This window comes from Cognatishimia sp. WU-CL00825, from assembly GCF_040364665.1.
In the GTDB taxonomy this organism is placed as follows: domain Bacteria; phylum Pseudomonadota; class Alphaproteobacteria; order Rhodobacterales; family Rhodobacteraceae; genus Cognatishimia.
Genome location: NZ_BAABWX010000004.1, coordinates 1 through 54,282, shown reverse-complemented (window position 1 = coordinate 54,282; position 54,282 = coordinate 1). Strand labels below are relative to the sequence as shown.

63 protein-coding genes, 1 tRNA gene and 1 other RNA gene (1 of these 65 only partly in view) are annotated in these 54,282 nt (G+C 54.6%); 31 read left to right on the top strand and 34 right to left on the bottom strand.

Translation table 11 applies throughout. From position 1 onward, the window contains the following. From ABXG94_RS13705 to ABXG94_RS13685, 5 genes are all read right to left on the bottom strand, one after another. A protein-coding gene (locus ABXG94_RS13705; protein WP_353535071.1) for an ABC transporter ATP-binding protein crosses the window boundary here: on the bottom strand, positions 1-20 show its 5' portion. It extends 1,561 nt beyond the left edge of the window; only the first 20 of its 1,581 coding nucleotides appear in the window; it begins with the start codon at positions 18-20; its stop codon lies beyond the left edge, outside the window. Further along, positions 17-1,123 (bottom strand): ABC transporter permease, encoded by a 1,107-nt coding sequence (locus ABXG94_RS13700; RefSeq protein ID WP_353535069.1) that lies wholly within the window; start codon positions 1,121-1,123, stop codon positions 17-19. The genes ABXG94_RS13705 and ABXG94_RS13700 overlap by 4 nt, the downstream gene beginning before the upstream one ends. After that, positions 1,123-2,211 (bottom strand): microcin C ABC transporter permease YejB, encoded by a 1,089-nt coding sequence (locus ABXG94_RS13695; RefSeq protein WP_353535067.1) that lies wholly within the window; start codon positions 2,209-2,211, stop codon positions 1,123-1,125. The genes ABXG94_RS13700 and ABXG94_RS13695 overlap by 1 nt, the downstream gene beginning before the upstream one ends. A 7-nt stretch (positions 2,212-2,218) precedes the next feature. After that, on the bottom strand, positions 2,219-4,153 hold the full coding sequence (locus ABXG94_RS13690; RefSeq protein WP_353535064.1) for an extracellular solute-binding protein: 1,935 nt from the start codon (positions 4,151-4,153) through the stop codon (positions 2,219-2,221). A 224-nt stretch (positions 4,154-4,377) separates the two neighbouring features. Then, positions 4,378-4,896: a c-type cytochrome gene (locus ABXG94_RS13685; RefSeq protein ID WP_353535063.1), complete on the bottom strand. Its 519-nt coding sequence runs from the start codon at positions 4,894-4,896 to the stop codon at positions 4,378-4,380. 115 nt (positions 4,897-5,011) lie between these two features. Here ABXG94_RS13685 and ABXG94_RS13680 point away from each other — a divergent pair, with 115 nt between their 5' ends. Further along, a complete protein-coding gene (locus ABXG94_RS13680) occupies positions 5,012-5,854 on the top strand; it encodes a prephenate dehydratase (protein ID WP_353535062.1) in 843 nt (280 codons plus the stop codon). 6 nt (positions 5,855-5,860) lie between these two features. On the opposite strand, the gene ABXG94_RS13675 is transcribed toward ABXG94_RS13680, so the two are convergent. Together ABXG94_RS13675 and nudC are read right to left on the bottom strand one after the other, a co-directional pair. Beyond that, positions 5,861-6,328, bottom strand: a complete 468-nt coding sequence (locus tag ABXG94_RS13675) for an SRPBCC family protein (RefSeq protein ID WP_353535061.1) — start codon at positions 6,326-6,328, stop codon at positions 5,861-5,863. Between the two features lie 48 nt (positions 6,329-6,376). Beyond that, entirely contained in the window at positions 6,377-7,342 is a 966-nt protein-coding gene (gene nudC / locus ABXG94_RS13670; protein WP_353535060.1) for an NAD(+) diphosphatase, read from the bottom strand. Between the two features lie 235 nt (positions 7,343-7,577). On the opposite strand from nudC, the gene ABXG94_RS13665 reads away from it, so the two are divergent. From ABXG94_RS13665 to rsgA, 3 genes are all read left to right on the top strand, one after another. After that, on the top strand, positions 7,578-9,470 hold the full coding sequence (locus tag ABXG94_RS13665) for a 5'-nucleotidase C-terminal domain-containing protein (protein WP_353535057.1): 1,893 nt from the start codon (positions 7,578-7,580) through the stop codon (positions 9,468-9,470). Beyond that, positions 9,468-9,566, top strand: an RNA gene (gene ffs / locus ABXG94_RS13660) — signal recognition particle sRNA small type. Before ABXG94_RS13665 ends, ffs begins: the two co-directional genes overlap by 3 nt. A gap of 155 nt (positions 9,567-9,721) precedes the next feature. Continuing rightward, positions 9,722-10,753: a ribosome small subunit-dependent GTPase A gene (gene rsgA / locus ABXG94_RS13655; protein WP_353535056.1), complete on the top strand. Its 1,032-nt coding sequence runs from the start codon at positions 9,722-9,724 to the stop codon at positions 10,751-10,753. On the opposite strand, the gene ABXG94_RS13650 is transcribed toward rsgA, so the two are convergent. Both ABXG94_RS13650 and ABXG94_RS13645 read right to left on the bottom strand, forming a co-directional pair. Next, positions 10,754-11,275 carry a protein-tyrosine phosphatase family protein gene (locus ABXG94_RS13650; protein ID WP_353535054.1) on the bottom strand — a complete coding sequence of 174 codons (522 nt, stop codon included), beginning with the start codon at positions 11,273-11,275 and terminating at the stop codon, positions 10,754-10,756. A gap of 83 nt (positions 11,276-11,358) precedes the next feature. Further along, complete coding sequence (locus ABXG94_RS13645) at positions 11,359-12,936, bottom strand: ankyrin repeat domain-containing protein (protein ID WP_353535051.1); 1,578 nt, start codon at positions 12,934-12,936, stop codon at positions 11,359-11,361. Between the two features lie 340 nt (positions 12,937-13,276). Here ABXG94_RS13645 and ABXG94_RS13640 point away from each other — a divergent pair, with 340 nt between their 5' ends. From ABXG94_RS13640 to ABXG94_RS13620, 5 genes are all read left to right on the top strand, one after another. After that, positions 13,277-15,052: a DNA polymerase III subunit gamma/tau gene (locus tag ABXG94_RS13640; RefSeq protein WP_353535049.1), complete on the top strand. Its 1,776-nt coding sequence runs from the start codon at positions 13,277-13,279 to the stop codon at positions 15,050-15,052. A 204-nt stretch (positions 15,053-15,256) separates the two neighbouring features. Beyond that, entirely contained in the window at positions 15,257-15,601 is a 345-nt protein-coding gene (locus ABXG94_RS13635; RefSeq protein WP_353535046.1) for a YbaB/EbfC family nucleoid-associated protein, read from the top strand. Between the two features lie 93 nt (positions 15,602-15,694). Further along, positions 15,695-16,285 carry a recombination mediator RecR gene (gene recR, locus ABXG94_RS13630; protein ID WP_353535044.1) on the top strand — a complete coding sequence of 197 codons (591 nt, stop codon included), beginning with the start codon at positions 15,695-15,697 and terminating at the stop codon, positions 16,283-16,285. Between the two features lie 106 nt (positions 16,286-16,391). Further along, positions 16,392-17,057, top strand: coding sequence for a DUF2306 domain-containing protein (locus ABXG94_RS13625; RefSeq protein WP_353535041.1), 666 nt, complete (start codon positions 16,392-16,394; stop codon positions 17,055-17,057). A 90-nt stretch (positions 17,058-17,147) separates the two neighbouring features. Further along, positions 17,148-17,537: a VOC family protein gene (locus ABXG94_RS13620; protein ID WP_353535040.1), complete on the top strand. Its 390-nt coding sequence runs from the start codon at positions 17,148-17,150 to the stop codon at positions 17,535-17,537. Here the strand turns inward: ABXG94_RS13620 and ABXG94_RS13615 are convergent. Both ABXG94_RS13615 and ABXG94_RS13610 read right to left on the bottom strand, forming a co-directional pair. Beyond that, positions 17,495-18,193 (bottom strand): helix-turn-helix domain-containing protein, encoded by a 699-nt coding sequence (locus tag ABXG94_RS13615; RefSeq protein ID WP_353535038.1) that lies wholly within the window; start codon positions 18,191-18,193, stop codon positions 17,495-17,497. The genes ABXG94_RS13620 and ABXG94_RS13615 overlap by 43 nt on opposite strands. Before the next feature lie 20 nt (positions 18,194-18,213). After that, positions 18,214-18,975, bottom strand: a complete 762-nt coding sequence (locus ABXG94_RS13610; protein ID WP_353535035.1) for a DUF1013 domain-containing protein — start codon at positions 18,973-18,975, stop codon at positions 18,214-18,216. A 132-nt stretch (positions 18,976-19,107) separates the two neighbouring features. Between ABXG94_RS13610 and ABXG94_RS13605 the strand changes: the two genes are divergently transcribed. The 3 genes from ABXG94_RS13605 (at position 19,108) to ABXG94_RS13595 (ending at position 21,680) form a co-directional block, all read left to right on the top strand. After that, positions 19,108-19,746, top strand: coding sequence for a ribonuclease T2 family protein (locus ABXG94_RS13605; RefSeq protein ID WP_353535032.1), 639 nt, complete (start codon positions 19,108-19,110; stop codon positions 19,744-19,746). A gap of 205 nt (positions 19,747-19,951) precedes the next feature. Then, a complete protein-coding gene (locus tag ABXG94_RS13600) occupies positions 19,952-20,332 on the top strand; it encodes a hypothetical protein (RefSeq protein ID WP_353535030.1) in 381 nt (126 codons plus the stop codon). 37 nt (positions 20,333-20,369) lie between these two features. Then, a complete protein-coding gene (locus tag ABXG94_RS13595; RefSeq protein ID WP_353535027.1) occupies positions 20,370-21,680 on the top strand; it encodes a PepSY-associated TM helix domain-containing protein in 1,311 nt (436 codons plus the stop codon). 118 nt (positions 21,681-21,798) lie between these two features. Here the strand turns inward: ABXG94_RS13595 and ABXG94_RS13590 are convergent, their stop codons facing one another. Further along, the gene (locus tag ABXG94_RS13590) at positions 21,799-22,785 is read right to left on the bottom strand and encodes an NAD(P)H-quinone oxidoreductase (protein WP_353535025.1); all 987 of its coding nucleotides are present in this window, start codon (positions 22,783-22,785) and stop codon (positions 21,799-21,801) included. Positions 22,786-22,836: 51 nt separating this feature from the next. Beyond that, a complete protein-coding gene (locus tag ABXG94_RS13585) occupies positions 22,837-23,508 on the bottom strand; it encodes a COQ9 family protein (protein WP_353535023.1) in 672 nt (223 codons plus the stop codon). 109 nt (positions 23,509-23,617) lie between these two features. On the opposite strand from ABXG94_RS13585, the gene rpsU reads away from it, so the two are divergent. The 3 genes from rpsU to ABXG94_RS13570 all read left to right on the top strand — a co-directional run bounded on the left by rpsU (position 23,618) and on the right by ABXG94_RS13570 (position 25,753). Then, entirely contained in the window at positions 23,618-23,824 is a 207-nt protein-coding gene (rpsU, locus tag ABXG94_RS13580; RefSeq protein WP_085306716.1) for a 30S ribosomal protein S21, read from the top strand. Positions 23,825-24,012: 188 nt separating this feature from the next. Continuing rightward, positions 24,013-24,888 carry a glutathione-dependent disulfide-bond oxidoreductase gene (gene yghU / locus ABXG94_RS13575; protein ID WP_353535020.1) on the top strand — a complete coding sequence of 292 codons (876 nt, stop codon included), beginning with the start codon at positions 24,013-24,015 and terminating at the stop codon, positions 24,886-24,888. A 157-nt stretch (positions 24,889-25,045) separates the two neighbouring features. Beyond that, positions 25,046-25,753, top strand: a complete 708-nt coding sequence (locus tag ABXG94_RS13570) for a hypothetical protein (protein ID WP_353535018.1) — start codon at positions 25,046-25,048, stop codon at positions 25,751-25,753. Between the two features lie 20 nt (positions 25,754-25,773). Here ABXG94_RS13570 and ABXG94_RS13565 read toward each other — a convergent pair whose 3' ends face one another. Then, positions 25,774-26,232: an Lrp/AsnC family transcriptional regulator gene (locus ABXG94_RS13565; RefSeq protein ID WP_353535016.1), complete on the bottom strand. Its 459-nt coding sequence runs from the start codon at positions 26,230-26,232 to the stop codon at positions 25,774-25,776. Positions 26,233-26,368: 136 nt separating this feature from the next. Between ABXG94_RS13565 and ald the strand changes: the two genes are divergently transcribed. After that, entirely contained in the window at positions 26,369-27,487 is a 1,119-nt protein-coding gene (ald, locus tag ABXG94_RS13560) for an alanine dehydrogenase (protein ID WP_353535014.1), read from the top strand. Here ald and ABXG94_RS13555 read toward each other — a convergent pair. Further along, positions 27,484-28,407 (bottom strand): LysR family transcriptional regulator, encoded by a 924-nt coding sequence (locus ABXG94_RS13555; protein ID WP_353535011.1) that lies wholly within the window; start codon positions 28,405-28,407, stop codon positions 27,484-27,486. The two genes, ald and ABXG94_RS13555, sit on opposite strands and share 4 nt — an antisense overlap. Positions 28,408-28,462: 55 nt before the next feature. On the opposite strand from ABXG94_RS13555, the gene ABXG94_RS13550 reads away from it, so the two are divergent. Beyond that, positions 28,463-28,744: a DUF1330 domain-containing protein gene (locus tag ABXG94_RS13550; RefSeq protein WP_353535008.1), complete on the top strand. Its 282-nt coding sequence runs from the start codon at positions 28,463-28,465 to the stop codon at positions 28,742-28,744. A gap of 75 nt (positions 28,745-28,819) precedes the next feature. After that, complete coding sequence (locus ABXG94_RS13545; RefSeq protein ID WP_353535004.1) at positions 28,820-29,419, top strand: protein-methionine-sulfoxide reductase heme-binding subunit MsrQ; 600 nt, start codon at positions 28,820-28,822, stop codon at positions 29,417-29,419. Positions 29,420-29,462: 43 nt separating this feature from the next. Here ABXG94_RS13545 and ABXG94_RS13540 read toward each other — a convergent pair whose 3' ends face one another. Both ABXG94_RS13540 and mscL read right to left on the bottom strand, forming a co-directional pair. Further along, complete coding sequence (locus ABXG94_RS13540) at positions 29,463-30,269, bottom strand: mechanosensitive ion channel family protein (RefSeq protein WP_353535001.1); 807 nt, start codon at positions 30,267-30,269, stop codon at positions 29,463-29,465. 76 nt (positions 30,270-30,345) lie between these two features. Beyond that, complete coding sequence (gene mscL, locus ABXG94_RS13535; RefSeq protein WP_353534999.1) at positions 30,346-30,780, bottom strand: large conductance mechanosensitive channel protein MscL; 435 nt, start codon at positions 30,778-30,780, stop codon at positions 30,346-30,348. Between the two features lie 137 nt (positions 30,781-30,917). On the opposite strand from mscL, the gene ABXG94_RS13530 reads away from it, so the two are divergent. Next, entirely contained in the window at positions 30,918-31,631 is a 714-nt protein-coding gene (locus ABXG94_RS13530) for a glutathione S-transferase family protein (protein WP_353534997.1), read from the top strand. A gap of 64 nt (positions 31,632-31,695) precedes the next feature. On the opposite strand, the gene ABXG94_RS13525 is transcribed toward ABXG94_RS13530, so the two are convergent. Further along, positions 31,696-32,145: a YtoQ family protein gene (locus ABXG94_RS13525; RefSeq protein WP_353534996.1), complete on the bottom strand. Its 450-nt coding sequence runs from the start codon at positions 32,143-32,145 to the stop codon at positions 31,696-31,698. Positions 32,146-32,227: 82 nt separating this feature from the next. Next, a complete protein-coding gene (locus ABXG94_RS13520; RefSeq protein ID WP_353534993.1) occupies positions 32,228-32,860 on the bottom strand; it encodes a class I SAM-dependent methyltransferase in 633 nt (210 codons plus the stop codon). 84 nt (positions 32,861-32,944) lie between these two features. Between ABXG94_RS13520 and ABXG94_RS13515 the strand changes: the two genes are divergently transcribed. Then, the gene (locus ABXG94_RS13515) at positions 32,945-33,838 is read left to right on the top strand and encodes a LysR family transcriptional regulator (protein WP_353534991.1); all 894 of its coding nucleotides are present in this window, start codon (positions 32,945-32,947) and stop codon (positions 33,836-33,838) included. A gap of 85 nt (positions 33,839-33,923) precedes the next feature. Here the strand turns inward: ABXG94_RS13515 and pheT are convergent, their stop codons facing one another. Continuing rightward, a complete protein-coding gene (gene pheT / locus ABXG94_RS13510; protein WP_353534989.1) occupies positions 33,924-36,335 on the bottom strand; it encodes a phenylalanine--tRNA ligase subunit beta in 2,412 nt (803 codons plus the stop codon). Positions 36,336-36,471: 136 nt separating this feature from the next. Between pheT and ABXG94_RS13505 the strand changes: the two genes are divergently transcribed. Both ABXG94_RS13505 and ABXG94_RS13500 read left to right on the top strand, forming a co-directional pair. Beyond that, entirely contained in the window at positions 36,472-36,825 is a 354-nt protein-coding gene (locus tag ABXG94_RS13505) for an ArsR/SmtB family transcription factor (protein ID WP_353534987.1), read from the top strand. Next, positions 36,825-37,319, top strand: a complete 495-nt coding sequence (locus tag ABXG94_RS13500; protein WP_353534985.1) for an SRPBCC family protein — start codon at positions 36,825-36,827, stop codon at positions 37,317-37,319. Before ABXG94_RS13505 ends, ABXG94_RS13500 begins: the two co-directional genes overlap by 1 nt. 61 nt (positions 37,320-37,380) lie before the next feature. Here the strand turns inward: ABXG94_RS13500 and pheS are convergent, their stop codons facing one another. The 6 genes from pheS to pyk form a co-directional block, all read right to left on the bottom strand. Then, complete coding sequence (pheS, locus tag ABXG94_RS13495) at positions 37,381-38,451, bottom strand: phenylalanine--tRNA ligase subunit alpha (protein WP_353534983.1); 1,071 nt, start codon at positions 38,449-38,451, stop codon at positions 37,381-37,383. Positions 38,452-38,514: 63 nt separating this feature from the next. Continuing rightward, positions 38,515-39,402, bottom strand: a complete 888-nt coding sequence (locus ABXG94_RS13490) for a fatty acid desaturase (protein WP_353534981.1) — start codon at positions 39,400-39,402, stop codon at positions 38,515-38,517. Between the two features lie 123 nt (positions 39,403-39,525). Next, positions 39,526-39,891, bottom strand: coding sequence for a 50S ribosomal protein L20 (rplT, locus tag ABXG94_RS13485; protein WP_353534980.1), 366 nt, complete (start codon positions 39,889-39,891; stop codon positions 39,526-39,528). A gap of 13 nt (positions 39,892-39,904) precedes the next feature. Beyond that, positions 39,905-40,105, bottom strand: coding sequence for a 50S ribosomal protein L35 (gene rpmI, locus ABXG94_RS13480; protein WP_353534978.1), 201 nt, complete (start codon positions 40,103-40,105; stop codon positions 39,905-39,907). 117 nt (positions 40,106-40,222) lie between these two features. Continuing rightward, a complete protein-coding gene (locus ABXG94_RS13475) occupies positions 40,223-40,447 on the bottom strand; it encodes a hypothetical protein (protein ID WP_353534975.1) in 225 nt (74 codons plus the stop codon). A 35-nt stretch (positions 40,448-40,482) separates the two neighbouring features. Continuing rightward, positions 40,483-41,928 carry a pyruvate kinase gene (gene pyk / locus ABXG94_RS13470; protein WP_353534973.1) on the bottom strand — a complete coding sequence of 482 codons (1,446 nt, stop codon included), beginning with the start codon at positions 41,926-41,928 and terminating at the stop codon, positions 40,483-40,485. Between the two features lie 119 nt (positions 41,929-42,047). On the opposite strand from pyk, the gene ABXG94_RS13465 reads away from it, so the two are divergent. Genes ABXG94_RS13465 through ABXG94_RS13450 form a run of 4 tightly spaced genes read left to right on the top strand, consistent with a single transcriptional unit; the run spans position 42,048 to position 44,469 of the window. Beyond that, entirely contained in the window at positions 42,048-42,794 is a 747-nt protein-coding gene (locus ABXG94_RS13465; RefSeq protein WP_353534971.1) for an N-formylglutamate amidohydrolase, read from the top strand. Between the two features lie 11 nt (positions 42,795-42,805). Next, the gene (locus tag ABXG94_RS13460; RefSeq protein ID WP_353534970.1) at positions 42,806-43,150 is read left to right on the top strand and encodes a 5-carboxymethyl-2-hydroxymuconate Delta-isomerase; all 345 of its coding nucleotides are present in this window, start codon (positions 42,806-42,808) and stop codon (positions 43,148-43,150) included. Between the two features lie 13 nt (positions 43,151-43,163). After that, positions 43,164-43,478 (top strand): DUF1244 domain-containing protein, encoded by a 315-nt coding sequence (locus tag ABXG94_RS13455; protein WP_353534967.1) that lies wholly within the window; start codon positions 43,164-43,166, stop codon positions 43,476-43,478. 4 nt (positions 43,479-43,482) lie between these two features. Further along, positions 43,483-44,469: an aldose epimerase family protein gene (locus ABXG94_RS13450; RefSeq protein ID WP_353534966.1), complete on the top strand. Its 987-nt coding sequence runs from the start codon at positions 43,483-43,485 to the stop codon at positions 44,467-44,469. 44 nt (positions 44,470-44,513) lie between these two features. Here ABXG94_RS13450 and ABXG94_RS13445 read toward each other — a convergent pair whose 3' ends face one another. Genes ABXG94_RS13445 through dgcN form a run of 3 tightly spaced genes read right to left on the bottom strand, consistent with a single transcriptional unit; the run spans position 44,514 to position 47,408 of the window. Continuing rightward, positions 44,514-45,377 (bottom strand): D-amino-acid transaminase, encoded by an 864-nt coding sequence (locus ABXG94_RS13445; protein ID WP_353534964.1) that lies wholly within the window; start codon positions 45,375-45,377, stop codon positions 44,514-44,516. Positions 45,378-45,387: 10 nt separating this feature from the next. Further along, positions 45,388-46,353, bottom strand: coding sequence for an N-acetyl-D-Glu racemase DgcA (dgcA, locus tag ABXG94_RS13440; protein WP_353534962.1), 966 nt, complete (start codon positions 46,351-46,353; stop codon positions 45,388-45,390). A gap of 53 nt (positions 46,354-46,406) precedes the next feature. Beyond that, complete coding sequence (gene dgcN / locus ABXG94_RS13435; RefSeq protein WP_353534961.1) at positions 46,407-47,408, bottom strand: N-acetyltransferase DgcN; 1,002 nt, start codon at positions 47,406-47,408, stop codon at positions 46,407-46,409. A gap of 291 nt (positions 47,409-47,699) precedes the next feature. On the opposite strand from dgcN, the gene ABXG94_RS13430 reads away from it, so the two are divergent. Then, the gene (locus ABXG94_RS13430; RefSeq protein ID WP_353534959.1) at positions 47,700-48,659 is read left to right on the top strand and encodes an L-malyl-CoA/beta-methylmalyl-CoA lyase; all 960 of its coding nucleotides are present in this window, start codon (positions 47,700-47,702) and stop codon (positions 48,657-48,659) included. An 88-nt stretch (positions 48,660-48,747) separates the two neighbouring features. Here the strand turns inward: ABXG94_RS13430 and ABXG94_RS13425 are convergent, their stop codons facing one another. Beyond that, complete coding sequence (locus ABXG94_RS13425) at positions 48,748-49,200, bottom strand: Lrp/AsnC family transcriptional regulator (RefSeq protein ID WP_353534957.1); 453 nt, start codon at positions 49,198-49,200, stop codon at positions 48,748-48,750. Positions 49,201-49,272: 72 nt separating this feature from the next. Here ABXG94_RS13425 and ABXG94_RS13420 point away from each other — a divergent pair, with 72 nt between their 5' ends. Together ABXG94_RS13420 and ABXG94_RS13415 are read left to right on the top strand one after the other, a co-directional pair. Further along, complete coding sequence (locus ABXG94_RS13420) at positions 49,273-49,866, top strand: LysE family translocator (RefSeq protein WP_353534956.1); 594 nt, start codon at positions 49,273-49,275, stop codon at positions 49,864-49,866. An 88-nt stretch (positions 49,867-49,954) separates the two neighbouring features. Then, positions 49,955-50,917 (top strand): acetyl-CoA carboxylase carboxyltransferase subunit alpha, encoded by a 963-nt coding sequence (locus ABXG94_RS13415; protein WP_353534953.1) that lies wholly within the window; start codon positions 49,955-49,957, stop codon positions 50,915-50,917. Positions 50,918-50,931: 14 nt separating this feature from the next. On the opposite strand, the gene ABXG94_RS13410 is transcribed toward ABXG94_RS13415, so the two are convergent. Both ABXG94_RS13410 and ABXG94_RS13405 read right to left on the bottom strand, forming a co-directional pair. Then, positions 50,932-51,582 carry a GntR family transcriptional regulator gene (locus tag ABXG94_RS13410; protein ID WP_353534951.1) on the bottom strand — a complete coding sequence of 217 codons (651 nt, stop codon included), beginning with the start codon at positions 51,580-51,582 and terminating at the stop codon, positions 50,932-50,934. Between the two features lie 45 nt (positions 51,583-51,627). After that, positions 51,628-52,335, bottom strand: a complete 708-nt coding sequence (locus tag ABXG94_RS13405; RefSeq protein ID WP_353534949.1) for a M48 family metallopeptidase — start codon at positions 52,333-52,335, stop codon at positions 51,628-51,630. Between the two features lie 107 nt (positions 52,336-52,442). Between ABXG94_RS13405 and ABXG94_RS13400 the strand changes: the two genes are divergently transcribed. After that, the gene (locus ABXG94_RS13400) at positions 52,443-52,766 is read left to right on the top strand and encodes a TIGR02300 family protein (protein WP_353534947.1); all 324 of its coding nucleotides are present in this window, start codon (positions 52,443-52,445) and stop codon (positions 52,764-52,766) included. Between the two features lie 84 nt (positions 52,767-52,850). Beyond that, positions 52,851-52,926, top strand: a tRNA-Ala gene (locus ABXG94_RS13395). 42 nt (positions 52,927-52,968) lie between these two features. Here the strand turns inward: ABXG94_RS13395 and ABXG94_RS13390 are convergent. Further along, positions 52,969-53,559: a hypothetical protein gene (locus ABXG94_RS13390; protein ID WP_353534946.1), complete on the bottom strand. Its 591-nt coding sequence runs from the start codon at positions 53,557-53,559 to the stop codon at positions 52,969-52,971. A gap of 456 nt (positions 53,560-54,015) precedes the next feature. Further along, entirely contained in the window at positions 54,016-54,198 is a 183-nt protein-coding gene (locus tag ABXG94_RS13385; protein WP_353535459.1) for a recombinase family protein, read from the bottom strand. Between the last annotated feature and the right edge of the window lie 84 nt (positions 54,199-54,282).

The window sequence follows — 54,282 nt, the reverse complement described above, 5'->3', positions numbered from 1 at the left end:
CGCACATTCAAAAGGCTCATGAAAAGGTCTTTCTTGGATCAAATGCATCACGCACGCCTTCGAAGACAAAGACCAGCAACGACAGCATAATCGCAAAGGTGGTAAAGGCGGTGAAGGCCAGCCAAGGGGCCTGAAGGTTCTGTTTGGCTTGCAAGGTCAGCTCGCCCAAAGACGGCGAAGAGGACGGCAGGCCAAAGCCCAGAAAATCCAGCCCAGCCAGCGTTGAGATGGTGCCGGTCACGATAAACGGCAGCATGGTGACCGTCGCCACCATGGCGTTGGGCAACATATGGCGGAACATGATCACACGGTTTGAAACGCCAAGCGCCTTGGCGGCCCGCACATATTCAAGGTTGCGCGCCCGCAGGAATTCCGCCCGCACAACGCCCACAAGCGAGGTCCAGCCAAAGAGCACGGTCAAAAAGACCAGTAACCAGAAACTTCGGCCCAGAATCGCAAACAAGATGATGATGATATACAGGCTTGGGGTGGCCCCCCAGATTTCAATCACCCGCTGAAAAATCAGATCAACCCAGCCACCAAAAAAGCCTTGAACAGCACCCGCAAAGATACCCACGAGACTGGCGGCGGTTGTCACGATCAGGGTGAAAAAGATCGACAGCCGGAAGCCATAGATCACCCGCGCCAGCACATCGCGTTTGGTGTCATCTGTGCCCAGAAGGTTCTGGCTGTTGGGCGGCAGCGGCGCTGCGCCTGGACGGTCCACAGATGTGGTAAAAGAATAGGGGATCAGCGGCCAAATCGCCCAGCCTTTTTCAATGGCGTTGCCGTCAATCACACCGTCTTGGGCATCTTGGATATAGGCCTCTGGGTCATCAAAGCAGTCCTCTAGCCCGCCGGTTTGGATCAGGCATTTGACCTCGGGGTCAGAGTACGCGGCCTCTGTCTGAAAATCGCCGCCAAAGGCGGTTTCAGGGTAAAAGTTGAATATCGGCGTAAAGTATTCGCCGCGGTAATTCACCAAGATGGGTTTGTCATTGGCAATAAACTCGGCAAACAGGCTGACGCCAAACAGGAAACTGAACAGGATCAGAGACCAATATGCACGGCGGTTGCGGCGGAAATTGCGCCAGCGGCGTTGATTAAGTGGAGACAAAGCCATCAGCCTTCCCTCCGCTCAAAATCAATGCGCGGGTCAACCACCACATACATCAGGTCACTTAAAATGCCGACCACAAGGCCGATGATGCCAAAGATGAACAACGTGCCGAAAATCACTGGATAATCGCGCGCAACCGCGGCTTCAAAACCCAACCGGCCCAACCCATCCAGCGAAAAGATGGTTTCAATGATCAGTGAACCGCCAAAGAACACCCCGATGAACACCGCCGGAAATCCAGCGATCACAATCAGCATGGCATTGCGAAACACGTGGCCGTAAAGCACGCGATTTTCAGGCAGGCCCTTGGCGCGGGCGGTCATGACATAGTGTTTCTTGATTTCATCCAAAAACGAGTTTTTGGTCAGCAAGGTGAGCGTGGCAAAGGCCGAGATGGTGGACGCGATGACCGGCAGAGCAATGTGCCAGAAATAATCAAGGATCTTGCCGATCAGGGTGAAGTTTTCCCAGCCATCGCTGGTCAGGCCACGCAGCGGGAAGATGCGCCAATACGAGCCTCCTGCGAACAGCACTACCAATAGAATCGCAAACAAAAAGCCGGGAATTGCATAGCCAATGATGATTGCCCCACTGGTCCATGTGTCAAACGGCGTGCCATCTTTGACGGCCTTGCGAATGCCCAGTGGAATTGAAATCGCATAGGCAATCAGGGTGGACCACAGGCCCAGTGTGATGCTGACGGGCATCTTTTCCAGCACCAGATCCACAACATCGATTTTGCGGAAGTAGCTTTCGCCAAAATCCAAATGCAAATAGCCCCACATCATATTGAAAAACCGCTCGACCGGTGGCTTGTCAAAGCCAAACTCTTTTTCCAGCTCTTCGATGAACTCTTTGGGAAGGCCACGCGCGCCCAGATACTCGCTGTCAGAGCCAAAGGTCTCTTCAAGCGCAATATCATCAGCACCCCCCGCAAAGCCGGCGAACACATCGCCTTCGCCTCGCAGTTCTGCCAGGATTTGTTCGATCGGCCCACCGGGGACAAATTGCACCAGTGTGAAATTGATGATCATGATTCCGATCAAAGTCGGGATCACAAGCAGCAAACGTCGTAATATATATGCGCCCAAAGTCTGGTTACCTCACCGCGCCAGCGGCTTTCAATGCTTCGTATTTTTCCTGATTGAACCACCAGAAATCCAAATATCCAACCGCAAGCGGAGGCAGCTCTTCTGGGTGCTCAAACATGTCATATGACGCAATCCAATTGTCAGCTACAAAGCCGCCGGGCACTTGGATGCGGTGATAACGCAAGGCCCGGTCCAGCGCCATCAAAGAGGCCACTTCTTCTTCGCGGGATTTTGTATCAAGCGAGGCCTTGATGATGGCATCCACCAGATCGCTTTGCAGCGAGCTTGGGTTCCACGAGGACACAACGGCGGTTTCTGAGCCATAAAGCTGGTTCAGCCCTGTGCCACTGGTTTGGAAAGAATGATGACGCGAATAGATCATGTCAAAATCTTTGTCCAAAAAGCGCTGCTGCATCTGTGCAGAATCTACTTTTTCCATCTTGGCATCAAACCCATAGGATTTGAGGTTCTCTACATAGGTTGTGATGATGGCTTCTGCGGTGTCTGATGTGGCCGAGGACAGCATAAATTCAAACTCAAACGCCGCGCCATCTGCGTCGCGCAAAATGCCGTCTGATCCGGGCACCCAGCCCGCGTCTTGCATAAGTTTCAAACCCTTACGCTTGTTGCGCCGGTCCACTGTGGATTTGGGATCAGAGGAATGAGCCCGCACCGCGTCCTGGGTGAACAGCTCTGGCGGCACCACGTCGCCAAGCGATTCCAAAAAGGCTTTCTCGCGGCCTTCTGGCACGCCTTTGGCCTCGATCTCTGTGCCTTCGACAAAGGAATGGCGCTGTTCGGTCAGGCCAAATTGCAGCGACGCACTGGTCCATTCAAAGTTAAAGGCCAGAGACATGGCCTCGCGGACCCGCACGTCTTGCAGTTTTTCACGTTGCAAGTTGAAGATAAAGCCAACTGGTGACGGTGGCGTGCCGCTGGTCAAAGTTTCGCGTTTGACGTGGCCTTTGTCGATGGCAGGAAAATCATATCCGGTTGCCCAGCGCTTGGTGCTGCCTTCTGGCCGGAAGGTATAAACGCCTGCCTTAAAGGCCTCAAATTCTGCGGCATCATCGGCAAAATATTCTACGCGGACGCGATCATAATTGTGACGCCCCTGGTTGATCGGCAGGTGCCAGCCCCAATACTCTGGATTGCGCTTGTAGACGATATAGCGATTGATTTCAAAATCATCGACCACATAGGGGCCACTGCCCATCTGCGTCATCAGGCTTGGCTCGTCCAGACGTTCGCCGGTTTTTTCATACCAGGCCTTTGAAAACACGTTGGTTCCGCCGACTTGCGACACCAAAGACCGGCGGGAAATGCCATCGACAAAGCTGTACCGAATGGTGTGGTCATCCAAGACTTCGGCACCGCTGATACGTTGCTTTACGGCACGAGCATAGCTGCGAATGCCCTGTTCTAGAAACAGATTGTGGGTGAACAGAACATCATGGGCGGTCACGGGTGATCCGTCAGAGAAACGCGCCTCGGGCCGCATATGGAAAATGCACCACTTTTTGTTTTTAGGGTATTCCACCGTATGGGCCAGCAATCCGTAGGAATCCGTCAAGCTGTCCGAGGGAATCGGCGTGCCAAAAGGGCCATCTGCAAACAGGGATTCGCCCGTCAGACCAGAATACAGCCCCGAGCGGCCTTTGCTGGCAAAACGATTCATCCCGTCAAAGGTGCCGCGGGTGGATACGGAAATCTCGCCGCCTTTGGGCGCGTTGGGGTTCACATAATCAAAATGCGGGAAATCCGCTGGGTATTTCAAATCTCCAAAAAACGAATAACCGTGCGATTTGATGATCTCGTCGTCGTCCGCATACACTCTGCCCGGCATGCCAAGCCCCAGGGCCGCGACGCTGCTGCCCATCAAGGTCAGCATATTGCGACGTGTCATTTCGGTGAAATTCGGTTTGTTGGATTTCTGAAGCATGCTGCCCCTCCTTAGCCAGAATTGGGCGTGATCAGTCGCCCGCCTGTCTTGTTCCTCTTAAGGTAACGTAATTGGCGCGGATGGCTACATTCAAGGCAAGAATAATAAACAAGAAGTGAAGCCAGCGTTTTTAACGCTTGGTTTGGCGCTCTAAGGCCTTGCGGACAAAGAAAAAGGCCGTTGCGCAAAGCAACGGCCTTCAAAACTCTAACAAATGCGTGTGCTTAGCCGCCTTGGCTTTGCAAATAGGCAATCAGGTTGGCACGATCAGCCGGCTTTTTCAAACCGCTAAAGCCCATTTTGGTGCCAGGTGCGAACCCTTTGGGGCTTGCCAAGAAACCGTCAAGGTTTTCGGCGGTCCAAACATCAGCGACAGCAACCAGCGCGCCAGAGTAGCCAAAGCCATCCGCAGCAGAAACAGCGCGGTCAACAATGCTAAACAGATGTGGGCCAGTGGCGTTTGCGCCATCTTCCAGCTTGTGGCAAGCCTTACATTTGCCAAACACTTTGGCACCTTTTGCGAGGTCGGCAGAGGCCAGCAGCTCTTGCAAAGAGGGGCCTTCTTCTGCTGCGTCGTCCGTCGAAGCAACTTCCACTTCGATCGCATAACCTGCTTTGGCGTGATCGCCGTGGCCACCGCCTGTGTGGTAGAGGGTTTCTGCAACCCATGCACCCAGAAGGTAAACCAAGAGCGCACCGCAGAACGCGCCCAGTACTTTAGTCATTGTCATCGTGTCGAACATGCTACGTTTCCATCTCGTGGCGTTTGCGGCGTATCTATCCGCTTCCTTCCGTTGAACGCAAGGTATAGTTACCGCGACCAATCGCCCTTGTCGGGAAAAAATGGGAAAATTCGGAATGACACAGCGTATCGCATTTCAAGGAGAGCCCGGTGCTTACTCGCACGAGGCCTGTCGCAACGCCCGCCCCGACATGGAGGCGCTGGCCTGCGCGACCTTTGAAGAAACCATTGATGCGGTGAAGTCCGGCGCAGCCGCGCTGGCCATGCTGCCGGTGGAAAATTCGACCTATGGGCGGGTGGCAGACATTCACCGGCTTTTGCCCAACAGCGGGTTACGGATCATTGACGAGGCTTTTGTACGGGTGCACATCAACCTGCTTGCGGTGCCTGGTGCCAAGATTTCGGACGTTAAAGAAGCCTATTCGCATCTGGTGTTGCTGCCGCAATGCGCCGGTTTCTTGGGGGAACATGACATTCGCGGTCGGGTCAGCCCTGACAATGCCCGCGCCGCGCGCGAGGTGGCCGAGCAAGGCGACATTCACACAGCTGCTTTGGCCAGCGAACTGGCTGCCGATATTTATGGTTTGGATGTCTTGGCGCGCCACGTCGAAGATCATGACAACAACACCACGCGGTTTCTGATCATGGCCCCCGAGGCTCAATTGCAGCGTCGCGCGGGCGAATTTGGCATGATCACCAGCTTTGTCTTTCAGGTGCGCAACATCCCGGCTGCGCTGTACAAAGCCATGGGTGGCTTTGCCACCAACGGTGTCAATATGACCAAGCTGGAAAGCTATATGGTGGATGGACGCTTTACCGCGACGCAGTTTTACGCCGAGGTTGAAGGCCACCCAGAGGATCGCGGTCTGGAGCTCGCCTTAGAAGAACTGGCCTATTTCACCACGAACATTGATATTTTGGGTGTCTATCCGGCGGCAAAATCGCGCCACATCGACTAGGCCAATTTAGCTGGCCATCTGATAGCGATCTTCCAGATTGCGACATTGCGACTGAAACCGTTCTTGCAGTTTCTTGTCGATATTGCCGCGCGCCAGTTTCATCGACTGCACCAAAAGCCGCATTGGCAAAGTGCGCGCGTCAATATCGGTTACAAGGTGCAACCGCGTGCGTTTGCGAGAGAGCGCCACCAGTTCGAAATCTATTTTGATGTCCAAACCTTGGGTTTTCACGTCAAGAACAACCCGTTCTGGCCGCTCAAACGTCACAATCTCTGCGCGCATTTTGATCGCTTTGCCGCGCCAATCAAAATCGATTTTCCAAGACGACCCGACACCAAATTCAGACGCGTCTGTGTTGCGGACCACTTCGATCCCGCGCCGCATCGCCATGCGCTCAAATACGTCATACTCCGACAACAAATTGAATGCATCGTCGATAGGAACGTCGAGGTCTTCTTTTGCCGAAAATTGCATCTGTCTGCTCTTATTTAGGGTTTGGGTTAATATTAGGTAAGTTTTGCGTCAATCAAGCCTGTCCGCAAGCCAGTTCTGCAAAATAAAATGGGCTATTGAGCCTTTTCTTGCCGGTCGGATCGTTGGGTGTGTGCCTTCAAAACAACTCATCATCTCTTCGCGGGTCAACCAGACCGCATCGGCGATCTCTGCCGGGTCAATTGTGATCTCGCTTGACGTGGCGATGCCGTGACAGCCCATCATCAAAGACGAGGGGTAAGGCCAGGGTTGAGATCCCAGATAGCGCACATCGCCCACCTGCACACCCGCTTCTTCAAACACTTCGCGGCGCACTGCGGCCTCGGGAGTTTCACCCGGCTCTACAAAGCCAGCCAGCAGCGAATACATATCCTCGGGCCAATCGACACCGCGGCCCACCAACACCCGGTTGCCATTGGTGATCAGCATGATGACAACGGGATCGATGCGCGGAAAATGCTGCCGCCCGCAAGCACCACAACTGCGCTGCCAGCCACCGGACGCTATATCAGTTCCGGCACCACATGTGGCGCAGAACCGGTGCAACCGGTGCCATTCAATCACCGAGCGCGCCGTTGCCGCCAACTCCGCGTCCATCGCGCTAAGATCTGCCATGATATTGCGCAATTCAATAAAGGCGTCGCTGGCAGGAACTGCAGGGTGCTGCTGTTGGGTTTTGTCCAGAAAACCATTGTCCGGCAGCTCTTGTGATTCCGGATCCCAGCCCGAAATATCAGAGGCAAACACAACTGTGCCATCATCCTTGCCCAGCAACACCGGGCGTTCTGCGCGGGTGGCAAAAATCGGATGATCAAGCGGCAACCGCACCAATGCCTTGTCACTGTCGCCATGCACTAAGGGCTTGCCGCGCCACAACACAATGCTGCGGGCGTCGGGTGCTTTCAGGGCCTTATCGAATGCCTCGGCATCAGACCTAAGCAGGTTCATACGGTCCAGACCTGCGCCGCCAAAAGTAACTGTTTCGAAATCGATCATGGTTAGACCTTAGATATGCTGCGCCGTTTTGCGGCCGAATAGTTCGTGCCTAGCCCTACGCTGCTCGGCCAGAATTGTCCCGAATAAACTCGGCCTTAACAGCATTCCTGTAGCAAATTGATACGTTTGCATACATTGACACAACCTAAAGAAGAGTTAAACTGGCAACATTCCATTTAATCACATAGGCCCTCATTTGCAGCCAACAGATCCTGCCAAAAGCGCGCATATTTATTTGCATATCCTTGCAACATCGGATGTGCATGGCGCGCTGTTTGATCAGGCGATCCCCCAGGCAGATGGCCTCGATTTTGGATCCCTGCGCACCATTGCCTCAATGGTATCCAGCAAAAGACAGGCCCACCCAAATTGCATGTTGGTGGACAATGGGGATTTCCTGCAAGGGGCTCCGTTTTGCGATTTTCTCGCGTCCAAAGATCTTGATCCCAGCACCGCCCATCCGATTATCTCGGCGATGAATATCATGGGCTATGACGCCGTAGGCTTGGGAAATCACGAATTTGACTATGGGTTGCCCTATCTTGAAAAGGCCGTGGCGCAGGCACAGTTTCCACTGATCTGCTCAAATCTAATGTCGCCCCGCGCCTGTTGGCTTCCCTCGGTGATTTTGCAAAAGAAACTACAGGGCACGCAAAAGGGCCAACATGTTGTAAACATTGGCATCCTAAGCGTCATGCCCCAGCACGTGCTAAAGTGGAACCATCTGCATATGAGCAAACAGGTCTGCGCCCGCAATATGCTGCATTCTGCGCGCGAAACCGCAGCAAGACTGCGCGAGGCCGGCGCTGATCTGGTGCTCGCGCTGGCGCATACCGGGCTGGGGCTGCCAACGGCTGGCCCAGACAGCGAAAACCTGGCGATTTTGATGGCAGAACACTGTGATATTGATGCCATGGTCTGCGGGCACATCCACGAGGTATTTCCAAATACTGCAGTTCCGAACAGCCCTGCGGTGAATGCAACAACCGGGCATATTCGCGGCGTGCCAACCGTGATGCCCGGCTTCAACGCCTCGCATCTTGGGGAAATCACCCTAGAATTGCGTCAGGTTGGGGCGCAGTGGCGGGTGCAGGACTCGCAGGTAAATCTGCACGCAACACAAGCGCAGCCGCTTGGGGGCCAAGACGCGCTTTCAAAACAGCTAGACCGGATTTTTCAACCGCTCCGAACCTCTGCGGAACGCGCCTCACGCGCTGTTGTCGCGCAAACAGATTGGCCTATTCACAGCTATTTCGCCTGCCTGCCAGACGATCCGTCCGTTGCTTTGACGGCGGCGGCGCAACAGCACTTTGCCCAGAGCTTGGTGGGCAAGCAGATCCCACGCGACATTCCGATTCTTTCAGCGGCCTGCCCCTATAAATTTGGTGGGAAATCCGGGCCAGAGCATTTTACAGACCTGCCCATTGGCAAGGTTCAAGTCAAAGATCTGCATGATCTGCAACCCTTCCAGAATGCGGCCTACGCCCTGCTTATGACCGGGTATGACATCCGCAATTGGCTGGAAATGTCCGCAGGTTGGTTTCGCCACCTGCAAGTCCAAAGCGGTACGTCTGATCTGCTAGCGCCGGATTTTCCCTGTTACAGCTTTGATGTGATTTTTGGGCTAAACTATGAAATCGACCTGACGCAGCCTGCAAAATTCACCCGCTTTGGTAACCGAATCCCTCACAATGGTTCTGGCGTAGCTCCCAAGAAAGGACGCATTTCGAATCTGATGTTTGACGGGCTGCCCCTACAGGATGATCAACCCTTTGTGCTTGTGACCAACAGCTACCGGGCCGGCGGTGGCGGCAACTTCCCCATTCCCGCAACCACCCAGACACTTCCCCTGCCCACCATGGCCATCCGGGACCTGATCAAAGACTACCTGCAAGAGGGAAGTCACAGGCCAGATTTGACCAGCGCACCTTGGAAATTTCGAGCAATATCAGGCACTCAGGCAAAGTTTCACAGCAGCCATCTTGCCTTGGACCACGCGCGACACTGGCCATTGCTGACGCCTGACATCAGCCGACCTGCCCCACAGGGCTTTGTTGAATTCACCTATGATTTCAACCGGACCAGCCCGCTTGCATTCTTAGATCACCCCGCATATATCCAATCTTGAGAGGTTGGCGCGGGCAAGCGCCTCGCCAACCCGGTCAGATCCGGAAGGAAGCAGCCGCAACGAGCCCCGCTTGGGTCGATGTTCAACCTCTCACCTATTGCCCTGGGCAGCCGCCCAATGAAACGGAGGGTTTTATGATTGTCGCCACCCCTCTTCAGGCGATTGCCTAACAAGGCTTTTCAAACCGCCTGAACTCGTTACGTTTGTTGCACCCTTGCAGCAACGCCTAAAACTGTTTCATAGGCAAACCAATGACAATCACTTTTCAAGACCTAGGTTGGTCTCAACACTTTGCGCAGCTTCATGACATCACCGGCCCCGGCCAGGTGTTTCGCGTTGCCTCGGTCCATCGGGACCGCGTTATGGGGCTTTCGCCGGAGGGTGAAAAAACCCTGATCGAACCAAATCACAACACTGGCCATATCGCGGTGGGTGACTGGGTGCTGACCGATGACGAACTGCGCATCACCGAACGACTAGAACGCAAATCCCTGTTGCAACGCCGGGCTGCGGGGCGCGAGGCACGCGCACAATTGATCGCCGCAAATGTCGACACGCTGTTTATCGTCAGCTCGTGCAATGATGATTTTAATGTCGCCAGACTGGAACGCTATCTGGCATTGGCGCAATCCACCGATTGCTTTGCGGTGATTGTGCTGACCAAAGCGGACCTTTGTAATGACGTCGATTCATACCGTCGGCAAATTCAGCAGATCCCATTGGCCCCGCCCGTTGAAATCCTGAACGCCAAGGATCCGGCAGATATTCAAGCCATCTTGGCTTGGGTCAGCCATGGGCAAACCGCTGCAATCGTGGGGTCATCGGGCGTCGGCAAAACCACTATTGCCAATGGCATGACGCTGGAACAAGCGGCCACAGGCGACATTCGCGACGATGACGCCAAGGGGCGTCATACCACCACATCGCGTCATCTGCGCCGCATGAACAATGGCGGCTGGTTGATTGATACGCCGGGCATGCGCGAATTGCAGTTGTTTGATGCCCAAGAGGGCATCGAAGCGCTGTTTGACGATCTGTTCACTCTGGCGCAGCAGTGCAAATTCAGCAATTGCGCCCATGAAAGCGAACCCGGCTGCGCTATCAAAGCTGGAGTTGCGGCCGGGGACATCGACGCTGATCGGCTAAACCGCTGGCGCAAACTGGTGTTGGAAAACCAGTATAACAACGAAAGCGTTGCCCAAGCCCGTTCGCGCGATCGCAGTTTTGGCCGCATGGTCAACTCGGCCCAACGCGCAGCCAAACACCGCAAAGGGCGCAAATAGCTAGCGACAAACGCCACCGGGCCGCGGCAATTTCCTGCGGTGGCCCGCCTTTGCCCACTCAAACTGACCATCGGTTTCGACCGCGCAGGGGCGCACAGCGCGCAGTCGGCCCAGGGCCTGATCAACCGGCTCGCCCGCCTCGACCATCAACCGCAGCGCTGCCATACCAGAGCGGCCACAGCCCCCCATGCAATGAATCAGTACGCGGCCACCACCCTTTAGCGCCAGCAAAGCCGCTTCGGCCGCCGCAGGCCAGGCCGCTTCAAAGGCTTTGTCGGGCACGCCAAAATCTGGCACCGGCAAATGCACCCAGCGGGCTGCGCGGGCACGAAAATCAGCCCCCAAAGTTTCCGCCCCATGGTCTACCATTTCGCCCGATGTTGTCAGCGACATGACAATCGAGGGTTTCCATTCCGCCATATGATCCAGATCCATATCATAGGCCGCACCGCGACCGGGCATTGGCGATATCGCCAAGACACCGCCACCAACCGATAAGGCATGTAACGAAAAACCAGCCATCTCTCCCCCTTGCAGAGGGCGCGCAATAGGCGTGCCCAGCAAGAGTGATCCTTCCAAGAGAATCGCCGTCTGCCAAGTAAAATCTATCCCGTGATCGCTTCGACCACCTGTCCGGGATAGCGCGCGGCCCAGTCAGACAGAAAGGCCGCCACCGTTTCATCGCCCGCTGATGTGATGTCACGTTCGGGCAGGGCCACCCCATGATGCAGCACCAATTCCAAACACGCGATGTAATCCCGTTCAGCCCGCTGCGGGCAATTCTCAGATCCGTGGATGATTGTGGACAACAAGGTGCCCCCATAGGTGTTCACATGGGCAAGATCGGGCCCCAAGCCCAGAAGCAGCGCCAGCATATCAGGCAGCCCCTCCCAGCCTGCCAACTGCACAGGGGTCAACCCTTCGCTATTGGGACGATCAAATTCCACCCCCAGCGCCACCAAGTGCCGCACATGCTCTGCTTTGCCCGGCAAATGCAGGATCTCGGCAATGATATTGCGATAGGCCTCTGGCAATTGATCCGGGTTCAGGAACGCGCCTTCTGTGGCCATGCCATCGGCGGCTTTTGCCAAAAGCGCCTCTTCCTTTGTCAGCGTAACCGCTAAAGGCGCCGCTGTGCGGTTTTCGATGGCCTGCGCCACAGCCCTGTTGCCAAAAACCCGCGCATAGGCATAGGCCGTGCCCCCTTGGTACGTCCTTTCCAGGTCTGCTCCCGCGGCCAAAAGCGTCTCTATAAGGGGCGCATCACACATCCGGCGCGCCGCCTGATGCAGCGCAGGTATAACAATTGGGGCCTCGCCGCCAACCGGCGCGGCCTGAAATTCATTCACATCCGCCCCCGCCGCAATCAGCATTTGCACCGCCGCCAAATCGCCAAAATCCAGAGCCCGCAACAAAGCATTTGTACCCGCCGGTTTCGCCCCGTGATCCAACAACAGTTTTAACCCATGCCGATGGCCCAACTCGGTGGCGTGATACAGGCTCTCGCCGTCATTGGGATCTGCGCCGTTTTGCAACAGCCAGGCCGCAAGCGGCATATTATCAGCATGACCGATCGCGCCATAAAGCGCCGAAAGCGGATGTGGGTTTTGTGGCCCAACAGGCATGCTGTCATTCACATCTGCGCCTAGACCGCGCAGCATTTCGGCAATGTCCAACATGTCTTGCTCAAGATCAGGCCGCGCATGGATCCAGCGGGAAAAACACAAATGCAGGATCGGTGTTTTTGGCCCTAATTTCTGCACCGCCGCCAGAGGATTTTCCCAAAGCGCCGCCTGCACGGCCGCTTTATCATACAGCGCGATCTGCAGTCCCAAAAAGCCGGTTGCCAGATCCGGAGTTTCGCCCAGCAAATGCGCAATCACTCTCACCTGCCCCTGTGCCACCGCCAGCTTCAACCGCTGCACCCGCGACGCGCGATCCAAACCAATGGTTTCGGCGGCAAGCTTCAGCGCGGGCCAACTGGCAAAATTCTGTTCCTGGGCAATCACATGCAGAAAATCCGCATGCTGCAAAACCGTACCCAACGCGCGGGGCGGGTGCTGCTTAAGGCGTTGATGAGCCACAGGCAGGCCCGCTAAATAATCCCGCCTAAGCTGTTTGGCACGACGGCGCAGCACATCAAGCTGCAATTGGGGTGTGAATTGAGGGTCAGATTGGGTCATCGGTTTCTCCGCACAGCCCAGTGGTTCGCTTTAAGGGCAGGAAAATCCGAAAGTCGGTTTTCATAAATCTAGGGGATGCCTCTGGCTTTCCGCGAACCTGGCGGCCGTCCCTATCGGCCAATGGCAAGCTAACCGCGGCCTTTCCCCCAATGCAACCCTGGATCTTCACCTTTGCCCAAATACTTTGGGGTGAGCGATGAAACATCGTTTCAACGCGAGGGGCAAAGCCCCTGACAAGGTCCGCAACCCGGCGCGCAACCACAGCTGCCCCGCGTCAATCCGGTAGACGCGCCGCCCCCCAGCGCATACCTTACATGCGACGCGATTCATAAGGCACAGCATGAGCGATACGCAAAACACCCACGACACCCCGTCTGGCTATCAAGTTCTCGCCCGCAAATACCGACCCGAGACCTTTGTGGATCTCGTGGGCCAAGACGCCATGGTGCGCACGCTGAAAAACGCCTTTGCCGCCGACCGCATCGCTCAGGCCTTTGTGATGACCGGCATTCGCGGCACCGGGAAAACCACCACCGCGCGCATTATTGCCAAGGGCATGAACTGCATCGGTCCCGATGGCACGAGCGGCCCCACCACCGAGCCCTGCGGCCAATGTGAACATTGCACCGCCATCATGGAAGGTCGCCATGTGGATGTGATGGAAATGGATGCCGCCTCGCGCACTGGCGTCGGCGACATCCGCGAAATCATCGACTCGGTGCATTACCGCGCGGCCTCTGCCCGCTACAAAATCTATATCATCGACGAAGTGCACATGCTCTCGACCAGTGCCTTTAACGCGCTGCTGAAAACCCTCGAAGAACCGCCGGCCCATGTGAAATTCATCTTTGCCACCACCGAAATCCGCAAAGTTCCGGTCACGGTGCTGTCACGCTGCCAGCGCTTTGATCTGCGCCGCATCGAACCCGAAGACCAAATCCGCATGCTGCGCAAGATCGCGGATTCCGAGGGTGCTGCGATTGCCGATGATGCCCTGGCGCTGATCACCCGCGCCGCCGAAGGCTCCGCCCGCGACGCGACCTCCTTGCTGGACCAAGCCATTTCCCACGGGGCTGGCGAAACCACCGCCGTGCAAGTGCGCGCCATGTTGGGGCTGGCAGATCGTGGACGGGTGCTGGACCTCTATGACATGATCATGCGCGGCGACGCTGGGGCGGCGCTCAATGAATTGTCCTCGCAATATGCCGACGGGGCCGACCCCATGGCGGTATTGCGCGATCTGGCGGAAATCACCCATTGGATATCCGTGGTCAAAATCACCCCCGAGGCCGCGGATGACCCCACCATCAGCCCGGACGAACGCGCCCGCGGCCAAGCCATGGCGGGCCAACTGCCAATGCGTGTGATGACCCGTATGTGGCAAATGCTGCTCAAGGCGCTGGACGAGGTGGCAACCGCCCCCAATGCAATGATGGCCGCCGAAATGGCCATCATCCGGCTGACCCATGTGGCAGAGTTGCCCAGCCCCGAAGATCTGATCCGCAAATTGCAAAACACACCGGTGCCACCCGCCCCTCCAGGTGGCGGCGGCGGTGGCGGCGCATCTGCGCCCGCCTCCCAAGGCAGCACCCAGGCCTATGCAGGCACGCAAATGACCGGGTCAAGCGCGGGCGGCGGCGGCACGGTCACAGCGCTTGTGCCACAGGCAGAACAGGCGCTTGCGCGCTACGCCAGTTTTGATCACGTGATTGAACTCATCCGCCAGCAACGCGATGGCAAACTGCTGATGGATGTCGAAGCAGACCTGCGGCTGGTGTCCTACCGCCCGGGCCGCATCGAGTTTGAACCCGCCCCCAATGCGCCGCGTGATCTGGCGCAACGGCTGGGGCAACGCTTGCAACAGTGGACAGGCAATCGCTGGGCTGTAACCGTGGTGAACCAAGGTGGCGCAGAAACCATCGTGCAAAAGCGCAATGCCGCCCAAAATGCCATCAAGGCCGAAGCCATGGCGCATCCGCTTGTCCAAGCGATCATTTCTGCCTTTCCCAAGGCCAAAATCACCGACATCAAAACCCAAGCAGCCATCGCCACTCAGGCCCAGGCCGAAGCCCTGCCCGAGGTCGAAGACGAATGGGACCCCTTTGAAGAAGAGTGACCCAAAGCGGGCTTCACCGCGCCACACAACAAGAACACCAAGCACTTTCACATTGGCATAAAGGTGCAAGATTTGGCGAGTTTTGCAAAAATCACCACCCAAAGACAGCCTATTGCGCCCCCCCACTTGTTCAAGGCCCGCGCAATTGCGATATGTGCTCTAGTGATTTACGGCGCGGCGCGCCCCCGAAACAAGGAGAACACAATGCTCAAAGGACTGGGCCAGATTGGCGATATGGCCAAGATGATGAAACAAGCGCAAGAAATGCAAACCAAAATGACCGACATGCAGGATGACCTGAACAACATGACAGTCATTGGCGAGAGCGGTGCAGGTCTTGTCAAAGCCACCGCATCCGCCAAGGGCGAGCTCAAGGCCCTTGATATTGATCCCTCGATCTTTGTGGCCTCTGAAAAAGAAGTGGTCGAAGACCTCATTCTTGCTGCCATCAAAGACGCGCAATCCAAAGCCGGCGACAAGGCCCAGTCGGAAATGGCGAAAATCACCGAAGGTCTCGGCCTGCCTGCCGACTTCAAGATGCCTTTCTGATATCCCGCCACTCCCTGATTTGTTCTTGAAATAAATACCCAAATTGCGACGGTGCCCCGCGCGCCGTCGCCCCAGGATCAAGCGACACCCCGCATGAGCAGCAGCGATCTAGAAATATTGATAGACCTGATGGCCCGCCTGCCAGGGCTTGGGCCACGGTCTGCCCGGCGCGCTGTTCTGCATCTTATCCGCAAACGTGCACTTTTGCTCACGCCGCTGTCAGATGCCATGACCCAGGTGGCCGCAACCGCGCGCGAATGTTTAAACTGCGGCAATGTGGGCACCTCTGACATCTGCGATATCTGTGAAGATGACCGGCGTGCCACTGGCGAACTTTGTGTGGTCGAAGACGTCGCAGATCTTTGGGCCATGGAACGCGCCGGGGTTTTCAAAGGCCGCTACCATGTGCTAGGCGGCACCCTGTCGGCGCTGGACAGCATCGGTCCCGAAGATCTGTCCATTCCGCGCCTTGTGGATCGGGTCACCAGCGAGCACATTTCTGAAGTCATCTTGGCGCTAAATGCCACGGTAGATGGCCAGACCACAGCCCATTACATTGCTGACCAACTCGAAGATCAGGTGATCCTTTCGTCTTTGGCCCAGGGCGTGCCAATTGGTGGCGAACTGGATTATCTGGACGAAGGTACAATTTCCGCCGCGCTCAAGGCCAGAAAACCAATCTAGCAAGCGCCGCTTACGCAATTTTTGCATATTCAAAATGCCTTTTTCGGGAATTCTCTGGATATTTTCTATGTGACAGCTTGGCCCCATTCAAATCTGGAGCCGCTATATGTCCCTTTTATCTTCCCGCGCCTGGCGCACGATCTTGCCGCTTTTTATTGTCAGCCTGCTGCCTTTTGTGACCTCTGCTATGCGCACGCATTGGGTGCTGACCACAAGCCCTGAAACCATAGATGATCCAAGTTTCATGCATTTTCTAGAGATGCCATGGCCGATTTTGTCACATATGATCGGTGGCAGCCTGTTCTGCCTGATCGCCATCGTACAATTCACCCCGGAAACCCGCCAAGCCCTTGGCCGCTGGCACCCCCGTCTTGGACGCATTGCCATTCTGGCAGGCATGACCGCCGCTCTTTCGGGGGTTTGGATGGTTATCTATCACCCGGCAAATGCCTTGACGCTGCCGATCATGTCCGCCGGGCGGTTTCTCTTTGGTCTGGCCATGGCGCTATCCATATGCCTTGCGATGATCGCAGCCGGCCGCCGGCAATTTCAACACCACCGGGCCTGGATGATGCGGGCCTTTGCCCTGGCCACCGCAGGGGCCACTCAAGGCGTGCTGATCATGGCCCATAGCGCACTAACCGGCACCATGACCGCGCAGGCCATCGCGCTTTTTGCCTGGGTTGGTTGGACCATCAATATAGCGGTTGTCGAAGCGCTGATTGTGCGGGCAAACCGCCTGGCCCCCCTGCGCTCCCCGCGCACGGCCTAGGGCTGGCTCAACACAAACCTGTCCGAAATATTCAAGACCGGGCCAAAATTTCGCGCTACCCTTGGCCCATCATTTCAAAAAGAGGTCCAGATGATTTTCCGCTACAGCATTCTCTATGTCGACGACGTCGCCGCGACGTTGGATTTTTACCAAAAGGCCTTTGGGCTCACGCTTGGATTCCTGCACGAAAGCGGCGACTATGGCGAATTGAAAACCGGCGACACCAAATTGGCCTTTTCCTCAAAAAAGCTGATGCACAGCCTCGGAAAATCTCCGGGCAAAGCTGATCCGCAAAACCCCGTGTTTGAAATCGCCTTTGAATGCGAGGATGTGTCGCAAGCACTGGCCACCGCCCTAAGCGCCGGGGCCAGCCTGGTGCAAGACGCACGCGAGGAACCCTGGGGGCAAACCACCTCTTATGTCAGCGACCCAAACGGCTACCTGATAGAGATTTGCTCTCCGGTTGCCAGTGCGGGTTGATGCAGCTGGGTCCTCAAATCCAGAGACCCGCGCAGCCCGCGCGGGCTCATGCCAAACCAACGCTGAAACTCTCGGGTCATATGCGCCTGATCTGAAAACCCGCTGTCTGCGGCGAGATCCGCAAAGGGCTCGCCAAGCCGCAAAGCCGCGCGCCGCACCCGCGCAAGGCGCAGCCAGAAGATCGGGGCAAACCCGGTGTCGCGCAGCATACGACGGTGCAAGCTGCGCACGGAAACCCCAAGGATCTTGGCCCCCGCGCCAACACTGGGCGCGTTTTTAAGTACCGCAATGGTTGCCATGGCATCCCCGGCGGCCATTACCGCCCCGGAAATATCCGCCTCTGCCCCGGCCGCATCCTTTGGCAGGGCATACAACAGCGCCTGTGGCACTTGCACACCTGGCGCCAGCCGAAAGCCGGTCAACTTTGTGCCCTTTTGTAAGGCAGCGGTTTCCGGTGCGGCCTGCAATGCAGACAATCGCCAGACCGGAGCCGCATCTGGCCTTTCCCACAAAATCAGGTCACGACACCCATCAGGCAAAATCAAAGCCCGGTCAGTCTTGGTGGCCACATGGGTCCATTTTTGCAAAATCAGCGACATGCCCCATTCTGCCCGCCCAGCAAAAAGCCCGCAACCTTTCGGCGCGGGCTTTGGCATGTCATGGTCTGAAAAATCGCTTATGGCTGCTCATCTTCATCATCATCACCACCGGGCAAATCAAAGAAGCTATCCGCGTCAGAATAATCTGCGTCGCCACGCGGGTCGGCGCCGTCATCGCTATCCGTTCCACCAAGTGTAAAGGTCTCCAGACCCTCGATGGCTGATGGGATGCGCGGTTCTGCTTCCATTTCCAAAGATTGCTCGGTGCTGACCAGTTTACGGCGCTCATCATCACTCATCACGCCGCCCTCGGCCGCGCGTTTGGCCGCCGCTTTCTGAACCGCTTTGTCCAGTTCGGACTGTTTACACAGGCCCAGCGCAACCGGATCGATCGGCTGAATATTGGCAATGTTCCAATGGGTGCGTTCGCGAATCGCCTGAATGGTTGGCTTGGTTGTGCCCACCAGCTTTGACACCTGACCATCGGTCAGTTCTGGGTGGAATTTCACCAACCACAGAATCGATGCCGGACGATCCTGACGCTTAGACAGCGGCGTGTAACGTGGCCCGCGGCGTTTTTCTTCACCCACAGCAGCGGCGTTGAACTTCAACTTCAGCTTATACAGGGCGCTGTCTTGGGCGTTGTCGATTTCTTCTTGGGTCAGTTGGTTGTTGGCAATTGGGTCAAAGCCCTTCACACCAGTTGCCACATCACCATCCGCAATGCCCTGCACTTCCAACTCGTGCATGCCTACAAAATCAGCAATCTGTTTAAAGCTGATCGTCGTGTTATCGACAAGCCACACAGCGGTGGCCTTCGCCATAATTGGTTTTGCCATAACGGCCTCCTAAAACATAGTTTTCCCGTCGCCAGACTTTGCGTCTGACGGCATCCTTTGGGGGATGCGGGTTTCCATTGATGGGGAACTTGAAGCCGATATAGTGCGCCCAAGGCAAAAAGGAAAGAGTGAATGCGGTTTCTGATGATCTTCCTCAGCATGGTTTTGCTGACACCCCCCGCCCAGGCCGACGCAGAACGGGCAGGCGAATTTGACTACTATGTGCTGGCTCTCAGTTGGTCACCCAACTGGTGCGCTCTGGAAGGCGACAGCAAAAACGCGCCGCAATGTGACCCCCGTCATGACCATGGCTGGATCTTACACGGCCTGTGGCCGCAATTTCATCGGGGTTGGCCCAGCTATTGCCGCACAACCGCGCGCGCGCCATCCCGCAGCATGACCAAGGACATGGCTGACATCATGGGCACTGCTGGTCTGGCCTGGCACCAATGGAAAAAACACGGCAGCTGTTCGGGGCTCTCAGCACCCGATTATTATGCCCTGTCGCGCAAGGCCTATGCACAGATCACCCGCCCAAAGATCTTTCGCAAATTGCAGAAACAAATTACCTTGCCCGCTGCGCTGATCGAACAAGCCTTTTTGCAAGACAATCCCGAGCTCGCTGCCGACGGGCTGACCGTCACCTGCAAACAAGGCCGCATCCAAGAGGCCCGCATTTGCCTGTCCAAAGACCTGACACCGGTGCCCTGCGGCCGTGATGTGATCAAGGATTGTTCCCTCTCAGACGCTGTGTTTGACCCAATTCGCTAACCTCAAACCCTTCACATTTCCCAAAATACTCTGGGGTGAGCGGGGAAATCAACGATTTCACCGTGAGGGGCAAAGCCCCATTGCCCAACGGCGCAAAAGCTACCGCGTCACTATCGCGCTTTTACATTGTCCAAACACAAGGCTATGACCAAAGCCGATAGATCCGCCCTGCATATTTAGTGACCAATTTCCAGTGCCCCGCTCAATGACCCGATTGCAAAAATACCTCCACCTTTATGAAAACATGGCCGCCGCCCTGTTTCTCATTGTGGCTTTGGTTTTGCCGCGCGTTTCTGCGGTGCTTGTCGAGTTCATCCCCGGGGTGGACACGGTGATCATCTGCACGGGCTCAGAATATGTCACCCTGACATTGGGCCCCGACGGCACGCCCATCGATGTCGCAGAAAGCAGCGACAACCGCTGCACCCTTTCAGATACCCCCGAGCTCACCGTTGCGCTACAGCCCTTTTGGCACCAGCTGGCGCGCGGCTTTCAACACCCGTTTAAGGTTGTTGAAAACGGCCAATCCACCCTCGACCGCCTCGCGCACCTGGAACCCTCCCGCGCGCCTCCTGCTGTGATCTGATCCTCACTAAAAACTCAGATTTAACAGGAAAAACAAAATGACCGATGCAACTGCACCGGGCACCTCCGCGTCTTATGCGACCGGCGGCGCCTTCTATCGTCTCGTCTGGAAATGGCACTTTCTTGCCTCTCTCTATGTCTTACCCTTTATGGCCATGCTGGCCTTGACCGGCGGCATTTACCTTTACAAACCCCAGATCGAATCCTGGCTCTATGCCGACCAAATTTATGTGACACAGGGCGCAGAAACCCTCAGCTACGAAGCCCAAATCGACGCTCTGCGTGCTCATTCTGGCATCACCCGCCTGCGCGGGGTCACCACTTATGATGACCCAACCCGCAGCACAAAGATCGAATTCAACGACGGCGAAAAAATCCGTTCCTATGCCTGGGTCAACCCTTATAGCGGCGAGGTGCTGGGCACAGTTGAACGCGACAAAACCGCGATGCACCTGCTCAAGAAATTCCACGGAGAGCTGCTGCTTGGCAAAGCCGGTACCAAATTTGTCGAACTGGCCGCCCATTGGGCGATTGTGATGTTCATCACCGGGGTCTACCTCTGGTGGCCGCGGGGAAATCGCAGCCTGAAACAAGCGGTATCTCCCCCCAAAGGCAGCCCCAAGCAAGGCCGCAGCTGGTGGCGTGAAACCCATTTGTTCACTGGTTTTCTAGCCACTCTTCTGGTGGTGCCAATCCTGCTTTCTGGCTTGCCGTGGACAGATGTTTGGGGCGGCGGGCTGTCTTATGTGCAGGAACAAACCGGTCAGAAATCCCAATCTCTTCGGTTCAGCCGCTCGGTGCCCAATTCAACCACATCAGAGGGTCTCACAATTGCCTATGCTGATGTTTTTGCCACCGCAAAGGCCGAAGGTCTGATCGCCCCCTTTGAAATGCGGCCGCCCAAGAACGAAAAGGCCGCCTTCTGGATCCGCTCTGCCAGCCGCAACCGGCATGATCAAAACGAGCTGATCATCGACCAATACAGCGGAGCCGTCTTGAAACGGCATGATTTCACCAGCAATCCCGTGGTGGCAAAAACCGTATCTTACGGCATCTCCTTCCATCAGGGTGAACTTTACGGCTGGCTTAATCTGGCACAAAACACCCTCGCGGCTGTGCTGGCGTTTGGTCTCTCGCTCACTGGTTTCATAGCCTGGTGGAAACGCCGTCCAGCTGGCGCGCTTGGCGTCCCAAATGCACCTGACGCGGCTCTTTCACCGGCAATGATCATTCTGGTGGTCGCCCTGTCGCTCATCTTGCCGCTGGTGGGCGCGTCGCTGATCTTCGCCATAATCCTTGATTGGGTGCTCTTCCGCCGCATCGGTTGGTTCCGCAACCGCCAGCCATAGACCCTCTCCCTTAAACACCAAAGGCGGGCCACATCACGCAGGCCCGCCCCTTCACCTTTCTCAAAATACTCTGGGGTGAACGGGGAAATCATCGATTTCACCGAGAGGGGCAAAGCCCCTATTCTGCGACCTTCAAAACAATCTTGCCAATATGCTCACCTGCCTCCATGCGCGCATGGGCTGCGGCGGCATCTGCCAAATCAAATTCCTGATCCATCACCGGTGCAATGCGGCCGGCATCCAAAAGCGGCCAGACCTTAGCGCGCAATGTCTCGGCAATGCGCGCCTTGGCCAGATCGCTTTGCGGGCGCAGGGTTGATCCGGTGATCGTCAAACGTCGCATCATAACCTGAGCAAAGTTAAACTCCACTTTGGGGCCTTGCAGAAACGCGATTTGCACCAAACGCCCATCATTGGCCAGGGCGCGCACATTGCGCGGTAGATATGATCCACCCACCATATCCAAAATCAGATTGGCCCCACCTTCAGCCTTCACAACCTCAACAAAGTCAGCCTCCCGATAGTTCAGCGCAACCTCTGCGCCCAAATCGCGACACACAGCGCATTTTTCCTCTGAACCTGCCGTGGCAAACACCCGCGCCCCAAACACCGAGGCCAGTTGAATGGCCGTTGTGCCAATGCCAGAACTGCCCCCATGCACCAGAAACCGCTCGCCTGCCTGCAAGCCGCCGCGCTCAAACACATTGCTCCAGACCGTGAAATAGGTCTCTGGCAAACAAGCGGCCTCGCGCAATCCCATGCCCTTTGGCACCGGCAAACAATGGGCCGCGGGGGTCAAGACATAATCCGCATAGCCACCGCCGGGCAGCAGGGCGCAAACCGCATCTCCTTCGGCCCAGTCAGTGACGCCTGGCCCCACCGCCGCAATCACGCCCGAGGCTTCAAGCCCCGGCAAAGGGCTTGCGGTTGGCGGCGGCGCATATTTGCCCGCACGTTGCAGCGCATCAGGCCGGTTGACCCCGGCATAGGCCACTTTGATCAAGACCTCACCGGCGCTGGGTTGTGGCTTGGCAACTTCACACAATTGCAACACCTCCGGGGCACCGGGCTGCGTAATCTCCACTGCACGCATCATTTCGCTCATGCAAAATCCTCCAAGTTTTTTGTAAGTCGTCTGTTTGCCAAGCCTGCGAGTTTAATCGCCGCGCCATTGTCCGGGATATCCGGTCATCGGCTTTGGGGCTTTTATCCGTCCCAAAGCCTCCAGCGGTCCGGCCAAGGCTTTGCCCAAGGCGCTGCCTTTAAAGGCGGCTTTGGCCTTCTCAAATTGCATGACATTGTCGATGCGCCGATCCAGAAACGCCCAGGTGTTTTCATGCGCGGCGCTGTCATCGCCCAGCCAAAACAACACGGTTGCTGTATAAACCGCGCTTAAGGTGGCGCGTTTTGAATACCAATTGATGTCTTCTGACGTATCCCCCAGCGCGCGCCAGATCGCATCAGCTGTGCCCCAGATCAGCCCGCTGCCCGTGGCCGCATGCTGGGGCAAGGCAAACAGGGTTGTGCCCCGGCGCACCACTTCTTTGTCGCCACATTGTTGCAAGCGCAGTTTCACCGCAAAACCCACTTTGTCGCGAAACCGCATGTCGCTCAGGTCTGCCGCCTGCAAAGCCGCCGTCATGCGCACATCACCCAAACGATGTGACGCCACGGCCAGATCCACCGCGCCACGGGGAAAAATCGCCCGCGCCACTGCCGCATCTACACCGGTGTCAGCCACCGCCGCGTCAAAGGTCACATCGCTCCAGCCATCAAATGCAACATGCTGTTCGGCGGCCTCTATCAGGCGTGTTTTTAACTCAGTCATAGGGGGCTCCCAATTTCACCCCTATACTAGACACATCCCAATGGCTTTGCTATAGGGGCAGCTCCTGCAAATCCTTGCAACTACAACTTAGAAAGGTGGTGAAAACCACATGCAGGTTAGTGTTCGCGACAACAATGTCGATCAGGCGCTTCGTGCCCTGAAGAAAAAGCTGCAGCGTGAAGGCGTTTTTCGTGAAATGAAGCTTAAGCAACATTTCGAGAAACCGTCCGAGAAAAAAGCGCGCGAGAAAGCTGAAGCGATCCGCCGTGCCCGTAAACTGGCACGTAAGAAGCTACAGCGCGAAGGTATGCTCTAAGCAACCCTTCTCCAGCTTTTGGATACTGTTAAGAATAGACGACCCCCGAAGCCCCGGCCTCGGGGGTCTGTCGTTTCAGGCCCAAGCGAAGCGTAAAGGTGCAGCTTTCATCACATTTTCATGAGCGGCATGGAATTAACGCCGCCGGGCTCTAAAGTAGGACCCAAAGAAATTTGAAAGCGAGAGACATGTCAGATAGCACGTATGTTCCCCCAAAAACATGGGTCTGGGAGCCAGGCAACGGCGGCGAATTCGCCAATATCAATCGTCCGGTTTCTGGCGCGACTTTCGACAAAGAACTGCCGGTGGGCAAGCACCCTTTGCAACTTTATTCACTGGCCACGCCAAACGGTGTGAAAGTCACCGTCATGCTCGAAGAATTGCTGGCCGCCGGGCACAGCGATGCGGAATATGACGCTTGGTTGATCCGAATCGGTGAAGGCGATCAATTTGGCTCTGGCTTTGTCGGTGCCAACCCAAATTCCAAAATCCCGGCCCTGATGGATCACAGCACAACCCCGCCGACGCGGGTGTTTGAAAGCGGCTCTATCTTGCTGCATTTGGCCGAGAAATTTGACGCCTTCCTGCCCAGCACACCTGCAGAACGCGTCGAGACCATGAACTGGCTTTTCTGGCAAATGGGCAGCGCGCCTTATTTGGGTGGCGGCTTTGGCCACTTTTACGCCTATGCTCCGGAAAAATGGCAGTACCCCATTGATCGGTTTACCATGGAGACCAAACGCCAGCTTGATGTTCTGGATCGTCAATTGGCCAACAACAGCTTTATTGCCGGCGACAGCTACAGCATTGCAGATATCGCGATCTGGTCTTGGTATGGGCAATTGGTCCTAGGCCGCCTGTATGGTGCCGCAGACTTCCTGGATGTCACCAGCTATCATCATGTGATGCGTTGGGCGCAACAGATCGACGCCCGCCCCGCTGTACAACGTGGTCGCATCGTCAACCGCAGCTTTGGCGAACCTCATGAACAGTTGCACGAACGTCATGACGCCGGTGATTTTGACACCAAAACGCAGGACAAGCTGCAAAACAACGACGCCTGATTGATCAGCTGACCTTGATGCCCGTCAAGGTCAGCCTCCATGCAAAAACGCATTTAGCTGATACGTTTTTGTGAGTGTTTTGTGATGGTTAGACCATTGAGAAGCCCGATCATCAACCGCATCTAAATGGACAACGTAGTTCATCAGAGCGCAAACCATGATCCGATTTCCCAAGACCGACACCACTCTTCTTACCGCCATCATGCTTGTGCTGGGGCTTTCTGTGACCATAGCTCAATGGGATCAAAACCTGTTTGGGACCCGTTTTGCGATCGAAGACGGGCCGGTTGAATACGCCACGGCGCTGTTTCTGATCCTTAGCGGCGGGGTTCTGTTGCAAAGCAAAAGCCAGCTGATCAGCGCACACCGCATGGGCCGCGCCTTTACCACGCTTTATGCAACAGTGTTCTTTCTAGCCGCCGCCGAAGAGATTTCCTGGGGACAGCGCATATTTGGCTGGGGCACAGGCGACTTCTTTGCCGCAAACAACTTTCAAGACGAAACCAACCTGCACAACCTTGTGGTTGGCGACGTACATCTGGCAACAACCGTATTTGGCACCCTGTTGTCGCTTGTCATCTTGCTCTACCTCGTGGGTCTGCCGCTTTTGACCCCGCGCCTGACCTGGCTGGCTGGCTTGATGAAGAAAATTGCTCTGCCCATTCCGGGAAAACGCCACGCTTTGATTGCGGTTGTGGCAACCCTGGTGATCGGTGCCATCGATGCGCCGCGCAAATGGGAGGTCTATGAATTGGTATTTGCCCTCCTAACCGTTTCTATTTTTCTGAACCCGTCAAATCGGCTGTATCGCAAACAAAACCGCCCGGCGAGAATCACAATGGGTTGGTGGTACGACCCGGCATGACACTTGCCTGACGCGCAGCGCTAAAGTGGCAGCGCGGTGGTTTTGAACACGGTGCGCAAAGCAAAAGAACTTTGCATTTGCGCGACGCCGGGCAGCCGCGCCAGATATTGCCGATGAATGCGCGCAAAATCATCGGTGTTTTCCGCGACAACCTTCAGCAAATAATCCGCCGTACCCGCCATCAAATGACACTCCAAGACATCTGGAATGCGCGCCACGGACTTTTCAAAGGCCTCCAGCACCTCGTCGGCCTGCCCCGACAGGGTAATTTCCACAAAAACCGTGGTCGGCACCGACATTTTACGCGCGTCCAGCAACGCCACATAATCACGAATATAGCCATCGGTTTCCAACCGTTGCACCCGCCGGTGGCAGGCAGAGGGCGACAGGTTTACTGTTTCAGATAGATCCGCATTGGACATGCGCCCACGTCTTTGCAGTACTCCCAAAATTCGGCGATCTGTTTGATCAAGTGACATATATTCGAAGATCCTTTCAAGTTTCTTAGATATAACGCAATATTCTGTAGTTTACATGTTTTTATTTCGCTCAAAAAAGCAGCACATTTTGCGGCCGATGGCGGATCATAAACAAAAGCAAACAGGAGGTCGGCACATGAAAATCGGATGCCCCACAGAGATCAAACCCCAAGAGTTTCGCGTTGGCATGACGCCAGATGCGGCCCGCGAGGCCGTGAACCATGGACATGACGTTGTCATTCAGGCCGGTGCCGGTCTTGGCGCGGGGTTCCCAGACGCCGATTACATTGCAGCAGGTGCTGCAATCATCGACACAGCGGCGGAAATCTTCGCCACCGCGGACATGATCGTAAAGGTCAAAGAACCCCAAGCGATCGAGCGCAAAATGCTGCGCAAAGATCAGCTGCTCTTCACCTATCTGCACCTGGCACCAGACCCCGAGCAAACCCACGACTTGCTGGAAAGCGGTTGCACGGCCATCGCTTACGAAACCGTCACCGACGATCGCGGCGGCCTGCCTCTGCTCGCGCCGATGTCCGAAGTGGCCGGCCGTTTGGCCCCACAAGTGGGCGCTTATACTCTGCAAAAGGCCAATGGCGGTCGCGGCGTTTTGATGGGCGGCGTGCCGGGTGTGGCCCCGGCCAAAGTTGTGGTGATTGGCGGCGGTGTTGTTGGCACCCATGCGGCCAAAATCGCCGCAGGTATGGGCGCGGACGTGACCGTGCTTGACCGGTCTTTGCCACGTCTTAGATATCTGGACGACGTCTTTGGCGGCACCTTCAAGAACCAATACTCCACCGCTGGTGCAACAGCAGAGCTGATTGCCGACGCGGATATGGTGATTGGCGCGGTTTTGATCCCTGGCGCAGCCGCGCCAAAGCTGATTTCACGTGCGCAGCTCTCTGACATGAAACCAGGCGCGGTGCTTGTGGATGTGGCCATCGACCAAGGCGGCTGTTTTGAAACATCCAAGGCAACCACCCACGCGGACCCAATCTATGAGGTCGACGGCATCATGCATTATTGCGTTGCCAACATGCCGGGTGCTGTCGCACGCACTTCCACCCAAGCGCTTGGCAATGCCACTCTGCCATTCCTGTTGGCCTTGGCCGACAAAGGCTGGCGCAAAGCCTGCGAAGATGATCCGCATCTGCTAAATGGTCTGAACGTACACGCTGGCCAACTGACCTATTATGCGGTTGGCAAAGCCCTAGGTCTGGACGTGCTTTCCCCTGCGCTTGCGTTGAAATCCTAAGCTCTTGGGCACTTGCCCTCAAACAACGGTCGCAGCGCAATCAAACGCGCTGCGACAAATTCCATAAACACCCGGATACGGGGCACATGTTTCAGATCGGCATGGGTTAAAACCCACAAGGACCTGAATTCAAACAACGGCATGCCCGGCACCCGCTGCATCTGCGGATCGGTATCGCCTAAAAAACAGGCCATGCGCGTTGCGCCAATGCCCGCGCGCACCGCGCCCAGAGCGGCAATCATGTCATCCACCGTCAGTTGCACCTTTAGATTTGGACGCACCGCTTTCACCTCTGGCGGAGGCCCTGGCCAGTGGGCAAATCTAATCCAGTCCAGCGGCGCAGAGCCCCCCGGATCATTGGCAATCAGCTCTGGCGTCGCATAAACCCCGCCATTGGTGTCCAGCAAGCGCCGCCCGACCAAAGTATCTGGCGGTTTTTTGGAAAACCGTATCGCTACATCAGCTTCGCGCTGCGCCATATTCACCGGATCATTGGTCGCCACCAAACGCAGATCAATCTCGGGATGGGCCGCGATAAAATCCCGACAGATGGGCGCAAGAATCCGCTGAAACAGCAATTCCGATGCCGTCACCCGCAGCACACCTTTCAGCTCTGAATCGCGCGCACCAATGCGGCGGTCCAATTCCGCTTCCTTGTCGGCCATCTCTTCGGCGATGCGCACCGCATCCAACCCTGCCTCGGTGGGCACATAGCCACTGGGCAGACGTTCAAACAACCGCGCACCCAACGCGGTTTCTGCCGCAGTGATGCGCCGTGCAACGGTGGCATGGTTCACGCCCAGCACACGGGCCGCACCGCTCGTGCCCCCGTGGCGGGCGGTTTCCAACACAAAACGCAGATCATTCCAGTCCATCATACCCTGATCATATTTGCACATTCGCCATGCAGCAATGATCATTTTTAATCATCACATGTGCGACTAACCTTCGGGCAGATCAACAAAGGACAGCCCAATGACCGCCTATGCACTTGTGACCATCTCACTCCAAGATCCAGAAACCTTTGCCGCCTACCGCGAACTGGCTGGCGCTGCTTTGAAAAAGCACAACGCCGAAGCCATGGCCGTTTCAAAAGAAGCAGAAGTGATCGAAGGCACCGCCCCAGCGCCGGACGTGACTGTTATTCTGACCTTCCCTGATCGCGCCCATGCCAAAGCTTGGATCAACGACCCAGAGCTTGCCGACGTACACGCGCTGCGGCAAAATTCAGGCATCACAAATATTATTTTGATGTAAATGCACTTTTTGGCGACGGAAATTTTCGTCGCCAACGTTTAACGGTCAATCCAACTCTTATTTCGGACATGACCTATGCTTTCTCGACTATCCCCGTATTGGCTCTGGCTGTTGCTCAGCCTGCCCGCCATTGGCATTCTCAATGCCGCCTTTACTTCGAGTGACCCGCGCATTCTGCATGAATTGCTGCATCCCACCGGCGAGTTTTCTGCCCGCTTTATGATTATCGCCATGTTGGCCAGCCCGCTGATGCTGGTTTTAAAAGGTTGGCGCGGACCGCGCTGGTTGCGTAAAAATCGCCGCTACTTTGGCGTCGCTGCCTTTGGCTATGCGCTGCTGCATACGATTTTCTACCTGTTGGATCTGAATGACCTAGGACGCGTGATCAACGAGATTCCACGGTTCTATATCTGGACAGGTTGGGTGGCGTTTCTGATCTTTGTGCCCTTGGCCGTCACCAGCCACGATTACTTTGTGCGTAAAATGGGCCGCGACTGGAAAACCCTGCAACGCGCCACCTATGGGGCGGCTGTGCTGACCTTGTTGCACTGGGCGGCGTTGCATGAATGGGGCGGCATTGGCCCGGCACTGGTGCACTTTGGCCCGCTGATCGTGCTGGAAACCTACCGCGCCTATTATTGGACCCAGCGTCGCATGCGCTCTGCACGCGCCTAATTGTTGGGCGGGCTGCCCCTCAACAGCCCGCCCGATGCGGGGCCTAAGCGTTACGCTTTAGCTCCACAACATGTGGATACGGAATGGACACGCCTTCCGCATCAAACGCTTCTTTGACCGCCTGAGTCAAAGCGAACTTCAGCTCCCAGTAATCCGCCGCCGCACACCAGACGCGCGCGGTGATATCCACCGAACTGTCGCCCAGATTGGTCACACGCACCCAGGCCTCTGGGTCCGACAGCACCCGTTCATCCGCATCCGCAAGGCGCGCTATGATGGCTTTGGCTTTTTCAATGTCATCGCCGTAATCGATGCCAAACACCATATCCACGCGCCGCGTTGCATGGTGCGAGAAATTGGTGATCACACTACCCCAGGCCTGGCCATTGGGCACGATGATCTGCACATTATCCGGCGTCGCCAATTCGGTGACAAACAGGTTGATATCTTTGACGGTGCCCGATGTGCCCGCAACTTCGACAAACTGTCCCAATTTGTAGGGCCGGAACAAGATCAGCATAAAGCCCGCCGCCAAATCGCTCAGCGTGCCCTGCAACGCCATGCCGATTGCCAGCGTGGCAGCGCCCATAATGGCAACCAGACTTGTGGCTTGAATGCCAAAAATCCCCAGCACCGCAATGGCAACCATCAGCAAAATTACCCAACGCACGATAGAGGCAACAAAATTGCCAATTGTGTCGTCGATATTCTCGTTTGCAAAAACCCGACGGCGGATCACGCGGCTGACCAGGCCAGCCACCATCCACCCGATGATCAGAACTGCCAGCGCTTTTCCGGCGTTCATCACCAAACCGGCATGCGTCTGTGCAAACTCCAGGATCATTTCCATATTTATTCTCTCCATTCGAAAGGGCCGGGAATCCCGGCCCTAATTAGTCCACCGCTAGGGCCCTGCCCCAGCACATTTATTTCTTCAAAGAATCGCGGATTTCCAACAGCACATCCAGCTCGCTTGGCCCGGCTGGGGCCTCCTCGGCGGGGGCGGCTTCTTCTTTCTTCTCGGCGGCTTCTTTCACTTTATTGACATAGCGCACAAGCATGAAAACCACGAAAGCGATCATCAAAAAGTTGATCACCGCCATGATAAACGCCCCATGGGCAAAGACCGCAGCTCCGGCTTCTCGCGCGGCTTCAAGACTGGCACCAGCAGGCACCTCGCCCGACAGAACAATATACAAGTTGGTGAAATCAACACCGCCGGTGAAAACACCGATGATTGGGTTGATCAAATCCCCGACCATTGATTTCACAATCGCCGTAAAGGCCGCGCCGACAATTATGCCCACCGCCATATCCATCACATTGCCCTTGGCAATAAAATCCTTGAACTCACTCAACATAATAATGTCCCTCTTATGTCCCCTAAACGCGCCCATTTTGCATAAACGCACATCGCATCGCAAATTACGCACGATTGCCCCTCTCGCACCAAGGGAAAAATCGCCTATGTTCCCCCTAAGCTAGAACGGAGCCCCCAATGACCACGACCCAAACATCGCTTGCCCAATTCCCAATCACCCAAAAATGGCCCGCCACTGACCCGTCAGTTCTGCAGCTATATGCCTTCCCAACGCCAAATGGTGTGAAGGTCTCTATTGCACTGGAAGAAATCGGCCTGCCCTATGAGGCGCATCGCGTGACTTTGTCAGATGCCGACGTGCAAAGCCCGGAATTCCTGTCGCTGAACCCGAACAATAAGATCCCGGCGATCATTGATCCAAATGGCCCAGACGGTGAACCCATCGGCCTGTTTGAAAGCGGAGCCATCCTGATCTATCTCGCGGAAAAATCCGGAAAATTGATTGGTGAAACCGCAGCAGACAAAGCCAAGGCCATTCAATGGCTGATGTTCCAGATGGGCGGGCTTGGTCCAATGTTGGGTCAATTGGGCTATTTCACCAAATTCGCTGGCAGCGCAATCGAAGACCCACGTCCCCGTGACCGCTATATCGTCGAAGCAAAACGCCTGCTGGCGGTGCTGGAAAAAGAACTCGACGGCAAAGACTGGATCACCGGCTTTTATTCCATCGCTGATATTGCCATTGTTCCGTGGCTGCGCGGGCTGTCCTTTTATGGTGCCGAAGAGCTGGTGGGTCTGGATAAACTGCCCAACCTGCAAGCCTATATCGCCCGTTTCCTAGAGCGACCTGCGGTTCAAATCGGGCTGAACAACCCGCCCCGCGAAGCCTAGTCCAGATACACAAAGGCCCCAGAGACTGATCTGGGGCCTTTATGAAATTTCTGGCAGCGCGTTCTTAATCAGGCAATGCCCCGGTCAGAACATATCGCAGCGCCTCAACAACCTGCTTTGGCTGCTCGGCCACCACAAGTGCGGCCGCATCCACCTCTTTTAGCGCGTGTTGATGATCCGGCCCATGCAGCACGATCAACGACTTACCAAGCGCAGCAGCATATCCCGCATCAAACGCCGCATTCCACTGTTTGTATTTTTCACCAAATCGCACCACAACCACATCCGCGTCTTCGATGCCCTTGCGGGTGCGAATGGCATTTAACTTTGCGCCTTTATGGTCGTGCCAGAACTTGCTGGATTCATCGCCTAAAATCTGCACGCCACAATCATCGCTTGCCGCGTGATCTGTGATGGGGCTTGCGAATTCAATCGCCAAACCCTCTGACCCATTTACAATTTGTTCGCGCCAGTCAGTGTGAATTTCGCCCGACAAATAAACCTTTAGCGACATATCAAGCCCCCCTGTTTGAAGGCGCAGTATCGCCGCTTGCGGCCAAAGCGTCTAGCGAAATGCCGCACCAAAACCCCGCCGATTACCGCTTGCGCGCCACGATATAGCGATTGGCGTTGGTTTCTGGGTAATGCGCGGCTTCAACCGGTTCATATCCCGCCTGCCAAAACATCTCTTCAAATTCTTCGACCGAGCGCATCGCCACAAAGGGCGCTTTGCCCAGCTTTTGCATCACTGGCAGCACCAAGCGCATCACGCGGTATTCCATTTGCAGGCCGCGTTTTGGTTTGCAAAAGGACTTAGAGATAAACAGACCGCCGGGACGCAAGCTGTCATGCACGGCAGCTAAAACCTGCGGCAGATCTTCGATCAAATGCAGAATGTTATGCGCCAGCACCACATCAAAGGGGGCCGCTGGAAGCTGCGCGGCGTCACATTGCTCAAACCGCACGTTTTCAATGCCCTGCTCTCTGGCCTTAGCGCGGCCAACATCAAGCATCGCGTTAGAAATATCAGTGGCCACAATCTCGGCCACGGCATCCGCCAACAGCAAAGCCGTACTGCCGGTGCCAGCCCCGATCTCCAGTACGTGATCCCCTGCCTTCAAATAACTGCGCGTGCGATCCAGCGTAAATTGATAGGCTTCGGGATCCTTGATTGGGCTTTTGGCGTATTTCGCGGAAACGCCATCCCAGAACTTTTCTTCAACCAGCATGATATTGCTCCTTTGGCGAAACAATACCCACAGCAGCCTTATAAAAAAATTGCGCAAATTCGCAGCGAGCTTATACATATTCGTATGACCTCAGGATCCTCCCTCCCCGATTGGAACCATATTCGCGCGTTTCTAGCCACCGCCGACACCGGTTCCCTCTCTGCAGCAGCCCGTCATCTGGGGCTCACCCAACCGACACTCAGCCGCCAGGTTGCGGCACTCGAGGACGAGTTGGGCATCATGCTGTTTGAACGAGTTGGCCGCACATTAGAGCTGACACAAGCCGGGGTCGAAATGCTTGAACACACCCGGCTCATGGGCGAGGCCGCAGATCGGGTCTCGCTTGTGGCCACAGGGCAATCACAGGCGATTGACGGCGAGGTGCGCATCACCGCCTCAGATGTTTTCTCGGCCTACCTGTTGCCACCTGCCCTAAAAAAGCTGCGTGAGGTTGCGCCAGATCTCTACATCATCGTAGTGGCCGCCAACGAGATCCAAAATCTGATGCGCCGCGAAGCAGACATTGCCCTGCGCCATGTGCGTCCAGAACAGCCCGACCTAATTGCCCGGCTTGTGGCCGAGCCCAAAGCCTATTTGTATGCCGCGCAAGACTACCTTGATACCAAGGGGGTCCCAACCACGCTGGCCGATCTTGCGCATCATGATTTTGTGTCCTTTGGCGACACCAAGGAAATGATTGGATTTCTGGAACCACTTGGCATGCCGGTAACCCCCAAAAACTTTCCGATCGGGTCCAAAAACGGCCTTGTGGCTTGGCAGCTGTGCCAAGACGGGTTTGGCATTGCGATTATGGGGGAAGATGTGGCGCAATTGACGCCGGGCATGGTGCGCCTGCTGCCTGACATGCCGCCCATCGTTTTTCCGATCTGGTTGGTGACCCACCGCGAGTTGCACACCAGCCGGCGCATTCGACTGGTATTTGACCTGCTTGCAGATCACCTTTCAGGGAAAAAGTAGCCCTAAAGCAAAACCCCCGGCGAAACCGGGGGTTTTAGGCAAACGAATCGTACGTTTCAGGCCGCGAAACGTACAAATTGTACAATTAACCGCGTAATGTACCGCCGGTCGCTTTGTTAACTTTGTCGATGATCTTGGCCGCCACGGCCTCGATGTCTTTTTCCTTCAAAGTCTTTTCTTTTGGCTGCAAACGCACGGTCATGGCGATGGATTTCTTGCCCGCACCCATTTGTTTTTCAGCCGTTTCGCCTTTGAATTCATCAAAGATACGCACGCTGTCTATCAGCTCTTTGTCTGCGCCATTGGCGGCATTCACCAGGGTCAAGGCTTCAACAGAGGTGTCGACGACAAAGGCGAAATCCCGTTCAACGGCTTGCAAATCGCGCAATTGCAACGCAGCGCGCGTGGCCGACTTCTTACGCGGCATCGGAATCTCTTCTGGATAGATCGTAAAGGCCACCGCGGGCCCCTTTACATCCATTTCAGCCAGCACCTTGGGGTGTAACTCACCGAAAACACACATTGTTTTCTTTGGACCCAAACAAATTCGACCATGACGACCCGGATGCCACCACTCGGCGCCGCCGCGTTGGATTTGAACTTTTGCCGGCGCGCCGATGGCAGCTAGAACGGCCTCGGCGTCTGCTTTTGCATCAAACAGGTCTACGCCCCGGCTTTCGCCATGCACATCTTTGGCGGTGCTGCGCCCCACCAAAAGGCCGGTGATCTGTCCATGCTGTTCACCCGGTTCGCCACCGTGAAAGGCAGGGCCCGCCTCAAACAACGCCAAGTCCATAAACCCACGCGCCTGATTGCGCGCCGCCGCCTGCAACAAGCCCGCCAAAAGATCGGGGCGCATATGGCTCATTTCGCTGGAAATCGGGTTTTCCAACTTTGTTTCGTCTGATCCACCACCAAACAGCTCTGCTGATTTTTGGTCGATAAATGAATAGGTTACGCATTCATTATAACCAAGTGACGCCGTGGTACGGCGGCCTATTTGTTCACGTTTTTGGGCCGGCGTTAAGATTTGCGCTGGCACACCCGGATTGACCCGCGGCAATGGAATGCCCTGCAATTTCGTCAAAGACGCCACCCGCGCAATTTCCTCGACAAGGTCCGCTTCGCCCTGCACATCCGGGCGCCAAGATGGCACCTGCGCCATGTCGTCCTCTAGGATAAAACCTAGGTCTATCAAAGTCTTACGCTGTTGATCTGCTGGAATTTCCATGCCGACCAAAGACTGAACGCGGTCTGTATCCAGCTTGTAAGCGCGGCTGACATCGGGCACTTCGCCCGCGGTCACCACGTCCGATGGCTCACCACCACACAGCTCGATGATCATCGCTGTCGCCAGGTCCAAGGCTTCCATATTAAACGCCGGATCAATCCCACGTTCATTGCGATACCGCGCATCCGAGTTGATCTTTAGTGCCCGGCCCGTCATGGCGATCTGGATGTGATCCCAATAGGCGGCTTCGACAAAAACATTTGTGGTTTCTTCGGTACAGCCCGTGGCCAAGCCACCCATGATTCCGCCAATACTTTCAACGGCTTGATCATCCGATATCACAACTTGGCCAGGGCCAAATGAGTATTCTTTTTCATCCAATCCCACCAAGGTTTCGCCACCTTGGGTGCGGTGAATACGCAGGTCACCCTGCACTTTATCAGCGTCAAAAACATGCAGAGGACGGTTGCGGTCAAAGGTGAAAAAGTTGGTGATATCCACCAAAGCAGAGATCGGACGCAGGCCAATCGCCGTCAACCGATCCTGTAGCCACTGCGGAGAGGGACCATTCTTGACGCCCTTGATCATGCGCCCAGCAAAGACAAAACAGCCGTTTTCGCGCGTATCTTCGTCGATGGTCACTTTGATAGGTGACGAATAAGCACCTGAAATGTCTACTGTTTTCGCAGGTTTCATGGTGCCAAGCCCACGCGCTGCTAGATCAAGCGCGATGCCGCGTACACCCAGGGCATCCGGGCGGTTTGGGGTGATCGCGATGTCAATCACTGGGTCGACCTTGGCTGGATCGTTTTCCGCCAACCAGTCAATAAATTTCTGCCCAACCTCACCTGACGGCAATTCGATAATGCCGTTGTGTTCGTCGGACAATTCCAATTCGCGCTCGGACGCCATCATGCCGTGGCTTTCAACGCCACGGATGTTGCCAACCTTGATGGTGATATCCAGGCCCGGAATATAGCTGCCGGGTTTGCACAGAACCACGGTGATGCCTTCGCGCGCATTGGGTGCACCACAAACGATCTGGCTTTCGCCCGCGTCTGTTAAGACGTTGCAAACCTTCAGTTTATCTGCGTCAGGGTGCTTTTCTGCATGCAGAACTTTGGCGATAGTAAACTCTTTCAACCGGTCCGCAGGGTTATGAACCTCTTCGACCTCTAGGCCCAAATCCGTAAGGGCATATAGGATGTCGTCAAGGCTCGCGTCGGTGTCCAGGTGGTCTTTCAACCAAGAGAGAGTGAATTTCATCGGTCCATTCCGCAAGTCAATATCGGGTCAGATTGGCTTTAACGGATATGCTGCAGAGGGGGAAGGGTTTTGGGCGATTTCAGCCGGATTCAATCGGGGCTTGACCGAATCTTCTCACTTATATAACCATTAAGTTATGGAACAGATCAGTTATGCACAACCAAACCCAAACCTAGACGCCGTTTTTGGGGCCCTCGCCGACCCAACCCGGCGGGCCATATTGGCACAGCTTTCCGGGGGCGATGCCTCGGTGAATGAATTGGCGAAGCCCTTTGAAATGAGCCAGCCAGCAATCTCTAAGCATTTGAAAGTGCTTGAGAATGCGGGTTTGATTGATCGCGCTATCGACAAGCAGCGCCGCCCAGCGCGCCTTCGGGCAGCGCCAATGGCGGATGCGGTTGCTTGGCTAGAAGAGTTTAAAAAGTTTTGGACCGGATCATTTGATCAATTGGATGACCTGCTCGAAGAATTGAAACAAGGAGATACCTGATGAGTGAATTACCAACCTATGTTTTAGAACGCACGTTCAACGCCCCACCCGCCTTGGTGTGGCGCACTTGGACCGAACCAGAATTGGTATCGCGCTGGTATGGGCCCGGCGTGACATCGATTGTGCATAAAATGGATGTGCGCGAAGGCGGCGAATGGCTGCACGAAATGAAAATGAGCAAGATGTCGAGCTTTCAGCGGGCTGATTATTCTGAAGTTTTGCAAGATCAGCGTCTCGTCTGGCTACACGGCAACACCGACGCCGATTGGAACATATCCGCCAATCAAATGATGCCCGATTGGCCGCGTATCCTGCTGACAACAGTGACGTTTCAAGCGGATGGCGACAAATGCCAGATGCGGCTTGAATGGGTGCCACATGACGCCACCGATGCCGAAATCGCTTGTTTTGAAGGTGCCATGGAAGGCATGGGCAGCGGCTGGGGCAAAGGCATGGAGATGCTGGAAGAGATTTTGGCAGAGTTGCAGGCTTAGTCGAACATAAAAATAAAAAGGCGGGCATTTGCCCGCCTAACATTCGTTTTTATTCATTAGCTTACCGCGTCAAACCACCGTGCAAGGTCGGTTGATCCAATGAAGCAAAGCCATAGTGGCGCAGCCAGCGCAGGTCTGAATCAAAAAACGCGCGCAGGTCTGGGATGCCGTATTTCAGCATCGCCAGACGGTCGATGCCAATGCCAAAGGCAAAGCCTTGGTATTCATTGGGGTCAATGCCACCGGCTTGCAGCACCTTTGGGTGCACCATGCCAGAGCCAAGCACTTCGAGCCAGTCGTCGCCCTCGCCGACTTTGACAGAACCATTTTCCCATTTGCACTGAATATCAACTTCGGCTGATGGTTCAGTGAACGGGAAATGCGAGGCGCGAAAGCGGGTTTTGACGTTGGTGCCAAAGAAGGCCGTAAAGAACTCTTCCAATACCCACTTTAGATTGGCCATCGAGATGTCTTTGTCGATCGCCAGACCTTCGATCTGGTGGAACATCGGCGTGTGGGTCTGGTCATAATCGGCGCGATAAACACGGCCCGGACATACAATGCGAATTGGCGCGCCTTGCTTTTCCATCGAGCGGATCTGTACCGGCGATGTGTGTGTACGCAACACATGTGGCGGGCGCGCGTCGCCTTCGGCGCGATGAGTATAAAACGTGTCCATTTCGGCGCGCGCCGGGTGGTGGCCCGGAATATTCAGCGCGTCAAAATTATACCAATCGGTTTCGATCTGCGGTCCTTCGGCCACGGCAAAGCCCATGTCTGCAAAGATCGCAGAGACCTCTTCGGTGACCTGTGAAATCGGGTGAATAGAGCCTTGACGGCGCGTGCGACCAGGCAATGTGACGTCCAGCCATTCGGTGCGCAGACGTTCATCAAGAGCGGCATCTGCAAGCGCCGCTTTCTTGCCGGACAGGGCAGAGTTGATCTCGTCTTTCAACGCATTCAGCTTTGGCCCCATGATCTGGCGCTCTTCAGGAGACATCTTGCCCAGCTCGCGCATTTTCAGAGCAATTTCGCCTTTTTTGCCAACCGCCTGCACCCGCAGATCTTCGATTGCAGATTCATCGGCAGCATCCGCAATCAGGCTGATATACTTGTCTCTGAGATCGTCCATCTTATAACCCTTGCCGCAAATTCTTCTCTGCGGGTTACCGCGCAATCGCGCGACGTGCAAGCGCTAGCGTGTTTCGCGCAGATACTCGGCGGCAAAACCAGTATATCCATCAGATGTCACGACATGATGCCCCTCAAGAGTTTTGTGCAGGACCGAAAGTTGATGAAATGGCACGGCTGGAATGGTGTGATGCTCCACGTGATATGGCATGTTCCAAGCGATAAAGCGGACAAACCTTGTGGTGTAAGTTGTGCGCGTGTTTTCGAACATGTTGGCGACATAGGCACAGCGACCGTGCTCGGCCAAAAGATAAAGACGTAAAAATGGCATACCCAAAAACGTCGGCAAAATCCAAACCCAGAACACAAACCCGGTCATCGCAAGGCTGAGCAGACTGACACCATAGAAAGCCAACATGATGCGCGCTTCGCGGGTCACGCGCGGATAAGCACGCTCTGGCACGTAGTTGTGGAACCGTTTCCCCTTGGCATTGCGCCAAATCTGTCGCGTCATTCCAATCCAATAAGGAATGCCTGTTAGGTACCAAACAAACGCCGCACGGCCTTCGGGCTTATAGCCCGACATCAGCTCTGGGTCTTTGCCCGGAATATTGGTGTGGCGATGATGCGCCATATGAAAACAACGGAACCAAAAGAACGGCTGCAAGATCAACAAACCAGAGAGCCAGCCAGCCGCTTCGTTGATCCATTTTGTTTTAAAAGGCGTTTTATGCGTGGCTTCATGTTCCAGTGTGAACAAAAAGCTAATCACGACCCCCTGAATAACCAAAACGAAGGGCCAAAGAAACCAGCCTCTTAGAATCCAAAACGATCCAATCACGATCAACGCGATATGACCGGCAAGATGGACCATTCCGGGACGATCTCGGGTCACCATCAGAGCTGCAAGGTCGCTTCGATCCAGCGAACCAACAAAGGTCTTGTGATCCATGTGAATGCCTGTCGTCTTCTTATTTGCCAATTGGGGCAATATGAGCTGCGGCGCTTAATAAGCAAACAAAAAACGCCGCGTCCAATGAACGCGGCGTCTATTCCTTGTCACACAGGGCGTGGCTTATGCAGCCAATGCGCCTTGAGCTTGCTCAACGATCGCAGTGAACGCTGCTGGCTCGTGCACGGCGAGATCCGCCAGAACCTTACGGTCCACTTCGATGCCAGCCAAGTTCAGGCCGTTGATGAATTTCGAATATGTCAGTGATTCGTCATGTGCACGGACAGCAGCGTTGATACGCTGAATCCACAATGCGCGGAAATTACGCTTCCGGTTCTTCCGGTCGCGAGTCGCGTATTGGTTGGCTTTATCAACTGCCTGAGACGCAACCTTGAAGGTGTTCTTCCGGCGGCCGTAATAGCCTTTTGCTTGTTTGACGATTTTCTTGTGACGGGCGTGGGTAACTGTACCACCTTTAACGCGAGACATAGTTCAGTACTCCTTAGCGAGCGTATGGCATGTAGGATTTAACGATCTTCGCATCAGGAGCAGACAATGTTGTCGTGCCACGTGCGTTGCGCAGAAACTTGTTCGAACGCTTGATCATACCGTGTTGTTTGCCAGCTTGGGCAGCTCTTACTTTGCCGCTCGCCGTCACTTTAAAGCGCTTTTTGGCGCTTGATTTGGTCTTCATCTTAGGCATTTCCGTCTCCTTCATAGTCGTCGGTTCAAACGCGACTCGGCATGCCACTCAGCCGGACGCGCGTATAGATGGCGCGATATACGCCGCAAATTGTGAAGCTGCAAGAAGTATTTGAGCTTAACGGATCAGGTAGGCTATCTGGGCGATCACCACTTCTGGGATTTGCTGAAGCGTGTAGCCTCCGGGCTTGGTTGCCAGGGCCCAAGCAACGCAAGCACCCGCAAGAATGATACACAGCGACGCTGCCCGTTTGGACCGCCCATCAGACAGTGCCGACAAAAAAGCCGGCACTGAAAACACCACAAGAACAAGGCCAATTGTTAAGACAACATCCGTGTTCACGGCTACCTCCGCATCAAATTACTGATGCGCCTAGGTTATTCTGGTTCGGTGGCCAAAATCAAACGCTCATCACACGGTGCAACTCGAACAATGTTGGTTGTGCCAGGCATGTTAAATGGCAGACCCGCAGTGACAACGACCTGATCTTTTTCAGTTGCAATCTCGAGCCGCTTTGCAGCGCCGACGGCAGCAACAACGCAAGACTTAAAGCGATCAAGCTCTGGCGTTGTGACACAGGTTGTACCCCAGGTCAGCGCCAGACGGCGGGCGGTCAACAAGCGGCTCGTCATGGCAATGATTGGTACACGTGGGCGTTCCCGCGCAACTTTCAGCGCGGTTGTACCGCTCTGGCTAAAGCAGCAAATGGCGCTGATTTCTGTGGTTTCCGCGATTTCGCGTGCCGCAGAAACGATCGCATCGGCCACTGATTCGCCTTTGCTGGACCGTGAGGCCTCGATGACGTCACGATAGGTCTGGTCGCTTTCGACTTCTTTGGCCACATTGTCCATCGTCGTCACGGCTTCGATCGGATAGGAACCCGCCGCTGATTCTGCGCTCAGCATAATCGCATCTGCGCCTTCATAAATCGCTGTGGCAACGTCAGAAACCTCGGCGCGTGTTGGCATCGGGCTTTCGATCATGCTTTCCAGCATCTGGGTCGCAACAATCACCGGCTTTGCTTCGCGGCGGCAACGGCGCACAAGTCGCTTTTGGATTGGAGGGACGTTTTGCACTGGCAGCTCAACACCCAAATCGCCACGCGCGACCATAATGCCGTCGGATACATCTAGGATCGCATCGAAGTTTTCAACGGCTGTTGGTTTTTCAATTTTGGACAAGACCGAGGCTCGGCCACGCACCATTTCGCGCGCTTCCAAAACATCCGCAGGACGTTGAACAAAGGACAAAGCAAGCCAGTCAACACCCAGTTCACAAACGAATTCCAAGTCTTTTTTGTCTTTTTCGGAAAGCGCTGCAAGTGGCAATTCAACGTCGGGAACATTCACCCCTTTGCGATTAGAAATCATACCACCGGTGACGACAACACAATCAGCAAAATCAGCTCCGCAGGTTTCGACACGCAACCGGATTTTACCATCGTTAACCAAAAGATGCGCACCTGCTTGCAAGGCGTCAAAGATCTCTTTGTGAGGCAAGCAAACCCGCGTCTTGTCACCCGGAGTTTTATCTAGATCGAGACGAAACTTCTCGCCTTCTACCAGGTTTTCACCCTCGCCTGCAAAAACACCAACGCGCAATTTAGGGCCCTGAAGGTCCGCCAAAATCGCGATTGGGCTGGAAAGATCTTTTTCAATCTGCCGGATGATCCGATGCTTTTCAGCAATCTCATCGTGTTGCCCATGGCTCATATTAAGACGGAAGACATCTGCCCCAGCCTCGTGTAGCGCACGAATGGTTTCGTAGGTTTCTGATGCTGGACCGAGCGTGGCAACGATCTTTACGTTTCTTTGGCGTCTCATGGTATGTCTCTCACCTTGCGAGGGGAAATGTTACCGCTAACTATAACGTCACGCCCGATTGCGCAATTCCCTTTTCCCAGAGTCTGTCCTATTGGGGAGCCGAAGGAAATGACAGGCACATGGTACACGAAGCTTTTAAGATTTTTGGCGCAGAGCGCCCAGGGCGTTGGCTGATCACCGCGGATCACGCGACGAATTTGGTTCCCAGCGAAATCAACAATGGGGATCTAGGACTATCGGCTCAGGATATGCAGCGGCATATAGCCTACGATATTGGGGCGTTGGGCGTTTCTCTGAAACTTGGCGAACTGCTGGATTCCCCGGTCGTCTGCTCAAACTTTTCGCGCTTGGTGATTGATCCAAACCGCGGACGCAACGACCCGACATTGGTGATGCGGCTGTATGACGGCACAATTGTGCCTGCCAATGCCGACATAGACGAGGCTGAAGAAGCCCGGCGCATCGACGCTTATTATGCACCTTACCATGCGGCTCTCGACGAAATGACGAACACACGACAAGACCCTGTGATCGTTGCGATGCATAGCTTCTCGCCTAAGCTGAATGGCCGCAAGCCTCGCCCATGGGAAATTGGCATTTTGCACGCAGCGCATGACACACGAAACTTTGGCAAGCACTTCATTGCGCGACTACAACAAGAACCCGATCTGACCGTTGGCGACAACGAACCATATGCAGGCCATCTGCCCGGAGATACGATTGACCGGTTGGCGCTGCAAAATGGCCGCCTGAATACATTGATTGAACTACGCCAAGATCTGATCACTTCGGAAAAGGATCAGCACGATTGGGCCATACGTCTTGCACCCATGCTGCAAGATGCGCTTAATCAAAGTGGTTATTAAGGAGACGGCCATTGCCACATCTGATTTTAGAGCACTCTGCAGAATTGAGCAGGCAAAGGGACATGAACGCTCTGGCAAAAGCACTGTTTGAAGCCGCGCTGGAAAGCGGTGTCTTTGGGGCGGGCAAAGATATCAAAACCCGCACCATCGCCTGTGACAATGTGTTTTCAGGTGCCGAGCCTCAAACTTTTGCCCACCTCACGCTGCGATTGGTTGCTGGTCGCCCATTGGAGGTGCGTCAAAAGCTTGCAAATGATCTGCTTGCGGTACTTGAAGCCCATTTGCCCGAAGTAGGAACTTTGACTGTTCTCCCGATCGAGATAGACCAAGACGTTTACGCAAAACGCGTGCTTTAAAAAGGGCCCCACAATGGACGACCAAACCCGTATCGAACTTGAAGCTGCTACATTTCGCGCCCTGCAAGAACACCTAATGGAAAAGCGCACCGATGTGCAAAACATCGACATGATGAACCTTGCCGGATTTTGCCGAAACTGCCTGTCCCGCTGGTACCAGGAAGCTGCAAATGATCGCGGCATTGAAATGTCAAAGACCGAAGCGCGCGAGCTGTTTTACGGCATGACAATGGACGCGTGGAAAACCAACTACCAAACCGATGCCAGCGACGCCAAGCAAGCGGCTTTTGAAGTGGCCTTCAAAGAAAATGTCGGAGACAAGGCGTAAGACCATGGCAATCACCCAGACAGCGATGACCTTGCGCGGTCAAGAAATTCAGCAGGTCACCCTGACGGGGGGCGGCCTGACCGCAAAGATCGTGACTGCCGGTGCCGCTGTCCAAGACCTGCGCCTAAAGGGAGTTTCACACCCGCTGGTTTTGGGGTTTGAGAACATCCTAGATTACCAAGATAACAAGGCGTGTATGGGGGCCATAGCCGGACGATTTGCCAATCGTATTGGCGGTGCGGCCTTTCAAATCGATGGTAAGACCTATCAGTTGGACCGCAACTGGCTTGGCCGCCACACGTTGCATGGCGGCACAGACGGCCTGCAATACCAAAACTGGCACATCGCTGAAATGTCTGAAAACAGCGTTACGCTGTCCATTGTATCGCCAGACGGGCACATGGGCTTTCCAGGGAACCTGTCAATCGATTGCACCTATACGCTTTTGGACAATGCCACGCTTGATATTTCGCTAATCGCAACAACGGATCAAGCAACGATTTGTGGGCTTGCATTACATTGTTATTTCAATCTGGATGGCAGGCCCAAAGTCGATGCGCATAAAGTGCAAATCTTGACCCAACACGCGTTGGAATATGACGAGGAACATATCGCCACCGGGGCAGTCGTAGACATCACGGGTACAGAGCGGGACTTACAGTCTCCGCGCGCGCTTGTTGGCGCATTGCTGGACACCAATTATTGTGTGTCAGATAAGCAAACCCTGCTGCGGGACGTTGCCCATGTTACAACGGCTGATGAAAGCCCAAATCTGACGATTGCAACTGACCAACCTGGTTTACAAATCTTCAATGCGCCAGAGTTCTCATTGGTTGACGCGGGCTTGGATGGCCGCAGCTATGGTGGATATGCGGGTTTGGCCATAGAGCCGCAGAACTGGCCGGATGCGCCAAACAAAGCTGAGTTCCCGAACGCAATCCTGCGCCCTGGCGATACTTACACAAACCACAGCCAATTCAAATTCACATAAAAAAAGCGGGGACCTGCCCGCCTTTTCCAATATCAAACCTGTATTCAGATGGCATGTTTCAGCGATTCATCCAAATAGATCTCGCGCAGGCGTTTTGCGATTGGGCCGGGTGTCCCGTCCCCCAATACCGCGCCATCAATTTCGACAACAGGCATGACAAAAGCAGAGGCTGACGTTGTAAAGGCCTCATCAGCCTCTTTGGCTTCATCGATTGTGAACAAGCGCTCTTCGACTTCCATTTGGGCTTCTTTTGCCAACCGCAAAACTGCTGTTCGTGTGATGCCATGCAGAATGTCAGTAGACAGCGGGCGCGTTACAATTTTGCCACCTTTTACGAAATAGGCATTGTTGCTCGTGCCCTCGGTGACATAGCCATCTTCGATCATCCAAGCATCGTCAGCACCTGCAGCTTTGGCCATCATTTTTCCCATTGAAGGGTACAGAAGCTGAACCGTCTTAATATCGCGACGGCCCCAGCGAATGTCGTCGATCGAAATCACCTTGGCACCCTTTTGGGACGCTGGGCTATTGGCGAGACCCGGCTTGTTTTGCGTAAACAAAACCAAAGTAGGTTTTGTGGTCTCAGGATCGGGGAAAGCGAAGTCACGGTCGCCATCGGACCCACGTGAAACCTGCAAATAGACGAGCCCTTCGACGATGTCGTTTTTCGCGACCAATTGACGATGAATTTCAAGCAGCTCTTCTTTGGTACAAGGCGTTTGCATATCCAGCTCTTTCAACGAGCGCGCTAAGCGTACGGCATGGCCTTCAAAGTCGATCAGCTTGCCATCCAGCACGCTTGTTACCTCGTATACCGCATCGGCCATCAAAAACCCCCGATCAAAGATCGAAATCTTCGCCTCTGTTTCCGGCAGGTATTCGCCATTTACATAAACAGTTCGGGTCATAGTATTCTCCTCAGCCCCATAATGCCGGTTTGGGCGGATGTACCCCGGCAACGTCAAAAATCAAAGGTTCCTTGCGGTCTTCGGACAACAAGAGCGGCCCGTCAAGGTCTGTTACCACTGCACCCTGAGCAACCAACACCGCCGGAGCCATCGCCAAAGAGCTGCCAACCATGCACCCAACCATCACCTGAAACCCTTGCTCAAGAGCCGCATCACGCAATTTCAAGGCTTCGGTCAAACCACCGGTTTTGTCCAGTTTGATGTTGATAACATCATATTTTCCTTGCAGTTTCGCCAGGCTGTTGCGGTCGTGACAACTTTCATCGGCACACACAGGGACTGGCCGCTGCATGCCAATCAATGCATCGTCATCGCTGGAAGGTAAGGGTTGTTCCACAAGCTCAACCCCGAGGCGTACCAAATGCGGGGCAAGCTCTGCATATACTTCTGCAGACCATCCTTCATTTGCGTCCACAATGATACGGGCGTTAGGGGCCCCAGCACGGACGGCCTCTAGCCGCGCCATGTCATCAGCTGTACCAAGTTTGATTTTGAGCAATGGACGATGGGCGTGTTCGCTGGCTTGAACACGCATATTTTCAGGAGAATCCAATGACAGCGTATAGGCGGTGATTTCTGGTGTTGGCTCGGGCAAACCCGCCAGTTCCCAAACTGGTTTTCCTGCCATTTTGGCCTCAAGGTCCCAAAGCGCACAATCAACGGCGTTGCGGGCGGCACCTGCCGGCAAAAGCTCTTGCAAGTTTTCCCGGTTAAACGTCTCTGGCAGCGCTGCGATTTCCGCAGTTACGCTTTCCAAAGTTTCGTCATAGCGAGCATAAGGCACACATTCGCCGCGCCCAATGATCCCGGCTTGCTCAATTTCCACGGTCAAGACCTTTGCTTCGGTACGTGAGCCACGTGAAATAGTGAAGACCTGCGCCAACCGAAATGTATCCGGAGTCACGGTGACTTTCATATCGTGTCCTTTCAACGGAAAAAAGGCGCTTCTAAAAGCGCCTTCTTGCCAAATCAGATTGCGTCTAACGCGTCTACAAGCCGACCTGCGCCGTGTCGATAGGGATCAACAGCAGGCAGCCCCATGCGGGCTTCCACCTCTGCCAGATAGGACACTGCTTCGTCTTCACTTAGGTGCTGGGTATTGACGGAAATTCCGACAACTTTCACATCAGGATTAGACACTTTGGCGAGGGTAATCGCTGTGTCGCGCAGGGCTTCTAAGCTCGGCAGAGAAAACCCTGGAAGGCCCCGCATATGTTCGCGTGTTGGTTCGTGGCAAAGGATCAACGCATCGGGTTGTCCGCCATGCACAAGCGCCATAGTCACGCCTGAATATGACACGTGGAACAAAGAACCCTGCCCTTCGATCATATCCCAGTGATCTGGGTCGTTATCGGGTGTCAGGTATTCAACGGCCCCAGCCATGAAGTCGGCGATAACAGCATCCAATGGCACGCCTTGACCAGTGATCAAAATGCCGGTTTGGCCTGTGGCACGAAATGACGATTTCATGCCGCGTTCTTGCATCACAGTATCCATGGCCAGCGCAGTATACATTTTGCCAACCGAACAATCGGTCCCAACTGCAAGGCAGCGTTTGCCGCTGCGCTTTACACCGGTGGCGATTGGGTATGCCACGGTTGGGACACGCACGTCGTGCAATGTGCGACCGTGCATTTGTGCCGCGGCCACAAGCTCGCCTTCGTCGCGCAGCAAGTTATGTAGTCCGGAGGCAATGTCGTAGCCCAACTCAAGCGCCCGCACGAGAACCTCTTTCCACGCCGCGGAAATGTAGCCGCCACGATTGGCCACGCCAATTACCAGTGTCTTGGCACCCGCTTCTAGCCCTTGCTCTAGGGTCATTTCCGTCAAGCCGAGGTCAGCGCCACAGCCCTCCAGACCGATTTGACCAATCGCATTATCTGGGCGCCAATCGCGAATGCCAATCGCTACTTTGGCAGCCAACATATCTGGCGCATCGCCCAAGAAGAGAAGATATGGAGTTTCGATCATGGCATTTGTCCCGCGTGAGTTCACTTTTTGGCAGAATTCCTCACTTCTAGTCGAAATTTCATCGTATTTTCTGCGTTTAATCCTCCAGTATTCGAATAATTCTTCCTATTAGGTATTTTTCAGGCAAGATACTCCCAACTAGAGATCAAATCTTCGTCGAATCTTCACGAAGCAGATCGCCGCAACGCAGCGTAATCATTGCCGCAGGCGCAAAATGTGCTTGCGGCCCATCGCGCAATTTAATAACGAATAATCAGACATTTTCGAAACTTCCTTACCTGGAGGAATCTCATGAGTTTCCGCATTCAACCCGCAGCTCCGGCGCGCCCGAACCGATGTCAGCTGTTTGGACCTGGCTCGCGCCCAGCAATCTTTGAAAAAATGGCCAAGTCGGCAGCCGATGTCATAAATCTTGACCTTGAGGATTCCGTTGCACCCTCGGACAAAGACAGCGCCCGTGCAAATATCATTGAAGCCCTGAACACATTGGATTGGGGTGACAAGTATATGTCCGTGCGTATCAACGGCCTCGATACACCATATTGGTATCGTGACGTTGTTGACCTGCTTGAACAAGCAAACGACCGCATTGATCAAATCATGATCCCAAAAGTCGGCTGCGCGGAAGATGTTTATGCCGTTGATGCCTTGGTGACAGCGATTGAGACCGCAAAAGGACGGGCAAAACCGATCTCTTTTGAAGTGATCATCGAGTCCGCAGCAGGTATTGCCCATGCCGAAGAAATCGCAGCGTCTTCGCCACGCATGCAAGCCATGAGCCTCGGGGCCGCAGATTTCGCCGCGTCAATGGGCATGCAAACCACCGGTATCGGCGGCACCCAGGAAAACTATTACATGCAACGCGGCGATGACAAACATTGGTCAGATCCCTGGCATTGGGCACAAGCCAAGATCGTTGCCGCCTGCCGCACGCATGGCGTCCTGCCCGTCGACGGACCTTTCGGAGACTTTTCAGACGATGAGGGCTATATCGCGCAGGCAAAACGTTCGGCGACTCTGGGCATGGTGGGCAAATGGGCCATCCATCCAAAGCAAATTGGATTGGCCAACGAAGTATTCACACCTTCGGAAGCCGCTGTTGCTGAAGCCCGGGAAATTCTTGCGGCAATGTCGGAAGCAAAAGCCAAAGGCGAAGGCGCGACGGTCTATAAGGGCCGACTGGTAGACATCGCTTCGATCAAGCAGGCTGAGGTCATTGTGGCTCAGGCTGAATTGATCGCTAACAAATAACGAATCGAGCCGCTTTTGCGGTCCGTTTGGCGGCCCGACTCTTCTTGCTCTCTATGTCGGGTTGCCAACTATTAGCACGTCAATAGCTTTAGGCGCGCGCATCTTTTGGTGAATCCATCACAACATAAGATGTGATGGCATGTACCTGCGGCAACGTCCCAAGAACATTTGTGTGAAATGCTTTGTAAGCGGTCAGGCTTTCGGCTTCTATGCGCAAAAGATACTCTACGGCCCCGGTAATGTTGTGACACTCCACCACTTCAGGTGCGCGTGAAATAGCCCGTTCAAACGATTCCTGTGCGGCTTTGGTGTGCTGATTAAGCCCGACTGTCACAAAGGCTACAAAACCAATTCCCAAGTTTGCTTTATCCAAGACAACCCGGTAGCCCTTAATAATGCCGCTCCGCTCCAGATCTTGAACACGGCGCAAACAGGCCGAAGGAGACAAGCCAACTTTGTCTGCCAATTCCAAGTTGCTGATGCGCCCGTCCTTAGAGAGCACTTGCAATATCTTTTGACTTATTTGATCATTTTTAGCCATTAATTGCAAAAATAAACCCAAAATCGGCAGAAATGCAATTCAATACACCCAAATCGCTGTCAAATTGCACCCATGCCTTATGAAACACTTTCTGCTCTCGCGCTTTTTGCCTTTGTGACCTCGATCACGCCCGGGCCCAACAATATGATGCTACTCAGCTCTGGGGCCAATTTCGGGTTCATCAGAACGCTGCCGCATATGTTGGGGATTGCGCTTGGATTTTCTGTGATGGTGGTTCTTGTTGGCCTTGGGCTTATGCAAATTTTTGATCTTCTGCCGGCAACATATGTTGTTCTAAAGGTTGTGAGCCTGGCCTATTTGCTTTGGCTGGCATGGAAGATTGCGGTTTCAGGCCGGCCGGAAACAGCTGGAAAATCCGCCAGTCCAATGACATTCATTCAGGCAGCGCTGTTTCAATGGGTCAATCCAAAGGCTTGGACTATGGCACTAGGTGCCATAACGCTTTATGCGCCCAATCGCGATCTAATTTCTGTATTGCTGGTTGGTGCCATTTTCGGTTTGGTGAACTTTCCCTCTGTCAGCATTTGGACCGTTTTGGGCCAGCAATTGCAACGTTTCTTAAGCAGCCCGAGGCGGTTGCAGCTGTTCAACTGGTCCATGGCCTTTCTGCTGATGGCCTCGCTCTGGCCAAACCTGATGAATTAGAAATTCTGTGCAGCAGGGCACATCGCATCAGTTGCATTTCCCGTTTTGCAAGGTCATATACCTAAGCGCAGACTGTGCGGAGTGAGACATGACCAATTACCTCGATTTTGAAAAACCATTGGCCGAAATTGAAGGCAAAGCCGAAGAACTTAGGGCGATGGCGCGGCAAAACGAGGAAATGGATGTGACCGACGAGGCCACGGCCCTTGACCGAAAAGCCGGCGAGTTGCTGGGTGAACTTTATCAAAACCTGACACCATGGCGAAAATGCCAGGTGGCGCGACACCCAAATCGCCCGCATTGTGCCGATTATATCGACGCACTGTTCACCGATTATACGCCCTTAGCCGGGGATCGGAATTTTGCCGATGATTTGGCTGTCATGGGTGGATTGGCGCGGTTTAACGACCAGCCTGTTGTGGTGATTGGCCAGGAAAAAGGCAGCGACACCAAATCGCGGATCGAACGTAATTTTGGTATGGCACGCCCAGAAGGATACCGCAAAGCCATTCGCTTGATGGAATTGGCAGACAAGTTTAATTTGCCCATCATCACGCTTGTAGATACCCCCGGTGCGTATCCGGGCAAAGGCGCTGAAGAACGCGGACAATCTGAAGCGATCGCGCGCAGCACGGAAAAATGTCTTCAGGTCGGTGTGCCGGTAATTTCCGTTATCATTGGCGAAGGTGGTTCTGGCGGAGCCGTTGCATTTGCCACTGCCAACAAGCTCGCCATGCTGGAGCATTCGGTCTATTCGGTGATCACACCAGAAGGCTGTGCGTCAATTCTTTGGAAAAACGCGGACAAAATGCGCGAAGCTGCTGAAGCATTGCGACTGACAGCTCAAGACCTGTTGCAGTTGGGTGTTGTTGATCGCAGCGTAACAGAGCCCCTGGGAGGCGCACACCGTGACCGTGACGCCGCCATTGCCTCGGTGGGCAAAGCCATCAGCGATATGCTGGGTGAAATGGACGGCATGGATCGCGCGACATTGACAAAAGCGCGGCGTGACAAATTCCTAGCGCTTGGCAATAAGGGCCTGGCAGCCTAACTCTTGAAACACGACTAAGTCGTCAAATGGTGCAAGCCTTGCGTCACATCAGTGCGCACGGCCAGCCGCAGGCCGGGTTCGTCGCCTGCTTTGAGCGCGGCAAGGATCAAACGGTGATATTGCGGTGGATCTGACCGCCGTGTCTGGCTGTACAGTGCACCCATGGTTGGACCGAGTTGCAACCAAACGGTTTCTGCCATGGCCAACATAGCGGGTGCCTGCGCCCGCAAATAAAGTGTACGGTGAAACTCTAGATTGGCGCGTATGTACCTTTGTGCGTCGCGCTGAATACCCGCGTCTATCACCTCGTTGTTGATGACCTGCAGCCTGTCAATCAAGGCGATATGAGCCCGGGGTAACGCCCGCGTCGACAACTCTACTTCGATCAGGGCCCGCAAGGCGGCCAGCTCTTCGATGCGATCGTTTGTCAATTCTGGCGTTGAAACGCGCCCCGATGCGGACAGCGTTAGAGCGCCCTCGGCCACAAGGCGACGCACCGTTTCTCGGGCTGGGGTCATTGACACATTATATTCCGCGCCAATGCCGCGAATGGTCAGTGCCTGGCCCGGTGGGATTTCACCGTGCATAATCCGACTGCGCAAGCCACGATACACGCGATCGTGCGCAGAGGTCGACAGGTCAGGTGATTTATGAGCTGCGTGCATGACAGCGCTTGTGATCACAAATGAAGGCTAGGTCAACGGAAAACCCTAACCGGCGCGGAATCTGTATTGATGCAGCTTTTCGCCGTGGCGTCGCAGCCAATTGCGCTCTGCTTGATGGGGACCAAAAAGTTGCTCGACCACTGCCCAAAAGGCTGGCGAATGATTCATCTGCGCCAAATGCGCGACCTCATGCGCTGCCACGTAGTCCAAAACCTCTGATGGGGCCAGAATCAAACGCCAAGAAAACATCAGCGCGCCCTCTGACGAACAGGACCCCCAGCGAGAGCGCGTGTCACGCAGTGTGAAGCGGCTGTAAGGCTGACCAAGTGCTGCGCCATAACGGTCAACAGCGGCGACCAACCGTTGCCGCGCTTGTTGTTTGAAAAACCCAAGCGCTTTGACACCAGCACTTTCTGGAGATCCGGGCACAAAAAGCGTTTCATCCCGCAATTGCACACCGCGCCCCATTCCGTGACCAGCGGATGGCGCAATTGTCAAAAGCGAGCCTTGAAATGGGATTTCGGATCCGAAACCCACCAAAACTGGCTGAGGCCGATCAGCGAGTTGGCGCCGTAACCAACTAACCTTGGACTGCGCAAAATCCAGAGCCTCGGCGTCACTGATACGTTTAGGAACTGTCAACGTCACACAGCCATCCAGCCGTGACACCCGCAGGCTGATACGTTTGGCACGCGCAGATCGCCGCAATGATACGGCAATATCGGGTTCAGAAGGCAAAATATGTTGTGCCATTAGCGCTCTCTTCCTGCCGATCGTGCGATACCCTTTGACTTGCCCGATCACATATGGCAGTTGGCCCGGACTGTCGACAAGACTCATGTGTTTTAGAGGGGATTCCCATGCCCAAAGAAGAATGGGGCGTTAAGCGCCTGTGCCCAACGACGGGCAAAAGATTTTACGACCTGAACAAGAACCCCATCGTAAGCCCCTATACGGGTGATGTGGTTGAAATGGAAACCGGCAAAAGCCGGATGATTGCGGCTGACCGCGAAGATGCGGCGACATTGAAAGCCAAGGCGGCCGACGGCGAAGATGCGGACGTTCTGGATTCAGATGACACCGTTGATCTGGAACTTGAAGACGATGTTCTGGACGAAGACGAGGACGAAAATATGTCTCTCGAAGAGATCGCTGACATGCCAAGCGAGAGCGACGACGATTAATCGATTTGGGTGGGGTTTTTGACTTGATCCCACCCAAGGAAGCGCCTAATTAGGCGCACACAGGCCAGATGGCCTGACAGGTTTGGGGCCTTAGCTCAGCTGGGAGAGCGCTTGCATGGCATGCAAGAGGTCAGGGGTTCGATCCCCCTAGGCTCCACCAAATGTTCTTCTCCTTCGTCTGCGTCCTTTAAGGCGCTGAAAATTAGAGAAGTTCAGGTGTTCGAAACCCGCGTTTAATTAAGTATTGTGGCGGGCTCTTAAAGCAGGCTCGTAGAATTGCACCTCGCACCGAGAGACTGACATTTTTCCAAATATTACAAGGACTTGAGGAAATCATATAACAGTGCTCGAACCTTTCGGACGACCTCTTTCCATTCTGTTCAGATTTCAGACGGATTTGTTCTTTAAGTATTCGATCTGCTTCTACTTGCTTTAGCCTCTCCTTTAACGCATTTGTGATGTCCTCATCATCTTCATCGACAATTTTGTCCAGAAGCCGTCTCCGCCTAACATGCAGCTCTTGTATTTCGTTGTCTAACGCTCGTTTATTTTGATCGTGGTTTTGGAGCCTTCGTTTCAACGCAAAGTCAACAAAGGACTTGAAGGCTCTTAACCCTTCCGGCCTGGGTACGAGCTCTTTCAACAACTCCTCAATCTGGTTGTGGACTATTCCGCGCCTGACCGACTTTCGACAACTCATGCACCCCTGAGTTTTGCATAAGTAATACGGATATTTTTTTCGTTTTCCTCTGGACCAACAAGCTGTCAATTTTCCACCGCATTCTGCACACACTATGAACCCTCTTGCAGGGAAGTCATTTGATCTGTTCGAACGCTGGGTCCGACCTGACGGATCAAGCTTGTCCTGATTTTTTTGAAAGTCCCCAAGTCGATGGCAGGAGGGATGACTCCTCCAATTAGCGGGACATCCCAGTTTGGGTAGTCGAAGTATCCGCTATAAAGTTGATTTGTTGGTAACCTTTTGACCCTCTGAATCGTCACGCTGCGCGCACTTTAAGCATCTACAAACGCTCTTTGTTTTGAATGCCATCGGCCGCAACTCGCGCTGACTTTCAAAGCGACCTGACGCGAAGCCCTGCAAAGCTTTTTGAACAATTCCAAAGTGAGGTTCATCTGGCACAATTTGCCTTTGACCACTGGTATCTCTTTTACTTTTTAAGCCATACGGTAATTTAAATGGCCAATGACCAGACAGTAATCGACCTTTCATTCGGCTCGTGACTTGTTCCTAGTTCTTATCGCGTTGATGTTCCGCCATTGAGGCTAACAAGTTTTCAACCAAACGCGAGTCAGCGTCATCTCTAAACTCGCGACCAGGCGAACATAGCAGGCATCCCGCGCGCCTCAGTTGATCAGATATTTCAAGGTGGCCCCTTAGGTCCCTCATGAAGCGCGAAATGTCCTCAAATATTACAAAAAATTTCGTATTCTTCTTTCACCGAACATGTCCTATCAACCCGTCCAACCCTAAGCGCGCAGCCGAGCCACCTGCTCC

Bases quoted from the DNA above. Each gene is read 5' to 3' on its own strand.
- ABXG94_RS13635 (WP_353535046.1), top strand. From the start codon at position 15,257: ATGCTCAAAGGACTGGGCCAGATTGGCGATATGGCCAAGATGATGAAA.
- ABXG94_RS13465 (WP_353534971.1), top strand. From the start codon at position 42,048: ATGGTACACGAAGCTTTTAAGATTTTTGGCGCAGAGCGCCCAGGGCGT.
- recR (WP_353535044.1), top strand. From the start codon at position 15,695: ATGAGCAGCAGCGATCTAGAAATATTGATAGACCTGATGGCCCGCCTG.
- rpmI (WP_353534978.1), bottom strand. From the start codon at position 40,105: ATGCCTAAGATGAAGACCAAATCAAGCGCCAAAAAGCGCTTTAAAGTG.
- pyk (WP_353534973.1), bottom strand. From the start codon at position 41,928: ATGAGACGCCAAAGAAACGTAAAGATCGTTGCCACGCTCGGTCCAGCA.
- nudC (WP_353535060.1), bottom strand. From the start codon at position 7,342: ATGATCGATTTCGAAACAGTTACTTTTGGCGGCGCAGGTCTGGACCGT.
- ABXG94_RS13610 (WP_353535035.1), bottom strand. From the start codon at position 18,975: ATGGCAAAACCAATTATGGCGAAGGCCACCGCTGTGTGGCTTGTCGAT.
- ABXG94_RS13425 (WP_353534957.1), bottom strand. From the start codon at position 49,200: ATGGCTAAAAATGATCAAATAAGTCAAAAGATATTGCAAGTGCTCTCT.
- ABXG94_RS13525 (WP_353534996.1), bottom strand. From the start codon at position 32,145: ATGTCGCTAAAGGTTTATTTGTCGGGCGAAATTCACACTGACTGGCGC.
- rsgA (WP_353535056.1), top strand. From the start codon at position 9,722: ATGACAATCACTTTTCAAGACCTAGGTTGGTCTCAACACTTTGCGCAG.
- dgcA (WP_353534962.1), bottom strand. From the start codon at position 46,353: ATGAAAGTCACCGTGACTCCGGATACATTTCGGTTGGCGCAGGTCTTC.
- ABXG94_RS13605 (WP_353535032.1), top strand. From the start codon at position 19,108: ATGCGGTTTCTGATGATCTTCCTCAGCATGGTTTTGCTGACACCCCCC.
- ABXG94_RS13700 (WP_353535069.1), bottom strand. From the start codon at position 1,123: ATGGCTTTGTCTCCACTTAATCAACGCCGCTGGCGCAATTTCCGCCGC.
- ABXG94_RS13650 (WP_353535054.1), bottom strand. From the start codon at position 11,275: ATGGCTGGTTTTTCGTTACATGCCTTATCGGTTGGTGGCGGTGTCTTG.
- ABXG94_RS13405 (WP_353534949.1), bottom strand. From the start codon at position 52,335: ATGGCACAACATATTTTGCCTTCTGAACCCGATATTGCCGTATCATTG.
- ABXG94_RS13640 (WP_353535049.1), top strand. From the start codon at position 13,277: ATGAGCGATACGCAAAACACCCACGACACCCCGTCTGGCTATCAAGTT.
- ABXG94_RS13570 (WP_353535018.1), top strand. From the start codon at position 25,046: ATGATCCGATTTCCCAAGACCGACACCACTCTTCTTACCGCCATCATG.
- ABXG94_RS13540 (WP_353535001.1), bottom strand. From the start codon at position 30,269: ATGGAAATGATCCTGGAGTTTGCACAGACGCATGCCGGTTTGGTGATG.
- ABXG94_RS13430 (WP_353534959.1), top strand. From the start codon at position 47,700: ATGAGTTTCCGCATTCAACCCGCAGCTCCGGCGCGCCCGAACCGATGT.
- ABXG94_RS13615 (WP_353535038.1), bottom strand. From the start codon at position 18,193: ATGCCAAAGCCCGCGCCGAAAGGTTGCGGGCTTTTTGCTGGGCGGGCA.
- ABXG94_RS13620 (WP_353535040.1), top strand. From the start codon at position 17,148: ATGATTTTCCGCTACAGCATTCTCTATGTCGACGACGTCGCCGCGACG.
- dgcN (WP_353534961.1), bottom strand. From the start codon at position 47,408: ATGATCGAAACTCCATATCTTCTCTTCTTGGGCGATGCGCCAGATATG.
- ABXG94_RS13600 (WP_353535030.1), top strand. From the start codon at position 19,952: ATGACCCGATTGCAAAAATACCTCCACCTTTATGAAAACATGGCCGCC.
- yghU (WP_353535020.1), top strand. From the start codon at position 24,013: ATGTCAGATAGCACGTATGTTCCCCCAAAAACATGGGTCTGGGAGCCA.
- ABXG94_RS13490 (WP_353534981.1), bottom strand. From the start codon at position 39,402: ATGGATCACAAGACCTTTGTTGGTTCGCTGGATCGAAGCGACCTTGCA.
- ABXG94_RS13680 (WP_353535062.1), top strand. From the start codon at position 5,012: ATGACACAGCGTATCGCATTTCAAGGAGAGCCCGGTGCTTACTCGCAC.
- ABXG94_RS13590 (WP_353535025.1), bottom strand. From the start codon at position 22,785: ATGAGCGAAATGATGCGTGCAGTGGAGATTACGCAGCCCGGTGCCCCG.
- ABXG94_RS13530 (WP_353534997.1), top strand. From the start codon at position 30,918: ATGACCACGACCCAAACATCGCTTGCCCAATTCCCAATCACCCAAAAA.
- ABXG94_RS13565 (WP_353535016.1), bottom strand. From the start codon at position 26,232: ATGTCACTTGATCAAACAGATCGCCGAATTTTGGGAGTACTGCAAAGA.
- pheS (WP_353534983.1), bottom strand. From the start codon at position 38,451: ATGGACGATCTCAGAGACAAGTATATCAGCCTGATTGCGGATGCTGCC.
- ABXG94_RS13445 (WP_353534964.1), bottom strand. From the start codon at position 45,377: ATGACCCGAACTGTTTATGTAAATGGCGAATACCTGCCGGAAACAGAG.
- ABXG94_RS13625 (WP_353535041.1), top strand. From the start codon at position 16,392: ATGTCCCTTTTATCTTCCCGCGCCTGGCGCACGATCTTGCCGCTTTTT.
- ABXG94_RS13555 (WP_353535011.1), bottom strand. From the start codon at position 28,407: ATGATCATTGCTGCATGGCGAATGTGCAAATATGATCAGGGTATGATG.
- ABXG94_RS13400 (WP_353534947.1), top strand. From the start codon at position 52,443: ATGCCCAAAGAAGAATGGGGCGTTAAGCGCCTGTGCCCAACGACGGGC.
- ald (WP_353535014.1), top strand. From the start codon at position 26,369: ATGAAAATCGGATGCCCCACAGAGATCAAACCCCAAGAGTTTCGCGTT.
- ABXG94_RS13410 (WP_353534951.1), bottom strand. From the start codon at position 51,582: ATGCACGCAGCTCATAAATCACCTGACCTGTCGACCTCTGCGCACGAT.
- ABXG94_RS13515 (WP_353534991.1), top strand. From the start codon at position 32,945: ATGACCTCAGGATCCTCCCTCCCCGATTGGAACCATATTCGCGCGTTT.
- ABXG94_RS13505 (WP_353534987.1), top strand. From the start codon at position 36,472: ATGGAACAGATCAGTTATGCACAACCAAACCCAAACCTAGACGCCGTT.
- rpsU (WP_085306716.1), top strand. From the start codon at position 23,618: ATGCAGGTTAGTGTTCGCGACAACAATGTCGATCAGGCGCTTCGTGCC.
- pheT (WP_353534989.1), bottom strand. From the start codon at position 36,335: ATGAAATTCACTCTCTCTTGGTTGAAAGACCACCTGGACACCGACGCG.
- ABXG94_RS13455 (WP_353534967.1), top strand. From the start codon at position 43,164: ATGGACGACCAAACCCGTATCGAACTTGAAGCTGCTACATTTCGCGCC.
- ABXG94_RS13450 (WP_353534966.1), top strand. From the start codon at position 43,483: ATGGCAATCACCCAGACAGCGATGACCTTGCGCGGTCAAGAAATTCAG.
- ABXG94_RS13685 (WP_353535063.1), bottom strand. From the start codon at position 4,896: ATGTTCGACACGATGACAATGACTAAAGTACTGGGCGCGTTCTGCGGT.
- rplT (WP_353534980.1), bottom strand. From the start codon at position 39,891: ATGTCTCGCGTTAAAGGTGGTACAGTTACCCACGCCCGTCACAAGAAA.
- ABXG94_RS13545 (WP_353535004.1), top strand. From the start codon at position 28,820: ATGCTTTCTCGACTATCCCCGTATTGGCTCTGGCTGTTGCTCAGCCTG.
- ABXG94_RS13520 (WP_353534993.1), bottom strand. From the start codon at position 32,860: ATGCTGGTTGAAGAAAAGTTCTGGGATGGCGTTTCCGCGAAATACGCC.
- ABXG94_RS13690 (WP_353535064.1), bottom strand. From the start codon at position 4,153: ATGCTTCAGAAATCCAACAAACCGAATTTCACCGAAATGACACGTCGC.
- ABXG94_RS13500 (WP_353534985.1), top strand. From the start codon at position 36,825: ATGAGTGAATTACCAACCTATGTTTTAGAACGCACGTTCAACGCCCCA.
- ABXG94_RS13585 (WP_353535023.1), bottom strand. From the start codon at position 23,508: ATGACTGAGTTAAAAACACGCCTGATAGAGGCCGCCGAACAGCATGTT.
- ABXG94_RS13595 (WP_353535027.1), top strand. From the start codon at position 20,370: ATGACCGATGCAACTGCACCGGGCACCTCCGCGTCTTATGCGACCGGC.
- ABXG94_RS13645 (WP_353535051.1), bottom strand. From the start codon at position 12,936: ATGACCCAATCTGACCCTCAATTCACACCCCAATTGCAGCTTGATGTG.
- ABXG94_RS13420 (WP_353534956.1), top strand. From the start codon at position 49,273: ATGCCTTATGAAACACTTTCTGCTCTCGCGCTTTTTGCCTTTGTGACC.
- mscL (WP_353534999.1), bottom strand. From the start codon at position 30,780: ATGTTGAGTGAGTTCAAGGATTTTATTGCCAAGGGCAATGTGATGGAT.
- ABXG94_RS13550 (WP_353535008.1), top strand. From the start codon at position 28,463: ATGACCGCCTATGCACTTGTGACCATCTCACTCCAAGATCCAGAAACC.
- ABXG94_RS13415 (WP_353534953.1), top strand. From the start codon at position 49,955: ATGACCAATTACCTCGATTTTGAAAAACCATTGGCCGAAATTGAAGGC.
- ABXG94_RS13675 (WP_353535061.1), bottom strand. From the start codon at position 6,328: ATGCAATTTTCGGCAAAAGAAGACCTCGACGTTCCTATCGACGATGCA.